A 57671-nucleotide genomic window follows, 5' to 3' on the forward strand; every position below is an offset into this window, starting at 1 on the left:
GGTGTCCCTTCCCAATTGATTGAATAATCTGGTTGACCGTTTCGCTGTTCATTGCACCATTAGTACCAAGGTTGAGAATTACGATCCGGTTAAGATGACCGTTAGCCTTAAGATCTTTGATCACTGCCGGCGCATCGCTTCCTTGCCGCCCCACTTTTGCTTCTACATAAGCGTGCGGCACCACCTGTTGGATACTATCCGAAGCATCCGCCATCACCGAATCACCAATCGCCGTGACTTTTAATTTTGAAGCGTGTTTTAGTTCTTTCTTAGAAAGTCCGTACTTTTTCTGTAACGACTTGCTATTCACGTCAATCTTCGGTGCTTTTCCTTCAGCAATCAGCTTATTACGGGCAGCTGTCGCATGCCGACTTTGTTTAATCCTAGTTTGTACCTGAGTAGTCTTTGGCGCCCGGTCCGGTGTCGTAAAACCAGCCACGGCAACAAAGAACACCAGTAGTGCAGGAATAATCGCTAACCATTGCTTCCATCCCCGCCGTTTGACATCAAACCAGTTAATAATGGTCAACGGCAGATCCCGCCATGAATAGTGTTTCAATGGCCGTTCAATAAAGCGGTATGACAATTCACTAATCACAACGATCAGTAATAATTCAATGACTGCGTTCATAATTGGGTGCGCTCCAATCTGTACTTTGGCTTCATAAAAGATCATCACTGGGTATTGGTAGACATAAATACCGTAGGAACGTTCACCGACCCATTTAAAAAATGGATTAGTTAACCACCGGTTCATATCTGCCCCGGGGTGAACAATCGTTGCCAATAGCAACATTCCAACAAAGCTATAGGCAAACATCGCACCATGGTAGGTTTGGGGAACCTGGCCATTTGAAATAAAGAAACTCAAAATGGTAAGTGCTAAAGTCACAATGCCGACCGTGTTTAACAGCCGCGTCGCACTTTTGTTTAACCGTTCATTTAATTGTTCCCGGGGCCAAATAAACGCTAGCCAGGAACCCAATAAAAGTGAAAACGCCCGAGTGTCGGTACCATAATAAACCCGGTTAATGTTTTGCGGACCAAATAATAATGCCATTTCGACGGCCGAAAGGATCGCTAACAATAATATTAACCACTTGACTACGCGCTTACTAAAAAACCGGAGGAGTAGTAATAAAATCAGCGGCCATAAAACATAAAACTGTGCTTCAACGCCCAAGGTCCACAGGTGAGTAAACGGTGATTCGCCACCAAAGCGGTCAAAATACGACTGACCATTAAAGATTTCCCACCAGTTGTATACCCACAATAAATTGGTAACAATGACGGCCTTAATATGGTGCAACTGCATGCGATCAAAGAGAGTGATGTAAGCAGTTGTAAAGACTAACATCGTCACTAAAATTGGGTAAAGTCGGCTAAACCGCCGTTGATAAAAGTGCACTAAATCAATGCCACCACGATCACTCTTTTTCAACAATTGGTTGGTAACAAAATACCCCGAGATTAGCAGAAATAGCGGAACCCCTAAAAAACCACCAACCATCATATTCGGTAGTAGGTGGTAAATAATGACTCCTAAAACGGCAATGGTCCGCATTCCATCAACACCGGTAACATATCCATGATGTCGGGACCGTAATTGGTCTTCCTCAAAAGCTGGGCGCATGAGCTTAACTCCTCCTCAATTCATTCGCTCAAATACTTTATTATTATAGTCATAAGACCCTGTCACGTACAGGCCATTTCATGATAAATGACGATTTTAATTGCGGATTTGTCTACAATCTGGTCTAAACCAATTCGATTAGAATCGCTGATTTCATCTTATGAATTAATTTTTAGCCAACATGATTTTCGGCCATAATCGCCGACACTAATTCATCCATCTCCGCATTGCGTTTCCATTCTTCCCAGTGGTCCATGGACTCATCCTGCATCTCATAATGTTCGTTAATAAACCGCTCGTACTTAATGACATTTTGCGAATGTGGAATGTTCAGTTTTAAAATCCGCACCTGTTTAATATAACCACGCTCTGCGGCTAACTCAGCCCGTCCATTATGGACCATGTTACCAATTTCAAAGTACTTCGTTCCATCATTACGGGTAATTTCTTCAATTAAGTCTAAAGTTCCTGGTTTCTCTGCCATTCTTACTCACCTCACCCATTCATAATAACAAAAAAATCACCGCCATGGGGACGGTGATTGGCATAAGAGAGAAAGAGAATTGATTAGAAGGTAATTATTAATACCTTATGGTTTTATAGTACCCCTCATTGTAAGCGCTGTTAACAATTAAAGCAAAAATAAACGACGATTTTCCAATCGCCGTTTATTAATAATATGATTATTGAACGGTAACGGACTTGGCAAGGTTCCGCGGCTTATCAACATCCAAGCCCTTCCCTAAACTAGTGTAATATGCCAACAGTTGCGCAGGAATGACGCTCAATAATGGTGTCAGCATTTCATCAACATCGGGAATCACGATCGTATCGTCTTCTTTAGCAAGGTGACGAGATACAATCGTCAGCGTGTTAGCACCACGCGCTTCTGTTTCCTCCAGGTTGCTGCGGGTTAATCCAGCAGTTCGCTCTTGGGTAACGAGTGCAATTACCGGAGTGCCCTTTTCAATTAAGGCAATTGTCCCGTGCTTTAATTCACCAGAGGCAAACCCTTCGGCTTGAACATAGGAAATTTCCTTCAGTTTTAATGCCGCTTCTAGAGAAACCGACCAGTCAATGCCACGACCAATGTAAAAAGCATTGCGTGGTTTGGACAGATAATGAGCCGCTAAAGATTCAAAGTCATCTTTACTATCAGTAATTGCTTGAATTCCATTAGCAACGCTACCCAATTGTTGTTTCAAAGCAAAGTCTTGGGCAGACTTGATGTGACGATATTCTCCAAGTGCCTTGGCGAGAATTGCTTCAACGGCAATTTGCGCGGTATAAGCCTTAGTGGAAGCCACCGCAATTTCTGGGCCGGCGTAAAGTAACAGTGTATAAGTAGCTTCCCGGGAAAGCGTTGATTTATCAACATTGGTAATCGTCAAGCTTGGCCACTGATGTTCATTAATGTGGACCAAAACTTCACGACTATCGGCGGTTTCACCACTTTGTGAAAGGAAGATAAAGAATGGTTTCTTGGACAATAATGGTTGTTCATATGCAAATTCAGATGAAATATGAACCGTGGTCGGGATCTTGGTCAAGCGTTCAAAAATCCGGGCGCCAACCAATCCCGCGTGATAACTTGTTCCCGCACCCACAATATAAATGTGGTCAGCATCGTTCAGATCCTTGAGCAAGTCTTCATCGAGTTTTGGTTGGTCACCTGTAAAGTATTCTTGAACTAATTTCCGCATGACAGCTGGTTGTTCATCAATTTCTTTGAGCATGTAGAAAGGATAAGCGCCCTTGTCAGCCGCAGTTGGGTCCATATCGACGGTAAAGGTCTCACGAGTTTTCTCATTCCCATCGAGGTCTTCAATCTTTACTGAATCAGGCTTCACAATTACCAATTCATGGTCATCAATTTCCATGAAAGTGTTCGTTTGTTTCAGCATCGAAGTGGCATCTGAACCAACCATGTTATAGCCGTCAGCCAGGCCAACCAGCAACGGACTCTTGTTTTTTGCAACAAAGAGCGTATCGGGTTGCTCGCGATCCATTAATACGAACGCGTATGAAGAATCTGGACTGATCAAGCGGATCGTCTTCAATAATGCTGACTTAGTGTCTAAACCATAGTCGGTCACAAATTTATCAACTAACTGAACCACGACTTCAGTGTCAGTTTGACTCTTGAAGGTCACATCCGCCAAGTAGTGTTCCCGCAGTTGTTGATGATTTTCAATCACTCCGTTGTGAACAAGGTAGAATCGCTTGTCCGTTGAATATTGAGGATGGGCATTCACTTCATTTGGTTCGCCATGGGTTGCCCAACGAGTATGACCGATCCCGGCAGTACCGTGAACGTCTGGAGTAATTGCTTCCTCTAAATTACTAATCCGACCAGGACGCTTAACTAAGTAGTCATGTCCTTGCTGATCGTTCACGTAAATTCCAGCAGAATCATAACCACGATATTCCAACCGCTTTAAACCATCGATTAAGATGGAAACACTTTGGTCACTCCCAGTAACACCAACAATTCCACACATAATTAAATTCCGTCCTTTAAATTAAATTTCCAAAAATTGGTATAGATAACTAATCGGTTTTTATCAATTTTGTATCGCTTAGACAATAACAATATAGTAAAGATATTCACAAAGAAAGTCAATAGATTTATCCAAAATTGGTCTACAATGTGCAACCGATTGCTCACCGCTTTTTCCAAAAACTTTTCCGTCCTCTGCGATGTCGCGAACCTGATAAAAGGGAGCGTGACAAGCGTGACAGAAGTCGTTTACGACTTCGTAGTCACGCCCCCGTCAACGCGTAGCTGTTCCCTTGCGGGAAAGCAACAATAGGCTCCAGCATTCGGTTTTACCGGATGTTGGAGCCCATTGTTGTACTGCGCTGTTCGTGTTACAGCTATCTTTCAGAGATTATGTCACAACCCCTAATTTTATTCAACTGCCAATTCTGCTTGCGCCACTTCTGCAATTTTCGTGACATAGTTATGAACCAATTCCTTGGTTGGCGCCTCAGCCATAATCCGCAGTAATGGTTCAGTCCCACTTGGCCGAACTAAGACGCGACCGTCACCATTCATTTCGTCTTCCACTTCCTTGATCACTGCTAGTAACTTTTCGTTTTTCATCGCAGCCTGCTTGTCAGCAACCTTAATATTAACTAATTCTTGTGGGTAAGTCGTCACATCTGCAGCTAGCTCGGCCAAACTCTTGCCAGTTGTTTTTATGACTTGTAATAACTGCAATGCCGTTAACATTCCATCACCAGTCGTGTTGTGGTCAAGGAAAATAATGTGGCCAGATTGTTCCCCACCAAGGTTATAGCCATTTTTCAGCATCTCTTCAACAACGTAGCGATCGCCGACCTTGGTCTTGACGCTCTTCATACCATGAGCTTCTAGTGCCTTGTACATCCCGAGATTGCTCATCACAGTAGTAACCACCGTATCCTTTTTCAAACGACCATTTTCATCCATATTTTTTCCACAAATATACATGATCTTATCACCATCAACGATGTTCCCTTCCGCATCAACGGCAATACACCGGTCACCATCACCATCAAAGGCGATCCCAAGGTCGGCCTGATTGTCAACGACCGCTTTCTGCAGTCCTTCAGGATGGGTGGAACCACAGTTCAGGTTGGTATTTAACCCATCCGGGTTGTCATTAATTGGAATAAAGTCAACTTCGACATCGGCAAATAAACTAGAAACGAAGTCACTGGTGGCCCCGTTAGCAGCATCAACAACGACTTTTAAACCAGCCAATTCGGTTGAAATTGTTTGTTCGAGGAATGAAGTATATTTAAGGGCCCCTTCTTTATAATCTTCCACCGTACCTAAGCCGTCATCAGATGGCCGTGGCAACGTATCTTCAGGAGCATCTAAAATTTGTTCAATTTCATATTCCAATTCATCAGATAATTTAAAACCATCGCCACCGAAATACTTAATCCCGTTGTACTGAATTGGGTTATGCGAAGCAGTGATCATCACTCCAGCATCAGCTTCTTGGGCCCGAACTAAGTAGGCAACCCCTGGCGTCGTCACAACACCTAACCGCAACACTTCAATCCCGACAGACAGCAATCCAGCAATCAGGGCATTTTCTAACATTTGTCCAGAGATTCGCGTGTCACGAGAAACCAAGACTTGGGGACGTTTCCGTTCGGAATGACGGGTTAAAACATAACCACCGGCACGCCCCACCCGAAATGCTAATTCAGGGCTGAGATCACGATTGGCAACTCCACGGACCCCGTCTGTTCCAAAATATTTTAACTTCATTATTTTTCACCTATCCTATCAATCTTAATCATTGCTACTGCTACTTGATTCAGTAGTTTGACTTGCACTAGTGGACCGCGCACTAGAACTCGAACTATCACTATTTTCCCCGGACGAACTACTGCTTGAAGATGAGACATCATTTCCATTTTGCTTGGTAACCGGTACTTCGACACTAATGGAACTTGGCATGACGACCACATTCACTGTCCGACCTTTCTTGTCAATTGCTTGCAACGTAATTTGCCGACTAAAGTTTGCTTTTGCATCCTTTGGCACGTCCACGTAAGCAATTACCTTGGCAACCTTCTTAACTTGGCTCCGTGCTCCAGAGATTTGCACGGTCTTCAATGCTGGCTTCGGTGTACCAACCTCGTATCCATCACTGACGGCCTTAGAATTCAATTTAACTTGAACTGGCGCCGTAATCGTGCTCCGTGGTTGGACGTTGACCTTAATCGTCTGTGGGGTGACTTTCGAACGTAATTCGGAATTCAAACCACTTACCTTCAAAGTCACGGTGTGATTTCCCGTCCCCAATTTAGTTAAATCAGCATACACCTTGAAGTTTTGGGTATTAGAAACCGTCGTCACCAACGCGGATGGCCCTGATACACGAACCTTCACGTATTGTGGATACCCAGTAACCACATACTTTTGTGAGTTCATTTTTAGGTCCAGTGGCATTCTAACGTTGACGGATTTATTCGACATTAGCGCGCTCCCACTATCTGAACCACGGGTAGTTTGACGGAGAAAGCCATTTTTATCGCTATTCACGTACATAAATAGAAAAACTGCTAACACAAGTGAGGCTAATCGCAAAAACCAAACGCTGCCAAAGAATGAACCTTTTTTACCGTTCACGATGCTTCCCCCCTTGCAGATGAATCTTCGTGAGTAAGTCACCAAATAGGCCCAGATCCTTGTGTTCATCTTTTTCCTTGTATAAATGAGCACGTAAGAATTTCAGATAGTCCTTTTGTGACATATTCCTCAACAGCTCGTTATCCTTGGTAATGGATACTTCACCAGTTTCTTCTGAGATGACAATCGTCAAGGCATCTGTGACTTCACTAATCCCAACCGCTGCTCGGTGACGAGTTCCTAATTCTTTTGGAATCAGTTTACTATCCGAAAGCGGCAAATAAGCTGCTGCGACCGCAATGCGGTTATTCTTAATGATCACTGCCCCATCATGAAGCGGTGTGTTGGGAATAAAGGTATTGATTAACAATGCACCGGTAATATCAGCATCAAGCGGAATCCCGGTTTCAATATATTCTTCCAGTCCCGTATCCATCTGAATACTAATCAAGGCCCCAATCCGTCGTTTCGACATGTATTGGATGGCTTGATCCAGCTGTTGGATCATTTCCTCTTCCTGCTCATTGGCAGTCCGGTTGCGCGCAAACAAGGTACCGCGACCAAGATGTTCCAACCCCCGCCGAATTTCCGGCTGAAAAATAACAACAATTGCGATTACACCCCAATTAATGACCTGGTCCATCAACCATGAAACCGTACTCAACCCGACGTACCAGCTCACCAACTTAATTAACAGAATCACTAAAATTCCCTTAAAAAGCTGAATGGCCCTGGTGCCCCGAATCAGCATAATTAGCTCATAGATTAAGAACCAGATCACCAGGATGTCAATCAAGTTAATCAAATTTCGCCACGTTAATAAAGTAGCGATTGTCTGCATTGATCCAAAACCTCCGATCCTAAACTACCGTTTAATTATATCATTTTCTTAAGGTCACGCAATTTAAAGGCCAAACGCTATCATTAAATTTTCAGTCCGGTATAATAGTTACTGTGAATTGAAAGGAGCGTGGTCGGTATCAACCATTTGACAATTTCATACCGCTGGCAAGTCCGGTGCTTTTTCTTGGCATGGATCATTTTTCTAAAAGTGGTAATGAAGAGCCCTTATGATTTCATGGCCTTGAATACCTTCTTAGGTTACATTCCGATCGAAATTAGTTTCCACCTACCTAAAATCGCCGACCGGCGTTCACTCCTCTTTTGGCTAGCCAGCTTGCTTTGGCTCTTATTCTATCCCAACGCTCCCTACGTTTTAACTGACCTCTTTCACCTGTCCTGGCTCCATCCCCATACCAATGTCAGTGGCATCCTGCGTTCCGCACCCTCAATGTGGTTAATCTTTGCCATCATGATTATTAGCGCCTTTTGCTGCGTCTTAATCGGCTCACTAGAGCTCTTGAATACGAGTAGCCTCATTGCTAAAGTGATCAGTCCCCGTCACCCCCAGTTGAGGTACCTTTTAATGGTGATTTTTACCTTTTGCTCGAGTATTGGGATCTACATTGGTCGCTTTCTGCGATTACATTCGATCTATATGTTAATCACCCCAAGTTGGTTTTGGCGACAAATTCTAAGCGCCATTTCATGGAATGCCTTTCTCTTTGTGATGATCATGACCGTTTTACAATTAATTATCTGTTGGTTCGTCCATTTGCTACTTGTCTTACGAAATTGAATTTAGACAAACTAAGGCCCTTACTCCGTTAACGACGGGGTAAGGGCCTTGATTTTACTTATCACGACCGATGATGCGGACTTCGGTTTCCAGTTCGACGCCAAACTTCTCTTTGACCACTTGTTGAACATGATGGATCACATTGAGATAATCGGTCGCCGTCCCATTGTTAATATTGACAATGAATCCAGCATGCTTTTTGGAGACTTGGGCACCACCTGAAGTATAACCTTGCAATCCAGCATCATGGATCAATTTGCCGGCAAAATATCCTTCGGGTCGCTTAAAGACGCTTCCACATGATGGTAAGTCTAATGGTTGTTTAGCAGCCCGGCGTGCATTTAAATCATCCATCTGGGCCTTGATAGTTTCATAATCGCCTGGTATCAAACCGAAGTCAGCTGACAACACGATCAGATTTTGGTCTTGAACAGCACTGTGCCGGTAACCAAAATCAAGCTCCTGGTTGTTCAGTTCAAAAATATTGCCATCCCGATCCATGACGGTTGCCTTAGAAATGACGTTTCTGGTTTCACCACCATATGCACCAGCGTTCATGAACACAGCACCACCGACACTTCCGGGAATTCCCGCTGCAAATTCGATCCCACTCAAGGAGTGATCACGGGCCACCTTCGTCACTTCGATGTAGGCAGCACCAGCATCTGCCGTCACAGTGGAATCACTAACAGAAATGTCCTTCATCGCTGTCAGGATTAATACCAATCCAGCGATGCCGCCATCCTTAACGATCAAATTACTGGCGTTACCAAGCACGGTAATCGGTAATTGCTGTTCCTTAGCATACGTTACTAACTGTTTCATCTCGTCAACATTCTTGGGAAATGCTAACCAGTCCGCCGGTCCCCCAGTATGGGTAAACGTGTACTGTGATAGTAAGGCATCTTTTTTGATGTTAATTTCAGGGAAAGTTGTTTGAATGTTTTCAGTCATGTTGATTAATCCTTTTTATATTGATATCTAATATTGTATCATTATAAAATGAGATTTAAACTACAGGAATTGAGTAACTGATCAGGAGACGATAATTTTGAACTTTATTGCAATGGATTTTGAAACTGCTAATTCCAAGCGTTTTAGCGCCTGTTCCTTATCGCTGGCGATTGTGCGCCAAAATAAAATTGTCGATGAATTCTATTCGTTAATTAATCCCCAAACCGATTTTAGCTGGCGCAACGTCCAAATCCACGGTATCCATGAAGCCGATGTTGCAAACGCCCCCACATTTCCTGAAGTCTGGAAACACATTGCGCAATTTTATACACCCGACAAGCTGGTCATTGCCCATAATGCCACCTTTGATAATAGTGTTTTAAAAAATACTCTTCAACATTATGGAATTGTGGCACCAGCCTACCAAACACTCGATACCCTGCGCACCAGTCAAAGGTTGTTCCCCCAATTACCTAACCACAAATTAGATACAGTTGCCGCCGCTTTGAATATCGACCTCCACCATCATCACAATGCCTTAGATGATGCGCAAGCGTGTGCTGATATTCTCATTAACCAGGCCGAAAGCTTTGGCCGTCAACAAATTGAACCATTCATTAAAATGTATGGCTAAATACAGCAACGGGGCTTGGAAATGACTTCCAAGCCCCGTTATGTGGTTATGAATCAGAACCACCGTATTCCATTAAGATTGCTGGGCGCTCCTGACCGTTCGCGTCTTGCTCTTTAGTTTGGTCAGTTTGGGTAAAAGCAAATTTTTCGTACAAATGAATCGCCCGCGGATTATCGGCAAAAACATCGAGCACTAAGTGTTCTAAAGTACTAAAGTTTTCATACCAATAAATTGCTTCATCGACCAGCAGCGAACCAATGCCCTGATTCCAAAACTGCTTTAAAACTGCAACCCCTAGTTCACCAGCATTAGCGGAGCCATTTAATTTAGTCACCGTCACAATGCCCACCGGTTGCTTGCCAAGCATGGCCAATAAAACGAAGCAATCACTCCGCTGGTCAATTTCAGCTAACGACATTTCCTCATCCGCAACCGACAAGGATGACAATTGTGGAATCATCACCACATTGGTTTCTTGATTAATTTGGCGGAGCAGATCAAGAACCGGACCGGCGTCCGTAATCGTGGCAACTTTTAAAGTAATTTCTTCGTCACTCATAGTTCTTCCACCAATTTGGTAAAGTGCTCACCTTGTGGATTCAGCGTTAAAATCCGTCGTTGATCCTCATCAGTGCGCTGGAAAGTAATTGATAAATATTCATCAGGTAGTTCATCTGCGGCAAACTGTGCCCACTCTACAACACTGACACCGTCACCGTCAAAATACTCATCAAGGCCCAAATCAGCGGCCCCACCGTTTTCTAAACGATAAGCGTCCATATGATAAAGCGGCAACCGGCCGTCCTGGTACTCCCGAATAATTGTAAAAGTGGGACTCTTAATCACTTCGCTAATACCGAGGCCCCTGGCAATTCCCTTGGTAAAAGTTGTTTTTCCAGCACCCAGGTCACCATTTAACACAATAACATCGCCAGGTTGCAAATTGGTCGCTAGGCGTTCGCCCAAAGCGATCGTTTCCTCACGACTGTTTAACGTTAACTGTTTCATCGTTATTCAACCCGTGCGGCCGTAATTAAGGCCACTTTGTAAATTTCATCTTCGTTCGTTCCACGGGACAAATCGGCGATTGGCGCATTCAGTCCTTGCAGAATTGGGCCGACGGCTTCAAAACCACCAAAGCGTTGGGCAATTTTGTAACCAATGTTTCCTGATTCCAAGCTTGGGAAGATAAAGACATTGGCATGTCCTGCCACCTCTGAGCCAAGAGCTTTTAATTTGCCAACTTCTGGAACCAGGGCCGCATCAAATTGTAATTCACCCTCAACTTTTAAGTCCGGGTGAGCGTCCTTAACAAGCTTCGTGGCGTCAGCCACCTTAGTTACTAACTCACTCTTCGCAGAACCCTTTGTTGAGAAACTCAGCATTGCAACTTTAGGGTCTAGGCCAAACACCTTCGCTGTTTCTGCGCTTTCTACCGCAATTTCTGCCATCGTCGGTGCATCAATTTCGATATTAATGGCACAGTCAGCAAAAACGTACCGTTGATCACCCTTTTGCATAATAAAGGCCCCACTAATCCGTTTGACACCTGGTTTAGTTTTAATGATTTGGAGCGCAGGCCGGACAGTATCCCCAGTTGGGTGGACCGCTCCAGAGACCATTCCATCAACTTTGCCCATGTAGACCAGCATGGTTGCAAAGTAACTGATGTCTTCGAGCATTTTGTCCACTTGTTCAGGCGTATTCTTACCCTTCCGCCGTTCCAAAAGTGCCGCGTGCATAGCAGTCTTGTCATAGGTTGCTGGGTCAATGATTTCAATTCCAGTTAAATCGAAGCCATTCTCCTGAGCAATTTGCTTTAATTGATCTGGATTTCCCAACAAAATTGGTTGGAGCACATCGTCATGTTTTAGACGAATAGCCGCGCCCATCACCCGCTTGTCTTCGCCTTCTGGAAAAACGATGGTCCGGTTTTGCCCCTTTAATTCAGTTGCCAGTTTTTCAAAAATATCCATTGGTAAAACTCCTTTCCAATCATTACTGTACATCAACATGCGCTGGTAGTTGCCAATCAATGGGTTGTTCCCCCATTGCCTTCAAAGCTTCATTAGTGCGGGAAAATGGCCGCGAACCAAAGAAACCACGGTTGGCAGATAGCGGACTGGGATGGGCTGATTCTAAAACAATATTAGTATCAGTGTTGATCAATGTCTTTTTGGCCTGTGCGGCCCGTCCCCACAAGATAAAGATGACAGGTTCGGGACGATCCGACAACGCTTTAATGGCCGCATCAGTCAAGCGTTCCCAACCATGACCACGGTGGGAAAAAGCCTGACCATCACGAACCGTCAACACTGAATTCAACAGCAGTACCCCTTGATCTGCCCATTTTTTGAGGTAACCATGTTGTACTGGTGGATAGCCCAGGTCATTTTGTAATTCCTTATAGATATTTTGCAGCGATGGCGGAATTCGTACACCCGGCAAAACCGAAAAGCTACAGCCATGAGCCTGGTGAGGCCCGTGATAGGGATCCTGCCCTAAAATGACCACTTTCACCTTACTAAAGGGCGTCCATTCAAACGCCTCGAAAATATGGTGCATTTCCGGATAAACCGTGTGGTGTTGATATTCATTAATTAAAAATTGCCGCAATTGCTGGTAGTAATCAGCTTCAAACTGTGGTTTTAAAACTGGCCACCAGTCATTATGAATTAATTGTTTCAATGCAATCCACCTCGACAATATTTTACCATAATCCCCCTGCAGACTTCGGGAAAACTGTTCAATTATCTTCACAACTGCTAAAATAGTAGTAAGAAAGTTAGGAAGAAAAGCGGTGAAACCATGCGAACTCTTTACCTCAAGAACCGGGCTAATGATCGTTCGGCCACCATCATTCATGATAATCTCCATGAAGCCCGTTACCTGCTGACCGGAAAATGGGGCCTGCGCCACGATGCCTTGTCCTTGTATACAATGCAGGGTGATTTATTAGCCGAGATCAAACAATTATCATTAGGGATGCTGCCCAAATTTGGTATTTACGTGAACCACCACCGAATCGCGACCATTTGCAAATCGCTCGGTTTCGTGCGGGAGTTCATTTATATTCGTGACCTTAACTGGGTAATTATGGGCAATGCTTTAAACAACCATTACCGAGTATTCCGCAATAATCACACCGTTTTTACCATGGAACCTGAAAAATCATCTGGTGGCCTCTATTGCCGCCTAACCATTAATCAGGAGTCAGACGAACCCGTGGCCATCCTAGTCGGCTGCGTCCTCAATCATTGGGCAGGAACCCGAGTTACCCGCCGGATGAAAAAGTTGTTACCCAACCGGCAATTCCGCCGTGGGGCAGTGCCCGAATTGGGCTGCTACAAAAAGTTAGATTAAAAAATCCTCCTGATCAAGTTGCATAGCAACAATGATCAGGAGGATTTCTATTTAGAATCACCTAAAACATTTTGGCAATGATTGGTAACAACCAGATCCAGAACAAGCATGAAACGGCAAACCCGATCGTAGAAATTGCAACAGAGCTAGCCCCTTCTTTAACGTAAATATTATAACGACTGGAAATAATAATTCCGGAAAATGCAGGCGGTAAACCAGTTGCCAAACAAAGCATTGAAATCTTCGTTGGATCAGAGCCCATGCCGATTAGGTATGATACCAATACGATAATCGCTGGCGTCAAGAATAACCGGAAGAAGGTGTTCCAAAGAGATTCTTTAGAAATTGAAAACTTAACTGTCGAGAGTGCTAATCCGGCTGCTAAAACGGCCACCCCAGAATTAGCCTTCGCAATCAAATCAAACGTTGGATCCCAAGAAGTTGGCACCTTGATCCCGATCAAAACTAGGATGATCGCTAACAGTGGAGCCGCGGCAACTGGTTGTTTAACAGCATTCAGGACGGCTGACCAGGTTGAATTGCTTTGCTTTTCCTGTTGATTATGGTAATCCACTTCAGCACGCACTAAATCAATTTCCCGATCAACACCCTTTTCACGAAGTGCCTTTGCTTCCGCGTCCGTAACTGGAACACCATCGGCCACAGTCACCATCTTAGTTTCAGGAGTTTTATTAGTCCCCTTTTGTGGAAGCTTAACCGTGACTTGTTGACCACCGTTGGTTGTCGCCACTTTTTTCCGATCATTGGCCTGCCCTTTGTTAATCAAAGACAGACCAATCGGAATCGTGACCGCATTCACGACAATGGAAACAATTCCAATTACCAAATTGGTGGTGACGTTATTGCCATAAATTGGATCCAACACGGCGAAGCCTAAGAAACCGATCGTTGGTGAACCAGCAATCAATGCACACACGGCTGCTTCTTGGGTGCTCCGGTGAAACATCACTTTATCCAGGACATAACTCAATAGAAAGAGTCCTGTGACTCCGACAACTGAAACTAACGTTAAACGAATATCCTTCGCAAACATTGCCCGCGATGCCTTCACAATGGAGACAAACAATGCCGCTGGTAAGGCAATATTCAAAACTAACTTGTTCATCCCTTGACGTTGATCATCATCGAAAAAGGTTAACTTACCGCAAATGTAACCTAAAATCATGATAATCAAAATTGGGATAATATCATTAACTAATATATCTACCATTTTTGACCACTTCCTTAAATCTGTGGTACTGATTATTCACCCTTGATAACTTTCCGCCGAGGATTTTGTGGCTTCTTCACTTTGGAAATCACGCCTTCGTCAGCCAAAGAACTAATTTGGTCATCATCGTAACCAAGGCTCTCCAAAATTTCTTTGTTGTTTTCACCTAAATCAGGGGCACGTTTATATTCCGGCTTGTAATTGGAAAGGGTAAATGGTAAACCAATGGTCTTGAACTTGCCCCGGTTACCACCTTGATCAATTGTAATGATCGTCCCGTCTTCATTCAGGTCAGGGTCATTTTCAATTTCATGCCAATCCAATACTGGACCAACTGGAATCCCAGCGGCACCCAGCGTCTTGGTTAATTCATACTTGTCATATTGCTTAGTGTATGATTCAAGCAATGGGTATAATTCTTCCTTGTGCAATTGACGGTGTTGCCAGTCAACAAACCGTGGATCGTCAATCCATTCAGGGTGGCCCATCGTGTTGGCGATTGCTGCCCAACTCTTGTTGCTATCCTGGATAACAATGTAAACATAGGCGTTCGGATCATTTTCCCAACCCTTTGCTTTATAGGTCCAACCAATTACTTGGCCACCTTCAGTGTTTTCGCCACGTGGAATGGCTTTGCCCCACTTGAAGTTTGGATAAACTGCGTAGTGAGGTAAGGCACCTAAGTTATCGAGCATGATTTGGTCACGAAGCTTAATCCGTGCTAAGTTCAAGACCGCGTTTTGCATTGACTGGTAAACAAAGGTACCTTCTCCAGTCCGTTCCCGTTGCATTAAAGCAGCTAAAATGCCGATCGTTAAGTGCATTCCTGAATTGGAATCACCTAAAGCAGCAGCTGATTGAGTTGGGACGTTATGTTCGCCCTCATTCCAACCAGTGGCAGAAGCAGCTCCACCGGCAGATTGCGCAACCGGTTCGTAGGCCTTGACATTTTCAAACCGTGAGCCAGCGTTAAAGCCCTTCAAAGAAGCCATGATCAAACGTGGATTAAGCTTATGAACGTCTTCCCAACCAAAGCCGGCCCGGTCCGCAGCACCTGGGCGAACGTTTTCGACAAAGACGTCAGCCTTCTTGAGTAAGTCATCCATGATTTTCTTTCCTTCAGGTGACTTAATGTCCAACGTCAAGGACTTCTTGTTGGCGTTTAATTGCAAGTAGTAAAGGCTCCATGAATCTTGAATGTCTAACAATTGGTTCCGGGTTGGGTCACCAGTGTTGGTCCGTTCAATTTTAATGACTTCGGCACCGAGCCAAGCCAACAATTGGGTACAAGATGGACCAGATTGCACTTGCGTCCAGTCAACAATTTTAATGCCCTTCAGTGGAGCATATTCACTATTTTCTGTTGTCATAAGAATGTTCCCTCCAATTCAGATTATTGTTTCAAGTTTAACTTTGGATTGAGGTTACCAATGTGTCCAGATTCCTTCCCCATTGAAGGATCGATTTGGACATTGATAATGTTTGGCCGACCAGATTCTACAGCCTTGGCAAAGGTGTCCTTCATTTCTTGATAGTTCTTAACGAAGTAACTATCACCTTGGAAAGCCTTGGAGATCAATTCATAATGGGCATTTGGATCCAGCTTGGTTGGACCAGGTTGGTTAGGAACTTCTGAATCAGTCCCGTTATAAATCCCACCATTGTTAACAATGACAACCGTAATTGGCAGGTTGTAACGGCAAATGGTTTCCATTTCCATTCCATCAAAACCAAAGGCACTGTCACCTTCGAGGGCAACAACCGACTTCCCAGTAGTAGCTGCTGTTGCAATGGCGTAACCAAGGCCGACTCCCATGACACCCCACGTACCAGTATCAATCCGGTGACGTGGCAGCTTCATATCAATCATGTTCCGACCAATGTCAAGGGTGTTAGCTCCTTCACTGACCAGGTAAGTATCAGGGTGTTGTAAGAAGTATTCCTTGATTGGTTCAATGGCACCGTAGTACCCAAACTTAGGGTTAGTTTCACCCTTAGCAATCCGTTGGGCAAACTTTTCGTCGTTTTCGGCAGTCTTAGCCGCAATTTGTTTCAACCAGTCAGCGTCAGTATGGTAACCAGCTGACTTCAGGGCTGGCACTAACTTGGTCAATGTTGATAACAGATCCCCTTGCAAAGGAGCGCTAATCTTTTGGTTGGAGTCAAATTCCGTTGCATCGATGTCTAATTGGACAAACTTGGCATCCGGGTTAAAGGTTGGTGCTGCCCCGTGTGACAACATCCAATTCAGTCGCGCCCCAATCAAGATCACGACGTCAGCATTCTTCAAAGAGAGTGAACGCGCAGCGGCAGCGGAGTGAGAATCTTCATCACTTACGACCCCTTTAGCCATGGACATTGGCAAAAATGGAATTTCCGTGCTGGAGACCAAATTTTGAACTAATTCTTCAGTGCGGGCATAGGCAGCACCCTTGCCTAAGATGATCAATGGCTTCTGAGCACCACTGATCACTTTCACTGCGCGATCAATCGCTTCATCGCTTGGGAATTGTTGTGGCGCAGGATCGATCACTGAGTAGATGCCGGTATCATCCTTGCTATCGAACGTCACAGTTTGACCAATCGCATCCGCAGGAAGGTCGAGATAAACACCACCAGGGCGGCCAGAAACAGCTGTCCGCACCGCACGAGCGACAGCTAAGCCCATATCTTCTGCCCGGTCAACCCGGTAAGCCTTTTTACAGAATGGCTTTGCAACGTTGTATTGATCAAGCCCTTCATAGTCACCCTGGTCAAGGTCAATAATGTGACGATCTGAGGACCCCGAAATCATAATCAATGGGAAGCAATTCTTCGTTGCTTGTGCCAATGCTGTCAAACCATTCAAAAATCCTGGCGCAGAAACGGTTAAGCCAACCCCTGGCTTTCCCGTCAAGTACCCAGTCGCTGCTGCTGCATTGACAGCAGAATCTTCACGACGGAAGCCATAATACTTCATCCCGCGCAATTCAGCTAACCGTGCGAAATCAGTCACCGGAATTCCGACAACACCATACATCTTATCAATGCCATTTTTTTGCAAAGCTGCGATTAACAAATCGGCGCCACTTTGTACAAATGAACCATCATCCATTCTAGATCTCCCTCCATCCATATAAAACAATTCACTTTCGATGCATCGAATAGTCATCCGTATATACACAACCAAGATACTGTCAAATCTATGACAAATCAACAAAAATGTTGAATTATTTTGGACACAAAAAGGCTTATATATCAACGGAGAATTCGTTAATATATAAGCCTTGAATGGAATTAATAATGTTTCATCACGCGTTCAATTTGCCGTTCTTGCTCGCGTTTCTTGATGTCATTTCGTTTATCATACTCATGTTTACCCTTGGCCAGGCCAAGCAAGACCTTGGCAAAGCCATGTTTAAGGTAAACCTTCAGTGGAATCAGGGTAACCCCCTTCACACTCATTTCCCCACGTAATTTTTTGAGTTCCTTTTTGTGAAGGAGTAGTTTCCGATTCCGCAATGGGTCATGATTGAAAATATTACCATTACTATATTCACTAATGTGAACGTTCATCAACCACAGTTCCCCATTGTGAAATTGGGCATACCCATCTTTCAAATTAATCCGGCGCGCCCGCACTGATTTAATTTCCGTTCCGGTCAAAACGATGCCTGCTTCGTAGGTTGCCATCACGGAATAATCGTGCCGCGCTTTTTTATTTTGTGCCACTACGTTATCGTTGGATAACGTGTGTCGTTTTTTGGCCATCTAATCACCTCGTTTACTATTAGTGACGCTTCCGATGTCCCCGTTGATCACCACCGTGACGCGTTTGGCCACGATTAATTTGGCGGTTGTTACGGTGGCCATTTTCCCGATTACCGTGATTTTCGTGACGATTGTGGCCGTGACTTCGACCATGACCACGATGATGATTACCATGCCGACCATGGTCGCGCCCCGTACGCAACTTCGTCACTGGAGCATCTTCAGGATTTACCAACTCAAAGTCTACTTCACGCTGGTCTTTATCAACCCTCAATAACTTCACTTTCACTGGCTGTCCGATCCGGAAAATGTGGTGGTTACTGCGCCCCACTAAGGCCATTTGTTTCTCAATGTATTCATAGTAGTCATCATTCATTGCACTAATGTGGATTAAGCCTTCCACGGTGTTCGGCAACTCAACGAAGAGGCCAAATTTCATCACGGAACTAACCACCGCTTCAAAGGTTTCCCCAACGTGATCTTCCATGTATTCGGCTTTTTTCATACTGTCAACGTCACGTTCGGTGTCAATTCCCCGTCGTTCGGTAACTGACGTATGTTCCGCAATTTCTGGTAAACGATCGCGGTATTTCGCCTTCGCTTCTTCCTTCGTTCCATGTTCACGATACCACTTAATCAAGCGGTGAACAGTTGTATCAGGATACCGCCGAATTGGTGAAGTAAAGTGCGTATAGTATTGGGCCCCTAAGCCAAAGTGACCGACTTCTTCATCAGAATACTTGGCTTGCTGCATGCTCCGTAACATCATGACCTGAACCATTTCCTCTTCGGGGGTCCCGGCCACTTGTTTCAACACCCGTTGAAGCATCATCGGTTTAACGTTATTGAGGTCCCCCTTCATATCAATACCAAGAACACTCAGGAAATCAGCGAAGTCCTTGATACGGTCACCATCTGGTTTTTCGTGAATCCGGTATAGGAATGGTACGTGCAGGTGGTCAAAATGTTCAGCGACCGTTTCGTTAGCAGCCAGCATAAAGGATTCAATCATCCGTTCTGATAAGCCCCGTTCACGAAGTTGAATATCGGTCGGGTGCCCAGTCTCATCAACAATGATTTTGGCCTCTGGTGCTTCAAAGTCAATGGCCCCACGACGATGCCGATGTTTCAGTAGGATCCGGTGCAGCTCAGCCATCGTTTCAAACATTGGGACCAATTCACGGTATTGGTCCTTCGTCTTTTGGTCGTCGGCTTCCAAAATCTTGTTCACGGCTTTGTAAGTCATCCGGGCGTGCGACTTAATCACACTAGGGAAAATATCGTGTTTTAAGATATTCCCCTGCTCGTCAATTTCCATTTCGCAAGACATGGCCAGCCGTTCCTCGTTCGGATTCAATGAGCAAATTCCGTTAGATAGCCGCCGCGGCAGCATTGGGATGACCCGGTCCGTCAAGTAAACTGAAGTGCCCCGCTTAAACGCTTCTTCATCCAATGGAGTCCCTGGTTGAACATAATGACTAACATCCGCAATGTGAACACCTAAGTGGTAATGGCCATTATCCATCTTCCAGGCAACAACGGCGTCATCCAAGTCCTTCGATTCAATACTATCGATGGTCACTAAAGGTTGCTTGGTTAAGTCCTTGCGCCCCTTCTTTTCTTCTGGCAGGACTTCTAACGGAATTTGATTTGCCTGGTCCATTGCTTCCTTAGGAAATTCGTGCGGAACGTCGTGGGCATAGACAACGGAGAGAATATCAACCCCGGGTTCGTTCTTGTCACCAACAACCTCCGTAACCGCCCCAGTCATCACTTCGGGAGCTTCATCACTTGGGTAGCTGGCAATCGTGGCCGTCACAATTTCACCATCTTGCGGGTGTAACCCTTGATCAGATACATAAAATTTGAGGTGACCGAGTTTCTTATCCTTTAAGATGATTTCACCAATGTAATTGCCCATGGTCAAGTTCTTAAATTCACCGACGACGTGGTCATAGTGATGATCAAGAATTTCTGCGACGGCCCCTTCTGGACCTTGATCTGAGCGGGGATCACCAGCCCGTAAAATTTTCACTTGGACTTCGTCACCAGAAAGTGCGTGTTTAGTATGATCTGGGTTTATATAGATATCCGGCATACTGTCATCATATGCGACAAACCCAAAGCCCTTACTATTACCATGAAAAATCCCAGTAATTAATTGTTGCTGTGGTACCAGCTTAAATTCGCCCCGGTCAGTAACCTCAACCTTTTTTTCACGTTCCAATTGCGCTAAGGCCTGAACAATTGGCGTAAAATCTTCGGCGGCGGTCATATCCAATTTCCGAGCGATTTTTTCAGCTGACAGACTAATCGTTGGATTGGCCTGTAAGTCTTCTAAAATTTTCGCCTTTAATTCTGTCATGATTTTCCTTTCTATCTCAGTAAAAAATTAAAATAAAAGGGCTGCGAAACAACCGTCGTCATTTCTCAGCCTCTCCTGTGTTTTTCTTTAATGTGCCGAAACGTAAACTAACGCTAATGCCAAGATAAAGAATAGCGCACCAACGATCGTGGTTACGATTTGCATTACTGCTTCAAAGCCACGTGCTTTTCGACGTGAAAATAGGTCGCCAGCGCCACCCGTTAAGGCTGACATGGCATCATTATCATTCTTGGCTGGCTGCATCATAACACATGCGATCAAAACGACGCAGTCAATTAAGAAGAGGGTCATTAACATGTTTTGCAAGGTTCTTCCTCCTAATTTCCCACTATATAACTATTTAATGATAACATACTTTAATGTTCTTGACTAGGGCGAGCATGGTGGGCCGCCTGATTAATTAAATGCTGGTTTTCTAAATGATGATGACCAGTTAATTGAATCACTAAGGTATCACCAACCTGCAATTTGGTTTGCCCGCGGGGGACTAATTCTTCCTCACCCCGATAAATTGCCAGCACCAAACTCCCTTTTGGCCATACAAAGTCTTTAATCAGTTTTCCATCTAAAGTTGCCCCGGCAAAAATGGAGACCGTCATCTGGGTCATTCCACTGAGTTCTTTCCGTGGACGGCGGTGAATAAAGTTGTTGAACATGGCCATGTACACCGGCAAACCACCAAGGACATCGTTGACGACGTATGCTGCAACTGCCACCACCGCTAATGGCATTAAATGGGTCATTGAGCCCACCATTTCGGTGATCAGCAAAATCGCCGTAAATGGTGCCTTAGAAATGCAGGCAAAGTAACCAGCCATTGCATAAATGATGTAATTGCCTAAATAAGCTTTCGACACCAGCCCAAGTGAAATTAAAGTTGCACAGTAGCAAGCACCAATCACTGCTCCTAACGTCAAAATTGGTAAAAAGATCCCCCCGGGAATTTCTGAACCATAGCTAATCATGGAGAAGACAAACCGGAGTAATAAAATCCCAAATAAGAACGGAATGGACAGGGACAAATGTGGTAAAGAAACAATTAAATTATTGCCCCCACCTAACGTTACCGGCCAATACCACGCAATTGGGATAACTAACAAAAACGGGACCACTGGATACCAAGCCGGTTTTAACCAAGTCACTTTCCGGCTCCACGTCCCCAACCGTAAAATCGTGTATTGGTAAACCCGCCCCAAAATACCGAGGATTATTCCCAAAATGAGCAGGTGGATATACTGGTTAGCAGGAAACAACACTTGGTGCGGAAGGTCTAAGTCAGGACGTAACCCGAAAAACGTCATTGAAACCCCATTCGCACAAACTGCGCTAATAAAGACCGACAACCAGACTAGCGGTGAAAAGTTATGGTAAACCTCTTCTAAAATAAACATTGAACTCGCAATCGGTGCGTTAAATGCTGCTGATAGACCCGCAGCAGCTCCCGATGCAATTCCGACCCGGCGCTCAATCTTCGTCACGTGATTATGCTCTGCTAAGCCTTGGCCAATGGTGGCACCGAGTTGAATGGAAGGCCCTTCCCGGCCTAAAAAGAGTCCTGAACCAATGCCAAAGATCCCACCAACAAATTTACGCCACAGGACCGGCCACCATTGTTCATCGAATTGACCAGTCAACTGGCCCTCAACCTGGGGAATCCCAGAACCTTTGATGTTCGGGTTCTTTTGTGACATTCGCCCCAACAAAAGAGCAATCACTACCGAGCCAACTGCCCAGGGAACTAACCACCATGGATGATGATGAAAGTATTGAAAACAGGCAATCACGCCGGATAATGCTGACTGGATCAATAAGCGAAAGACACTTACTAATAATCCGGTCACAATCCCGATCACGATTGCCCGTCCAATTTGTCGAATATTACTAAAATTTAATTTTCCAAAATGTAATCTAGTCACAATCGCCACTCCAAAATATCAGTTATTTTAGAGTTTACCACAATTAACCTTGACTTGCCTGTTGCTCATTCCGGTGACGGAAAATGTAGACCAGCGTGGCAATGATCAAAACAGCTGCTCCCACGATCACCGAAACTCTGGTATCGGGGTTGATAAACATAAAAATGACGATGATGATTAACATCAAAAATGCGAAGTAATTAGAGAGTGGATACAACGGTAAAGTAAATGGGTGGTCCTTCATCAAGTCAGGATTGTTGTGCCGGAACTTTAATTCCGCCAACAGAATCACAAACCACGGCACCATTCCTGGTAAGACGGAAGAACTGAAGACGACCACAAAGAGATCAGACGTCGACTTACTGTAGACAGAGGCAATCATGTCAATAATGAACCCAATTAAGATCCCACCGGAAATTCCCAGAATAGCGGCATCCGGAACAATCCGCTTGGAAAGTCGACCGAAGATTTTTGGTGCGTCCCCTTCGTGAGACAACTTAAAAAGCATCCGACTGGAGCTGTAAATCCCGGAGTTGGCCCCTGATAAAGCCGCCGTCAACACAACAAAGTTGATAATGGAAGCCGCAGCCGTAATACCAACCTTCGCAAAGGTAGAAACAAATGGTGAGCCCACCGCACTTAGTTTATTCCATGGATAAATCGTCACAATCACAAAGATCGCGCCAACATAGAAAATCAAGATCCGAAGTAAAACCGATTTGACGGACTTAATGATTGCTTGTTGCGGGTTGGCCACTTCCCCTGCTGAAATTCCTAAGAGTTCGATTCCTTCGTAAGAACCAACGATAATGGACATGGAAAAGAAGAAGCCTTTGACACCACCGGTAAAGAAGCCACCGTGCGCCCATAAATTTGACAGACCGGTTGGGTGGCCACCATTACCGAAGCCAAAGAAAATCACCATGAAGCCCAAAATGATCATTAAGATGATCGTGATCACCTTGATCATGGCAAACCAGAATTCTAGAGAACCATAGGCCTTCGCACTCGCCAGGTTGGCTAATACCAAGAAAATAATAATTACGATCCCGGCGATCCAGGTATGCATATGCGGCCACCAATACTGCAGATATTCAGTAGCCGCAACCACTTCAGACATTCCTACCACGATATATTCAAAAACATTCGCCCACTTGGCTAAATAACCAGCCAATGGGTGAACATATTCCGTGGCATAATCCGCAAAGGATCCCGTCCCCGGATTGATATAAATCATTTCTCCCAAGGCCCGCATCACAATATATAAGATCACCCCAACAAAGGCGTACGCGAGTAATACGGATGGCCCCGTCCATTTAATGGTGGAAGTTGATCCCATGAAGAGCCCAACCCCAATCGCGCCACCAAGGGAGATCATTTCCATTTGTCCGGCCGTCATCGTCCGTGACAATTCTGGAGCATCATTCTTTGCCATTACCCCAATCACTCCTTTAAACAATTTCTGGAGCTATTATAAAGAAGCCTAAATAAAAAATCAATGAGAAAATCTTAGATATTTTTCATAAAAAAAGACCCGACCGAAGTCGAGTCTTTTTAAAGCGAATCGTTAGACATTAACGGTTTTCAATGTCTAACTTAGCTTGTTCACTTAAGTTGTAGAATGAACGAATTCCCTTGTATTGAGCAACGTCACCAAGGTTATCTTCAATCCGCATTAATTGGTTGTACTTAGCAAGACGGTCAGTCCGGCTCATCGAACCAGTCTTGATTTGTCCAGCATTCGTAGCAACAACTAAGTCAGCAATGGTCGTGTCTTCAGTTTCACCAGAACGATGGGAAACGATGGCAGTGTAACCAGCTTCCTTAGCCATTTCGATCGCTTCAACAGTTTCAGTCAAAGTACCGATTTGGTTCAACTTGATCAGGATGGAGTTAGCTGCGCCCATCTTGATCCCCTTAGCAAGGTAGTCAGTGTTAGTAACAAAGAAATCGTCACCAACTAATTGAACCTTCTTACCAAGCTTCTTGGTAATGGTTACCCAGTCATCCCAGTTGTTTTCATCAATTGGGTCTTCAACAGATACAACTGGGTACTTAGCGATGATCCCAGAAAGGTAATCAATCCATTCTTCAGTGGTGTATTCTTCACCAGTGGACCAACGAAGCTTGTACTTCTTGTCGTCATCATTCCATAATTCTGAAGCAGCAACGTCAAAGGCAATCGCTACATCCTTACCTGGCTTGTAACCAGCATCCTTGATCGCCTTGATCAAAAATTCAAATGGTTCTTCGTTGTTTGCAAAGTCAGGAGCAAATCCACCTTCGTCACCAACGGAGGTAACCTTACCAGCATCTTCCAAAGCCTTCTTCAAAGCGTGGAAAGTTTCGGAACCCATCCGGATTGCTTCACGAACAGTTGGTGCACCAACTGGCATGATCATGAATTCTTGGAAGTCAACCTTGTTATCAGAGTGGGCCCCACCGTTGATAACGTTCATCATTGGTGTTGGCATCACGTGGGCATTGAAACCACCAAGGTAGTTGTAAAGAGGTACTTGTAATTCATCAGCAGCAGCCCGAGCAGCAGCTAATGAAACGGCTAAGATAGCGTTAGCACCTAACTTACCCTTGTTAGGAGTACCATCTAACTTGATCATTGCCTTATCAATCGCAATTTGATCAGTAACTTCCATCCCAACGATTTCCTTAGCGATGACGTTGTTAACATTAGCAACGGCCTTTAAAACGCCCTTGCCACCGAAACGGTTCTTGTCGCCATCACGAAGTTCAACGGCTTCGTGTTCACCAGTAGAAGCTCCTGATGGAACGATTCCACGGCCAACACCACCGGCTTCAGTATAAACTTCGGCTTCAACAGTTGGATTACCACGTGAGTCAAGGACTTCACGAGCATAAATATCTGTAATAAGTGACATATTGATTCTCTCCTCCAGAATAAATTGGAAAGCTTTATGCTTACGCTCTCCATTGTATTATTTTGCACATCTTAAAACAAGTAAAAATCCTAGTGGTTAACTAAATTTAAGAAGGTATCGGGATCTAAACTAGCCCCACCAGCTAAAACACCGTCAATGTCTTCACTCGCCATTAACCGGTTAATGTTACTAGTGTTGACACTACCTCCATAAAGGATCCGCACGTTGTCAGCAATCTCATCACCATACATATCCGCAATCGTCTGCCTGATCAGGTAACAACCTTCTTCAGCTTGTGCTGGATCCATGCTTTCGCCAGTTCCAATCGCCCAACTTGGTTCATAGGCAATCGTAACTTTTTCAACGTCTGCCGCTTTCAAGTCATGTAAATCCGCCAGGATCCGGCTGACGACCCAGTGAACCTTCTTACCGGCAACCCGTCGCCCCATGGTGTCGTCACAACATACAATTGGGCACAGGCCCGCTGCTAAGGCCGCATGAACCTTCAAATTGATCATCTGGTCATTTTCATTAAACAAGCGCCGTCGTTCGGAATGGCCTAAAATGACGTGATGAATATTTGCGCTATAGAGGGTGGTTGGGCTGGTTTCACCAGTATACGCCCCAGCATCTTTATAATAACAATTTTCCGCAGCAATTTTTAATGGAGAACCTTGTGCTGCTTTGACCATTGGTACTAAGGCAATGGTGGGCGCTGCCAAGACCGTTTCTTGAACACTGGGGTCCGGCAGATGATCCTTAATTTGGTTGACAAAATCAACCGCTTCCTCCACCGTCTTATTCATTTTCCAGTTTCCAGCAACAATTGGTGACCTCATGAACTAAATCCTCCTTATTAATTAAACACAAAAGGAGGCAAAAGTAACAAAATGGCTACTCCTACCTCCCGATCAATCTTACTTATCTGAAATTGCGTCAATTCCAGGAAGAACTTTACCTTCAAGGTAAGTCAATGATGCCCCACCACCAGTAGAAATGTGGCTTAATTGATCAGCAATTCCTAATTGCTTTGCAGCAGCGGTCGAATCACCACCACCAACGATCGTCGTCGCATCATCTAAGCCGGCTAAGAACTTACCAATGGCCAAGGTTCCCTTAGCAAAGTTTGGCATTTCAAAGACACCCATTGGGCCGTTCCAAACCACCGTCTTAGCGTCCTTCAAGACATTTTCAAATTCTTCAATTGACTTTGGACCGATGTCTAAGCCCATCCAGCCATCAGGAATGTCACCTTCGACAACCTTAGTATTAGCGTCATTCTTGAATGCATCAGCAATGACACTGTCAACAGGCAAGACTAACTTGTCCCCAGCCTTTTCCATAATGTCCTTGGCAACGTCAATCTTGTCCTTTTCAACAAGGGAGTTACCAATCTTAATGCCCTTAGCGGCAAAGAAGGTGTAGGCCATCCCACCACCAATGATGATCTTGTCAGCCTTGTCTAACAAGTGGTCAATCACACCGATCTTGTCAGAGACCTTGGCACCACCAAGGATAGCAACGAATGGACGAACTGGGTTATCAACAGCATTCCCCAAGAACTTGATTTCCTTTTCCATTAAGAAACCAACACCAGACTTACCGTCACCAATGTTTTGGGCAATGCCGACGTTGGAAGCGTGTTTCCGGTGAGCGGTCCCAAAGGCATCGTTGATGTAAACATCACCTAATGAAGCCCAGTACTTGCCCAATTCAGGATCATTGCCAGATTCACGTTTAACGTATTCGCCGTCCTTAACGTCTTCGTAACGGGTGTTTTGAACCATCAAAACATCACCATCTTGCATCTTGTCAATTGCATCTTCGAGTTGTTGACCTTCAGTAACGGGTACGAAGGTGACTGGCTTGTTCAATAAGTTGGAAAGCCGTTCAGCAACTGGGCGCATGGAGAGACCTGGCTTGTCTTCTTCCTTCTTGATCCGGCCAAGGTGTGAGAACAAAATCGCCTTCCCGTTGTGGTCAATAACGTACTTGATCGTTGGTAATGCAGCCACGATCCGGTTGTCATCACCAACTACGCCATCTTTAATTGGCACGTTAAAGTCAACACGCATTAAAACTTTTTTGCCTTCTAAAGGAAGGTCTTCAACAGTCATTTTTGCCATCATTAATTCCCCTTTTCTGTCAAAAAGGTGGGCGGAGTTTCCTCCTCCCACCTTCATTTAGTACGTTAGTTTTGCTTACAGAGTAGCAAAGTGAAGCAAAGTACGGATCATGTTGGAAGTGAAACCGTATTCGTTGTCGTACCAAGCAACAGTCTTAACTAATTGTGAACCATCGTCACCTTCCATAATTTCAGTTTGGGAAGGATCAAATACGGAACCGTAAGTTGAACCGATGATATCAGTTGAAACAATTTCGTCTTCAGTGTAACCAAAGGCATCGTTACCTTCAGTAGCCTTCTTCATAGCGGCGTTAACTTCGTCAACGGTAACCTTCTTGTCCAAGATGGAAACAAGTTCAGTTAATGAACCGTCAACAACACCAACACGTTGTGCGTGACCAGAAAGCTTACCGTTCAATTCTGGGATAACTAAACCGATGGCCTTAGCAGCACCACTTGAGTGAGGAATGGTGTTCGTGCTTGCAGTACGGTTGTTACGCATCTTCTTACCACGTGGGCCATCAAGGATAGCTTGAGTAGAAGTGAAGGCGTGGATAGTAGTCATAGTACCAACTTTGATACCGAAGTTCTTGTTAAGGAAGTAAGCCATTGGTGCAAGACATGAAGTAGTACATGAACCTGCAGAAACGATCTTGTCGTCCTTCTTTAAAGTATCAAGGTTAACACCAGGAACAACTGTTGGGATGTTACCAGCAGGGGCAGAAATCAGAACCCGCTTAGCACCAGCGTCCAAGTGAGCTTGTGACTTTTCAGCTGAAGTGTAGAAGCCAGTACATTCAAGTACAAAGTCAACACCATCATTCTTAACCCAAGGAATGTTCCGTGCGTCACGTTCAGCGTAAACTGGGTATTCCTTACCATCAACAACGATACCAGTGTCGGTAGCAGAAACTTCACCAGGGAACTTACCATGAGTAGAGTCGTACTTCAAAAGGTAAGCTAACATTGCAGGAGTAGTCAAATCGTTGATGGCTACAACTTCAATATCCTTAGCACCTAATTCGTGAATACGACGGAATGCTAAACGACCGATACGGCCAAAACCATTAATACCAATCTTTACAGTCATACTGCAAATTCCTCCTTTAGGAAAACATATAATTAAATGTACGTTTATTATTTTAACACTGAAAATCAGAATGTACAGATGAAAAATTTACATACATTTACTGTAACAGCAATCTTTACCGATAATTAGCACTTTGTCCATTAAACTGCTATTTGCGAAAGTATTTTCAAAAAGGTATTGCAATTTTAATTTTAATTCGATAAAATACTATTTGTTGTTAAGCGCCCTTAGTGTAATGGATCGCACGTGAGATTCCGGTTCTCGAGATCAGGGTTCGACTCCCTGGGGGCGCATTACATGCCCAAGTGGCGGAATTGGCAGACGCGCAACGTTCAGGTCGTTGTATGGTTTTCCATGTACAGGTTCGAATCCTGCCTTGGGCATAAAATCAGCTCGGTAAGCATTGCTTTACCGAGCTTTTTATTTTGCTTTCCCACAACTAAAAAAGCGCTACAGGAAAATCCTGTAACGCTCTCCGTATAGACGATTACTTTTCGTCAGCTGGCTTTTCCTTAGCCCACTTACGAATTTCTTCAATCTTCTTTTCCTTGAGTGCCCGCTTGTACTTAGGAGCAACTGGACGACGGCCTTGTACGCCATGTGGATGTGCTTTACGCATGTCAATATGCCTCCTTTATATCTATCGTTAATAATCAACATTCCGATTATAACTAAATGTGAGGCAAATCGCAACCTTTCCAAACCACTGGACACTGAAATTATCGGTTTTTTCGATTAGACCAGTCTTGGAAAACGTTTGTCAAAACTGTAATGATAAAGTTATTGATACCTATACCAATTTAGGATATGATGTACACTGTTAAATGATATAGGTATTTAAAAAGATTAACCAATTAAAACACTCAATAATTAATGGAGGATTATGATGTCCAAACAAGAATTACAATTCAAATTATTTGAAGTTAAACCGGATCAAGACCGGAATCAATTAGACGCTGAATGCGCAGATCTTGAACTCGATCTGATTGCTGAAAGCTTAGATTAAAGTATTATAACGAAGAAATCAAAAAACTTGGTTTCTTCGTTATTTTTTTGTAATATCATTTGACCTTTCTTGACCTATAGAGTAAAATACAAGCATGCATTAGCAATTAAAGCTAATAAGTGCTAAAAGGAGGCCACAATTTATGAATTTAGTTCCTACCGTCATTGAGCAGTCATCCCGTGGTGAACGTGCTTATGACATTTACTCACGGCTTCTTAAGGACCGGATTATTATGCTTTCTGGTCCGATTGAAGACGACATGGCTAACTCAATCGTTGCGCAATTACTATTCTTAGACGCGCAAGACTCAACGAAAGATATTTACCTTTACATTAATTCTCCTGGTGGTGTGGTTACCTCTGGGATGGCAATCTACGATACAATGAACTTTATCAAGGCTGATGTGCAAACCATCGTCATTGGAATGGCCGCATCCATGGCCAGCGTTCTAGTATCATCAGGTGCCAAGGGTAAGCGATTTGGCTTACCTCACTCACAAGTCTTGATTCACCAACCTTCTGGTGGTGCACAAGGCCAACAAACTGAAATCGAAATTGCTGCTACTGAAATTTTGAAGACGCGGAAGATGATCAACGAAATTTTAGCTGACAATTCCGGTCAACCAATTGAAAAGATTAATCAGGACACCGAACGGGACCACTACCTGACTGCTCAAGAAGCGGTTGATTATGGTCTGCTTGATGGCATCATGGAAAACAAGCCTAAAGCTGATTAATCATTAATATTAAAAAGCGTTGCTAGTGGAAAAATTCCACTAGCAACGCTTTTTTATGCGCCCGTCCGGATTTTTTCAGCATACGCGTTTAATTTCCGGAGTCGATGATTAACTCCAGATTTCGAAATCGGTCCGCCAGGTACTAAGGTGCCCAATTCCTTTAAACTCACTTCGGGGTGCGATAACCTCGTCAAAGCGATTTCGCGTAATTTATCTGGCAGGTTATTTAAACCAACATGCCGATCGATAAATTGAATATTTTCAACTTGTTTATTGGCGGCATTCGCCACCTTATCCATATTGGCATTTTCACAATTAACTAACCGGTTCACCGAATTACGCATATCCCGCACAATTCGAATATTTTCAAATTCGAGCATGCTATTAGTAGCGCCAATTAATTGCAGAAAATCCGCAATTTTTTCGGCTTCTTTTAAGTAGACGATAAAGCCACTACGTCTGGCCGTCGTTCGCGCATTTAAATGAAAATGATTAATCATTTCCGCCACCATTTCATTGTGCTCTTCATAGAGAGAATAAATTTCTAAATGGTAACGCGACGTTTCCGGATTATTAACCGAGCCGCCCGCAAGAAAAGCTCCCCGTAAGTATGATTGGACCATCAGGTCATTTTTCAAGAGTTCCATTGGCACCCGCTCTTTAATGTGAAAGCCATCTAGAATCCCAAGTTCACTTAGCAGTTCTTTAACATGGTATTGCAAACGTACGACGTAGGTATTATTCTTTTTTAACTTCATTTTCCGTCGGACAACAATATCGGCTTCAACATCAAAGAATTCTTTCAGTAACGAGTAAATCCGTCGTGCAATTGCCGGGCTTTCCGTTTGGACACTCAGCACCATCTGTTGATTAGCAATGCCGAGCGCGCCGTTCATCCGGATCAACGCCATTAATTCCGCCTTGGCATTGTCTTTATGAACCTGGAGCCCGGTCAGTTCTTTTTTAACTTGACTGGCATAGGACATCCAATCACCCTTTCTTATTCATTATGTACGTCATGAAGACGATTAATTAGCTCGCTCACCACTTTATCACGATCGTGAAACGCCCCATTATCTCGTAAACGCAGGAAATTTGCGGAAATCACCCGACAGCCTTGATCACGTAATGCCGCAAAATCATGGACAACTGGCTGAGAAATCTCATTCCATTCCTGAAAATTAATGTAATCAGCCGGCACCGGTTGAATATTTACTAACACTGTGTCGATAAACTGCGCCCCTAAGTGTTGATTTAACACTTTAACGTGATCAGCGTCACTAAAGTTATCCGTCTCCCCTTTTTGGGTCATGATATTACAGATATAAACCACTTCCGCAGCGGTTTTCTTCACAGCCTCACCAACATTCTTAATCATCAAGTTCGGCAAAATACTCGTAAACAGGCTTCCGGGCCCCAGCACGATTTGATCCGCGTCCAGAATGGCATCCACGACCTGTTTCATTGCGGCCGGTTCATGGTCACCATCCGCAGTCGTGACCCACACCCGTTTGATTTGGCGGTGTGCGGCCGTGATTTCTGATTCACCGGCCAGCTGCGAACCATCCTTGAATTCAGCGTTCAGCGTCAGCGGTTCATTAGCTACGGGGAAAATGTGCCCCCTAATTTTCATTAAATCAGAAAGTTCTTGCACCGCATCAAAAATGTTGCCCTTCATTTCCGCCAATGCAGAAATTATCAAATTGCCAATGGCGTGGCCAGCGAAGAAATTATCCTTACTTTGGAACCGGTACTGAAATAATTCTTTTTCAATATTTGGTAATTCCGAAAGGGCCACCAACGCATTCCGAATATCACCAGGTGGGACCACGTTAATATAATTGCGTAAGATTCCAGAAGAACCACCATCATCTGCGACCGTCACGATCGCTGTCACATCAACGTTCTGGTCCCGGAGCCCACGAAGGATTACTGGAAGCCCCGTCCCACCGCCAATAATGACAATTTTCGGTTTGTTAATCATTCGCTACCTCCTTACTGAGCCTTTTCAACATCCCGATGATGTGAATTAACTGCATAGCCCCGTTTTTTTAAGTCTGCTGCCAATTTATTCGCAATCGTTACCGAACGATGTTGACCACCGGTACAGCCAATTGCAATCGTTAAACTCGTTTTGCCTTCTTTAATGTAGCCAGGCAAGGCCGTTAAAATCAAAGAATAGAGGTGTTGATAAAAGTTTTGCGCCTCTGGACTCTGCATGACGTAGTCTTGAACCGCCTGGTCGTTGCCAGTCAGGTGCTTTAATTCTGGAATGTAGAATGGATTGGGTAAGAAACGGACGTCCATTACAATGTCGGCATCCAATGGCAGGCCATACTTAAACCCAAATGACATCACATCCACGTAAAAATCAGTCCCCTCGCCGTGGTTAAAGACTTCGGTCAACCGTGTCCGTAAACTCCGCGGTGTTAGATTAGTTGTATCAATTTTCACGTCCGCTTGCGAAGCTAATTCACCTAATAGTTTCCGTTCACGTTGAATGCCAGCTAGAACCCCATCTTGTTGAGCAAGTGGGTGGGCCCGACGCGTCTCTTTATACCTGGCCACCAATTCGGTATTCCCGGCGTCAAGGAAGAGCACCTTCACATTAATATCCTGCCGCTTCCGGAGCTGTTGAATGACGGGTAATACCTGGTCGTAAAAGCCCTTGGCTCGGGTGTCCATCACCATCGCCATTTTTGAAAATTCTGCAGACTGTTTAATCACGTCCACAAATTTCTCCGCTAACGTCGGCAACATGTTATCAATCACAAAGTAGCGTAAGTCTTCAAAGAGTTGCACAGCAACCGTCTTTCCAGCACCACTCATCCCTGTAATGATGACGACTTCTAATTTTTGGGACATTCAAATGCCTCCCTTAATAAAATCACTGTTCCATTGTAACATACCGGGCGTGTCATAACATCCCTAAGCACAACTAAAAAGGTAGAAAACGCTAATTATCACGTTTTCTACCATTAATTATTTTTTCTTTGCTACGCGTGCTGCCGCCCACTGGCGGTCCCGCTCCAACATTGGTTTTAAGTATTGTCCAGTGTAGCTTTCTTTTACTTCAGCCACTTCTTCGGGAGTCCCGGTTGCGACCACGTAACCACCGGCTTCGCCGCCTTCTGGTCCGAGGTCAATCAACCAGTCCGCTGATTTGACCACATCTAGATCGTGTTCAATTACTAAAACGGTATTGCCCGCGTCCACCAAGCGTTGAAGGACCCCTAACAACCGTTTGATATCGTCCATGTGTAAACCAGTCGTTGGTTCATCAAGAATGTAAAAGCTCTTCCCGTTCGATTGACGATGTAGTTCACTGGCCAGCTTCATCCGTTGGGCTTCACCACCGGACAAGGTCGTTGCTGGTTGGCCCAAGTGGACATAACCAAGCCCCACGTCCTGAATCGTTTGTAACTTCCGACGAATCTTTGGAATGGCACTAAAGAAGTCAAGTGCTTCAGTTACCGTCATATTTAATACTTGAGCGATATTCTTACCCTTATACTCAACTTCCAACGTTTCTGAATTATACCGGGTTCCATGACAAACTTCACATGGGACGTACACATCCGGCAGAAAGTTCATTTCAATTTTCAGGATTCCGTCACCATGACAGGCTTCACAACGGCCCCCTTTGACGTTAAATGAAAACCGGCCCTTCGTGTACCCCCGCATCTTGGCCTCATTTGTTTGAGCAAAAAGGGCCCGGATATCATCAAAAACACCAGTATAGGTAGCTGGATTACTCCGTGGTGTCCGACCAATTGGTGATTGATCAATATCGATGACCTTGTCAATATTTTTAATCCCCGCGATTGATTTGTAACGCCCTGGCTTAGCCGAACTATGGTTGAGCTTTTGTGACAGAATCCGTTTTAAAATCTGGTTAACGAGCGTCGACTTTCCAGAACCAGAAACCCCCGTCACGCAGATAAACTTACCCAATGGGAAGCGAACATCAATGTCTTTTAAGTTATTCTCGGCAGCTCCCTTCAGAGTAATGGCCTTGCCATTGCCTTGACGACGCTCATCAGGCACCGGAATAAACTTTTTACCAGACAGGTATTGTCCAGTCAACGACTTCCGACTCCGCATAATTTGCTTCGGGGTCCCAGCAGCCATCACTTGGCCACCATTTTCCCCGGCTCCTGGGCCAATATCAACGATATAGTCGGCCGCCCGCATCGTATCTTCATCGTGTTCAACAACGATCAACGTGTTCCCTAGGTCACGCATCTTTTTCAAGGAATTGATCAGGCGGTCATTGTCCCGCTGGTGCAAACCAATTGAGGGTTCATCCAGCACATACATGACGCCTGAAAGGTTGGAACCAATCTGGGTTGCCAAACGAATCCGCTGAGCTTCCCCACCAGAAAGGGTTCGTGCTGAACGACTAAGTGTTAAATATTCCACCCCCACATTTTGCATAAAGGTGAGCCGGTCCACGATTTCCTTCAAGATTGGTTTAGCAATCGTCATCTTCTGTTCGTCCAATTGAAGATCCTTAAAGAACGGTAGGGATTTGCTAATTGGCAACTCCGAGACTTCACCAATGTTTTGGTGATCAATTTTGACGGCTAAAGCCCGTTCGTTTAACCGGTAGCCGTGACAAGCCGGACATGGTAATTCGGCCATGTACTTCCGCATTTGTTCACGAGTAAAATCAGAATTCGTTTCCCGATAACGGCGGTCAACGTTATTCATGACCCCTTCAAACGGGACGTCAACATCCCGCACGCCTCCAAAATCATTTTCATAGTGAAAGTGAAAGGGCTTCTCCCCATTACCGTAGAGAATCTTCTTTTGTTGGGCTTTGGTTAGCTTGTTGAATGGAGTATCCATATCAATATTTTCGGAAGCACAAAATTGTTCCAACATTGATGGATAATACTGTGAAGAAATCGGGTTCCAAGGTACCAATGCTCCTTCACGGAGGGTCTTGGTCCGGTCCGGAATTACCAAGTCAATGTCGACTTCTAACTTAGAACCGAGTCCTTCACAAACCGGACAGGCCCCAAGTGGGGCGTTAAATGAAAATAATCGTGGTTCTAGCTCCCCAACCGTAAAACCACAGATCGGGCAGGCATACTGTTCGGAAAATGGAATCTGTTCGCCACCAATGACATCCGCAATGGCATAACCATCGCTCAAACGCAATGCCGATTCGAACGAATCAAACAACCGGGACCGCACCCCATCTTTGACAATGATCCGGTCCACCACCACGTTGACGGTGTGCTTTTTATTTTTGTCTAATTCCGGGACTTCCTCAATATCGTAGGTCTCACCATCGACTTGCACCCGGACAAAGCCGTCACGTTTAATCTTGTCTAAAACCCTTTTTTGCGTCCCCTTCTTTTCCCGGACAACCGGTGACAGGATTTGTAATTTGGTGCGCTCAGGCAACTCTAATACCCGGTCAACCATTTGTTCAGGTGACTGACTGGTAATTGGAATATGGTCATTCGGACAAATTGGGGTCCCTACCCGTGCCCACAGCAAGCGGAGAAAATCATTAATTTCAGTAACGGTCCCCACCGTCGACCGCGGGTTATGTGAGGTCGTCTTCTGGTCAATCGAAATGGCTGGTGATAAACCATCAATGGAATCAACGTCCGGTTTATCCATTTGACCCAAAAATTGGCGCGCGTAGGCCGACAGGCTCTCAACATACCGCCGTTGTCCTTCGGCATATAACGTATCAAAGGCCAACGAACTCTTTCCAGACCCGGACAATCCCGTAATCACGACTAATTTATTTTTGGGAATTTGGACATCCACATTTTTCAGATTATGAGCCCGTGCCCCATGGATGACAATTTTATCATTTGCCAAACTTACTTACCCCCTTGTTTTGCTTTCTTTTTGCCTTTCATCGTCGCGGATAGTTCCATGACTGTATCACGTAAGGTTGCCGCTTGTTCAAAGTCTAAGCGCTTGGCGGCAGAGCGCATTTGTTCTGTTAATTCATCAATCATTTGTTGTTGTTCGTCTGCCGATAACTGAGCAAAATCACGATCCGTAAATTCGGCACTTTGTTGATCCTGGTCATCTTCTTCGGCAGGTTTAACCGCAGAAATGGCATCCTGGATGGGCTTAATAATGGTCTTCGGCGTAATATGGTGTTCTTGATTGTACTTTTCTTGAATCGTCCGCCGCCGCTTGGTTTCATCGATAGCCGCCTTCATTGAATCGGTAATCGTGTCAGCGTACATAATGACCGCCCCATGTTCATTCCGGGCCGCCCGTCCAATGGTTTGGATCAATGACCGTTCGTTACGCAAAAAGCCTTCCTTGTCAGCATCCAAAATCGCTACTAGTGAAACTTCGGGAATATCAAGTCCTTCCCGCAAGAGGTTAATGCCGACCAAGACGTCGAATTTACCTAACCGTAAATCACGAATAATCTGCGTCCGCTCCAAGGTTTTGATGTCACTATGCAAGTACTTAACCTTGAGCCCCAGGTCCTTCAGGTAGTCACTCAAATCCTCTGACATTTTCTTTGTCAAAGTGGTAATCAGGACCCGCTCATGATTTTCAATCCGTTTGTTAATTTCACCTACTAAATCATCAATCTGGCCCATGACTGGCCGCACTTCAATAGTTGGGTCTAATAGCCCAGTTGGTCGAATGATCTGTTGAACAACGTGGTCAGTCTGCGCCTCTTCATACGGTCCTGGGGTCGCCGACATGTAGATCACCTGGTTGACGTGTTTTTCAAATTCAGCCAATTTCAGTGGTCGGTTATCTAACGCGCTCGGTAACCGGAAACCATAATCAATCAACTGCTTTTTCCGGGCCCGGTCACCATTGTACATCCCGCGTACTTGCGGCATGGTTTGGTGTGACTCATCCACCACTAGCAGGAAATCCTTGGGGAAGAAGTCCAGGAGCGTAAACGGGGGCTCGCCAGGTTTCCGGCGATCCATATAGCGCGAGTAATTTTCAATCCCGTTGGTATAACCCATCTCCCGCATCATTTCAATATCGTAGGTGGTCCGCTGTTGAATACGTTCGGCCTCCAACAGTTTGCCCTCCTTCGTGAACTTTTCCACCTGCTTTTTCATATCAGCTTCAATTTCCGGCAGTGCCACCTTCATGGTTTCTTCAGTAGTCAAAAAGTGAGTAGCCGGGAAAATAGATACGTGGTCACGATCGCCCAATACCTCACCGGTCAAGGCATCAACTTCACGAATCCGGTCAATTTCATCACCAAAGAATTCGATCCGGAGCGCTTTTTCCTCACGAGATGCTGGGAAAATTTCGACAACATCCCCGCGAACCCGAAACCGGCCCCGCTGAAAATCAATGTCGTTCCGGTCAAATTGAATATTGACCAAGTCACGCAACAACCGATCCCGCGAAATTTCTTGGCCAACCCGCAATGAAATCACGTGGTTTTGGTATTCGGCTGGCGAACCTAACCCAAAGATGCTGGATACTGACGCCACTACGATGACATCATTACGTTCCAGCAGTGAACTCGTGGCTGAGTGCCGAAGTTGGTCAATTTCGTCATTAATTGAAGCGTCCTTTTCAATGTAGGTATCACTTGAGGGCACGTAGGCTTCCGGTTGATAGTAATCATAGTAGGAAACAAAGTATTCGACCGCGTTATTGGGGAAGAATTTTTTCATTTCACCGTAAAGTTGCCCAGCCAACGTTTTGTTATGCGACAAAATGAGCGTTGGCTTGTTGACATTGGCAATCACGTTAGAAATTGTAAAGGTTTTACCCGTCCCAGTCGCTCCTAACAGGATTTGAGCTTTATCACCATTCTCGATTCCCTTCGTTAACTGGTCAATTGCTTCCGGCTGGTCACCAGTGGGTTTGTAGTCTGAAACTAGGTCAAACATTTTATCCGCTTGACGATAAATCATGGTCGATCCTCCTCATTTTCCGTAAGTAACTTTCTTAATTTTAACACGAACATCCATTCGCTGGAAGGCTTCGCGCAGACAAAAAATCAGTGGCAACAAGACATCACCACTGGTTAAAATCTGTTATCGCTGAACTATTGTTGGATAATTTGGGTCGTTGCAATTGCCAACTGATTTTTGGCATTGGCATCCGCATTATCCTTTAATAATTCAGGTAAAATTTTCTTCAAGAAATACTGCACACTGGCCATTTCCCGAAACTTCATAATCGCTTTGAGACTCGATTTATAAATATCCATGTAGACGGGTTCAGGATTGCCCTTCTGAATCTCACCAAACGATTCGTACATCAAATCGATTTTATCAGCGACCGACAAAATTTGCCCTTCGATGGTGTCATCCTTCCCTTCGGAAAAGCGTCGTTCATAAGCTTCTTGAAATTCTTGGGGAATTTCTTTTTTGATAAAGTTTTCCGTTAATGAAGTATCGACCCGGGCCAACATCTGGCGTAGCTCGTGGGTAGCATATTTGACAGGGGTTTTAATATCACCAATAAACCGTTCCGTATAATCGTGGTTCAACGCCTTCTCATAGAGTGACCGCCAATCAATCTCGTTGCCCGCTTGCTCTTCGATATCACCCAGCATTTGGGCGGCCTGCGTAACCTTGAAAGAGTGTGCTGCTACGTTGTGTTCTTCAAATTTAAAATAGCCTGGGGCCCGGTTAATCATCTCCAAATCACTTAAACTCTTTAAGTATTCATGCATTCCCATGTGATCAACTCCTTCATTTTTAGTAAAAAGGACTGCCACCAAGCGGTGTCAATCCTTAATTTTATTTATTCAGCAAAGTCTTGGAGTGCCTTTTCAAATTCGGCCATCTTTTGATCGGCAGCGTCTTCAGTGTCGGCACTAGTCCCAATGTAGAACTTCAGCTTTGGTTCCGTCCCAGAAGGCCGGATGGCAATCCAAGTATCGTCATCAAGAACGTAGCGCAAGACATTGGATTCAGGAATACCTAATTCGCTAACTTGGCCATCAGCGGTCTTCTTCGTGTTGTTGGAGAAGTCCTCAGTCAAAACTACTTGGTGACCAGCGAAGTGTGTTGGGGCTTCCTCACGGAACTTCTTCATCAAGCCTTGAATTTTTGCCGGACCATCCACTCCAGCGTAAGTGTTAGAGATCGTCTTTTCCTTAAAGTAACCATACTTCTTAAATAATTCTTGAACCCCATCGTACATGGTCATGTCACGACTCTTGTAGTAAGCTGCAATTTCAGCAAGCAGCGTCAATGATTGGATCGCATCCTTATCACGGACGAATGGCTTTACCAGATAACCGTAGCTTTCTTCAAAACCAAACATGAAGGTATGGTCCGCCTGTCCAGTTTCATATTGGTGAATTTGGTCGGCAATCCACTTAAAACCAGTGAGGACGTTAATCATTTCGACACCATAATCGGCAGCAATCTTAGCCGCAAAATTGGTCGAAACGATGGACTTCACAGCGGCCGCATTCCTTGGCAGGGTGCCAGCTTGCTTGTGGGCTTCCAAAATGTAGTGGAGCATGACGGAAGCAATTTGGTTCCCGGTTAATAATTGGTAATCACCGTTTGGTTGACGAACGGCACAACCTAGCCGATCCGCATCAGGGTCGGTCGCAATTAACACGTCAGCGTCAATTTCTTTTCCCAGTTTAATGGACCGGACAAATGCTTCTGGAAATTCTGGATTAGGATGTTCCAAACCAGGGAAGTCCCCGTTTGGTTGGGCTTCCGTTGGTTCAATCGTGAAGTTAGTAAAGCCTGCCTGGCGAAGTGCCCGTTCACCGAGCATCCGCCCAGTTCCGCAAAGTGGAGAGAAAACAAACTTCATATCTTTACCGTACTTTTGGGCTAAATCACGGTTAATCGTCACTTCTTTGGCGTGCTCTAGGTAAGCATGGTCAACGTCTTCACCCATGATGACTTCTAGGCCATCGTTCAACATGGTTTGCTCGTCAGCTAATTGGATATCAAAAATGTCCTTAATCTTGCGAATGTAGCCGGTAATCATATCTGATTCCTTCGGTGGCATTTGACCACCGTCTTCACCATAGATCTTATAACCGTTATATTCCTTCGGGTTATGACTGGCGGTAATCATAATCCCGGCATATGAATTGTTGTAACGAACGGCAAATGACAATTCTGGGGTTGGCCGCACGTTATCATAAATGTAGGTTTGAATCCCATGAGCGCCTAACACGCGCGCACAATCATGAGCAAATTCCCGAGAATGGTGCCGTGAGTCATAGCTAATCGAAACCCCACGTTTTTTGACATCATCACCCAGTGAATCCATCAAGACCGCTAAACCTTCTGTGGCTTGGCGAACTGTGTAAACGTTCATCCGGTTGATCCCAGGGCCCATTAATCCCCGCATCCCTGCGGTTCCAAATGACATTGGTGCATAGAATGCATCTTCAATTTCTTTGTCATCCTTCATTGATTTCAATTCAGCCTTTAACGTTGGGTCTAAATTAGGTTGTTGTAACCAATCTTCGTAGGTTTCTTTCCAACTCACTACCGAGCATCTCCCATCTCATATTTTTATCATGTTCTATTCTACCAATACTCGCGGTTAATATCACTAATTTAATTCGTTTTCCTGTTTAATTCTGCCAAAAAATTGGCAATTCCATCAGCAGAATTACTCCCGATTACTTGGTCCACCATTGCCTTAATATTCGGTGCCGCATTCGCCACGGCCAGTGAATAACCAACCTTCATTAATAATGGTAGATCGTTTTGGTCGTCGCCCACCCCAGCAATTTGCGCCAATGGAACGCCGTTGGTCACCAAATATTCGACTAAGGTGCCTTTATTAGCTCCCGGGGCATTAATCGTCAAATACCCATCGCCGGAATTATGAATTGAGAGGGTCGGAAAAACTGCCTTCAAATCAGTCTGCACTTCGCGAAAGCGTTGTGGATTCTTGATAATCAAAACGATTTGGTAGGGTAAGTCTTGCGGATTTAATTGCCCACCAATCACTGGTTGAACACTTGAATAATTCATTTCAACGCGCATTTCAGTAGTCAGCTTGGGAATGTACCAATGCTTGGCCGTGATCCAGGTAAAATCAATTTCCGGAAACTTTTCATGCAAGTGACGTTGAACTTTAACGGCAACGTCATATTGAATTACCCGCGATTGCACCACCTGGACTTGACCATGGCGAACTTTAAATAGCAACGCTCCGTTCATTGCTAACTGCAGACCAGTTAACCCAAGTTGCTGAACAAATTTGACCATTGATAGTGGATTGCGAGCAGAAGCCAAACTAAGGTGAACTGGCGACTGCCGGACGACATCAATCGTGAACTGATCTAATTGACCATGTTCCTGTAAGAGTGTATGGTCCATATCACTAATTAAATAGTTAATCATTTTTCCATCCTGAAAAAAGGTAGCCCACCCGGACTACCTCCACTTTACTTTAAATTATCAACATACTTAAAGACTTCTTGGCCCGCCAAGGCACCGTCACCAACGGCGGTCGCAATTTGACGCAGTGGCGTTTCACGAACGTCCCCAACGGCGAAGACCCCTGGAATCTTCGTCGCCAGCTTATCATCCGTAATGACCCAGCCTTGATCATCCAAAATGTTCAAATCAGTATATGGCTTCGTCATTGGATCGTTACCAACGTAGATGAAAATACCATCGGCTTGCATTTCACCATCTTCACCAGTTTCATTATTGTGGGTTTTAACAGCGACCACCTTTTGATCATCACCCTCAATGGCGGTTACACTAGTGTTGTAGATGAATTCCATCTTGTTATTTTGTTTTGCTTTGTCCTGGGTTACCGCAACGGCACGCAAGTGATCCTTGCGAACCAATACAGTCACCTTATCAGCAAATTGGGTGAGGTACATGCCTTCTTCAACGGCAGAATCACCACCACCAACAACAATTAAATGCTTGTTTTTAAAGAACGCCCCATCACAGACGGCACAATAGGAAACCCCTTTCCCACCATATTCAGCTTCACCAGGGACGCCCAGTTTCCGTTGTTCAGAACCACTGGCGATCACCAATGCTTTAGCAGTGAAGGTGTCCCCCATATCGGTCGTCACCTTTTTAAGGTCACCATCGAGTTCGACCTTTTCAACTGTCCCGTAAGCATATTCAGCACCAAACTTCGTTGCCCCTTCGTACATTTGCTTGGCTAAGTCCGGCCCCTCGACCGATGGAAAACCAGTATAATTTTCAATCGTCGCGGTGTTATTTAAATTTCCGCCATAAATTCCACGGTCCAACATTAAAACGGATAGGTTGGCCCGTGATGCATACAGGGCTGTCGTCATTCCGGCAGGACCAGCACCAACGATAATGACATCATAATTCAACTTCTTTTCTTCTGTCATTTTTTCACCCCTCTGAATTCTTTTCCACCATTTTACTTGATTTCAATTTTGGTGTCTAGCATTTTCCTTACTTTTTGTAAGCGTGAATTCAAAAAATAAAGGAAGAATGTTTCCTCCCTTATTGATATTGATTTACTTTTTTGACTTCTTTTGGTCTTCTGCGGTCAACTTGGCACCAAGTTCCTTGATGTAAGTCCGTAATTCATCCTTCGTTTGTGGGTGTTGCAGACCATATTCGATGTTCGTTTGAATCCAGCCAAACTTGTTACCAACGTCATAACGATCACCGGTATATTCGTGGGCAAAGACGCGTTGGGTCTTGTTTAAGGTGTTAATGGCGTCCGTCAGTTGGATTTCGCCGCCCTTACCAGGCTTCGTTTTGGCCAAAACATCGAAGATTTCAGGTGTAAAGACGTACCGACCAATGATTGCTAAATCACTTGGGGCATCCTTTGGATCCGGCTTTTCAACAAAGCTCGTCACGTTGTATAAGCCCTTTTCAACTTCTGCACTTGGGTTAATTACCCCGTACTTTGCGGTATCTTCGTGAGGCACCCGCATTACTGCGAGGGTTGAAGCACCGGTTTGGTGGTAACTATCGATCAATTCTTGCGTCAAAGCGTTGCCATTGTTGTTGATGTTGTTGAGGTCATCACCGAGCATTACAACAAATGGTTCATCACCGATAAAGTCACGGGCGGTGAGTACAGCATCCCCTAAACCACGGGGGTGTGATTGACGAATGAAGTAAATATTGATGTCCGTGGTTTCTTCAACCAACTTCAACATTTCGTCCTTGTGCTTAGCCCGGAGGTTATCTTCCAATTCTGGGTTAGAGTCAAAGTGGTCCTCAATTGAGCGCTTGTTCTTGCCATCAACGACGACAATATCTTCGATTCCAGATTTGCGTGCTTCCTCAACGATGAATTGAATCGTTGGCTTATCAACGATTGGCAACATTTCCTTCGCCAGTGCTTTGGTAGCCGGTAAGAACCGGGTCCCCAGCCCCGCAGCTGGAATGATTGCTTTACGTACTTGTTTCATATTTATAAATCCTTCCCATTAGTAAAATGTAGACGTTATCATTTTACCACATTATTAATAGTTACTCTAATTCTGAGGTCACTTCACGATCCATCAGGTTAGTAATCGCCGTTTCGATGTTTTGGCCTTCGTACAACACATGGTATAGGGCTTCGGTAATCGGCATTTTGACCTGGCGCTTTTGAGCCAATTCATAAGCTGCCTTGGTGGTGTAAACCCCTTCAATGACCATGCCCATGTGACTAATCACATCTTCTAATTTACGGCCTTGGCCCAATTGATAACCAGCCCGCCAGTTCCGTGAATTTTTACTCGTGGCCGTTACGACCAAGTCACCAACCCCCGAAAGGCCGATGAAAGTAAATGGGTTCGCACCAAAGGCTACCCCGAGACGTCGGATTTCAGCAAGCCCTCGGGTAATTAATGCCGCCCGGGCATTGTCCTTATAGCCGAGTCCTTGCAGTGCACCAGCACCAATGGCAATGATATTTTTCAAAGCGGCACCAAATTCAGCCCCGATCACATCATCATTGGTATAGACCCGGAAAAAGTTATTACTAAATAACTTTTGCACTTGTTCAGCACTACTCATGTTGGCACAAGCGGCCGTCACAGCGGTCATATCTTGAATGGCCACATCTTCAGCATGGCTTGGTCCTGACAGTACGACAATATCTTGGCGATGTTCTGGAGCAATTTCTTCTTCTAACATTTGTGAAGGCCGTTTATACGTTTCTTGCTCCAATCCCTTGGTAGCATGGATAATCAGTGGCGTACTATCCTGTTTTTCCAGGACGCGGTTTAACTTGCCAGCTACTTCACGTAACCCCTTTGTTGGAATGACCACCAAGACATACTTAGCACCTGCCACGGCTTCTTCCATGTCAGTCGTGGCAATCAGTTTTTTATTATATTTAAAGTCCTGCATGTACTGCGGATTGATATGCCATTCATTTAAAGCTTCCACCTGTTCAGGATCTCGTGACCATAATTTAACATCATGACCATTTTCCACAAGTAAGTTGGCCAGGACACTTCCCCATGATCCAGCACCTAACACTGCAATTTTTTCAACCATACTATTTACGACTCCTTTTACTTTTCATACCAAGGCAACCGTGCTCCAAAATGATGACGGCGCCATAACAATCCACTGATTGCTCCAACAAACAAAATTAACGATAAGAGTTGTGACACCCGAATGGGGCCCAACATTAAACTATCCGTTCGCATTCCTTCAATAAAGAACCGTCCCAGCGAATACCAGATCAAATAGGATAAAAAGACTTCTCCTCGTTTAAAGAAATGGGACCGGTGACGGAGCAGGAGCAAGATGACAAAACCAGCCAGGTCCCAAACTGATTCATAGAGGAAGGTTGGCACCCGGTAGCTGCCCGCAATCTTCATTTGATTAATAATCCAGTTTGGCAAATGCTGGGCCAGCAATGCTGCTCGCGTAGTTATTTTACCAAAGGCTTCCTGATTCATAAAGTTACCCCACCGGCCAATGCCTTGGGCCATAATGACTGCTGGCGACACCACGTCCAGCATCGTCCAGATGGTCAATTGGTGGTACCGGCAAAAGAAATACATGACGATAAAGCCACCAATGATGGCACCATAAATGGCAATTCCGCCATCCCAAATCGCGATGATTTCATCAGGATGTACGCGGTAATAGGACCATTGAAAAACCACATAATAGATTCGCGCACAGATGATTGCGATCGGCAAGGCCCAAAGCAAGTAATCATAAAAATCATCTTCAGGAATGCCCTGACGCCGACCTTCACGAACCGAGAGGATTAACGCTAAAATTACTCCCGTTGCGATAATGACCCCATACCAATGCACCTGAATGGGGCCCAAATGAAACGCAATTGGGTTGAGTGCGAGAGTCTTACTTACCATCATGCTTCGTCCCTTGCTGATCATCAACCGAGTTTTGTTGAATTAGTTTATTCAAGTTTTCATCAAAGGTCTTCGTGGCATCGTAGCCCATCGTATTAGCACGGAAGTTCATCGCCGCCGATTCAATGATAATGGCTAAATTCCGTCCGGTTTTAACAGGAACAGAAACCTTTGGCACGGAAATATCTTGGATAATTTGGCGGTCGCCCCGGTCGCCCAACCGGTCAAATTGACTGTCGGGGGTCCAGGTTTCCAAGTGGACAATAAAATTAATCGTATCTTCCGGCATGACCGCTCCAGTTCCGTACAGGGTCATGACATCAATAATCCCGATCCCCCGAATTTCCATGAGGTGCTGCAAAATGGCTGGTGCAGATCCCACCAGGGTTTGTTCATCACGAGCATAAACTTCGACCCGATCATCCGCGACTAACCGGTGGCCACGACGGACGAGTTCCAGTGCCGTTTCACTCTTTCCAACCCCGGAATCACCAGTAATCAAAACGCCAACCCCACTAATATCAACTAAGACTCCGTGAATAGATTGCCGTTTTGCTAAACGACTAACGAGGTAGGCGGTCATATTTCCTAAAACCCGGGAAGAGGTTAAATGAGTTCCTAAAATTGGAATATGGGCATTAGCGGCCGCCGTTTTCAATTCCGACATTACCGGTAGGTCAGTTGAAATGACAAAGCACGGCGTTTGTGGCTGACACATCCGTTCGAGATAGTTTTTCCTTTTTTCATGCGTCAATTCTTGAGCAAAGGAAGTTTCGGTAATCCCCAATAACTGAATCCGCATCGCTGGATAGTGAGTAAAATAACCAGCAAATTCCAAAGCGGGCCGACAGATATCACTCGTCACAATTGGCCGATCAAGGTAGTCCTCCCCCTGGAGAACTTTCAACCGGGCATTTTCAACCAATTCTTTTACTGTAACAGTCTGGGCTTGTTCCATTTTCTACTCCCCTTCATTGAACGTTTCAAAGTGTCGTGAAATCACCACGTTGCAAATCGACATCACGATGGCGACGAACATTGCCATCCCAAATGATGAAAAATTAAAGACATCCGCACCAACCACGTATGACGTTAGTTGCAGCATTAAGCCATTAATGACGATGCTAAACAATCCTAACGTCAAGATATTAATCGGTAATGATAATAGCATCAACACTGGTTTAATCAAGGTATTAAGAATCCCCAAGACCAAACTAGCCACAATTGCAACACCAACGCTCGCCACGTAAAAGGCGCCTGAATTTCTCAACAATCCGGCTAACGCAATAAACAGAATGGTGTTAATAATGACTCCTTTAATAAATCCCTTCACTACATTCACCTCTAGAGATCTTTTTCTTCGACATCGTGCAATTCTTTGCGATCTGCACGCGGCGTTTGGTGATCACTAGACCCAAACATCTTCAACAAATCACGTAAAGTGGTTGGTTGATTCGGATCAGCTGGGATTAGCACCGCCATCATTAAATAGATGATAATTCCAGGGACAAAGGAAGTCAGAACCGTCAGAATCAAATAAACAATTCGTAGTGGGTTCGGATTAATGTTCCAGTAAGCTCCGAAACCACCAAAAACGCCTGCAATCACCCGATTGCTGGCCGATCGCGTTAAATGTTTCCGTAATTGTTTTCTTTGGCGCATCTTACCACCTCTTCGTTTAACATTATCTCATGTTTCAACTCATTTATTCCGGATTTTTTTGACTTAATTGCCATTGCAAATAGGCATTGATAAATGGGTCAAGGTCGCCATCCATCACTGCTTGACCGTCATGGGTTTCATAACCGGTCCGGTTATCTTTTACCAACGTGTATGGGTGGAACACGTACGAACGAATTTGCGATCCCCAACCAATGTCCAGCTGTTCGCCTTCTAATTCAGCCCGGTGCTTAGCTTGCTTTTCTTGTTCCAATTCATACAACTTTGATTTTAACATATTCATCGCCGTTACCCGGTTTTGCAATTGAGAACGTTCCGCCTGTGAAGACGTCACAATTCCGGTTGGCAAGTGAGTAATCCGGACCGCCGATTCCGTTTTATTAATATGTTGTCCCCCAGCACCACTCGAACGAAAGGTATCAATCCGTAGGTCTGAAGGATCAATATCAATTTCGACACTATCATCCAGTTCTGGCATCACATCGACGGAAGCAAACGAGGTGTGGCGACGACCAGCCGCATCGAACGGCGAAATCCGCACTAGGCGATGCACCCCTTTTTCGGGATGAAGGTAACCAAAGGCATTATGACCCTTGATTAACAGGGTCACACTTTTGATTCCTGCTTCTTCACCGGCTTCGTAATTAGCAGTTTCGACTTCAAAATCGTGCTGGTCCGCCCACCGGAGGTACATCCGCAGTAGCATTGTGCCCCAGTCTTGGGCTTCCGTGCCCCCTGCCCCGGGGTGAATTTCGAGGATGGCATTGTTGGCGTCATACTCACCACTGAGTAATTGACTCAGCCGATATTGCTCTAGTTGCTTTTCAACAATTGGAAGCTGCTGGTCAAGTTCCTTTTGCAAATCCTCATCCGGCATTTCCTTCAACAGTTCGACACCGGTGGCTAACTCATCTAATTGATCACGCAAATTAGTAAAGGTATCCCGCCGGTCTTTTAATTGATTATTATCATTAATTATTTTTTGGGCCTTTTGACTGTCATTCCAAAAATCAGGTGCCGTCATTTCATGCTCATTTTCGGCAATTTGTTCATTCAGCGCATCTAAGTCAAAGAGACCTCCCGAAGTGCGCAACTTCTGTTTGCATTTGATCTATTTTTTTACTAACGTCGGTTAATTCCAAAATTGACCCTCCTTAATCAAAAAGCAGCAGACCGGAACGGTACTGCTGCTATTTTGTGACAACCTTACCTAATTACCGGGTAACGTTTTGCCGAATTTCCGACTTCATGAAGAGCCGGGTAGTTTCATACTCGATATCGGCAATCATTTGTTCAAACATGTGGTAGCCGGCAGTCTGGTATTCCACTAATGGGTTCAATTGTCCGTATCCCCGTAAACCAACTGACTGACGGAATTGATCCATCACGTCAATGTGGTCTGTCCAGTGAGAATCCACAACCCGTAGAATAACCACTTTCTCAAACTCTAACATTTGATCGGCATCATAAAGTTGCCGTTGTTTGTCCTTGTAAACTCCCTGGGCTAAACTCATCAGGTAATCAATAATTTCCTTTTGGCTTTTCCCTTTCAAATCGTCGACGCTAATGCTGTCTGGGTTAACCAAGACTTCACCAGCAAAGTCAACGATTTCCTGAAGCTTCCAGTCCTTTTTATCCCCTAAAGTATGTTGGTCAACTTCACGTTGAATTGTCCGTTCCACCATTGGAATCAGGACCCACTTCAGCGATTTTTGTTCAGTAATGACTTGTTGACGTTCTTTATAGATGATTTCACGTTGTTCACGCATCACGTCGTCATATTGCAAAACGTTCTTCCGGGAATCATAGTTATTCCCTTCAACCCGCTTTTGGGCAGATTCCACTTGGCGAGTTAAGAACCGACTCTTGATCACCGCATCGTCGCCTTCAACCTTCATCCGGTCCAAGAAGGCTTTAATCCGGTCACCACCAAACCGCCGCATCAAATCATCTTCCAGCGACAGGTAGAATTGTGACAATCCAGGGTCACCTTGCCGTCCAGAACGCCCCCGTAGCTGGTTATCAATCCGCCGTGATTCGTGCCGTTCGGTCCCGATCACTGCTAAACCACCAAGTTCCTTGACTCCAGGGCCTAATTTAATATCAGTTCCCCGTCCGGCCATGTTCGTCGCAATCGTCACGGCACCAACCTGACCGGCATTTTTAATAATGTCGGCTTCTTTTTTGTGGTTTTTGGCGTTCAAAACAACGTGCGGAATCTTTGCCTGGTCTAACAAGTGTGACAAGTGTTCAGAGGTTTCCACGGCCACAGTCCCAACCAAGACCGGTTGGCCCTTTTCGTGGAGCTGCTTAATCCGGTCAACGACCGCCGCAAACTTACTATCCAAAGTTGGGTATAGCAAATCGGGTTCATCTTTCCGCGCCACAGGACGGTTCGTTGGGATCGTGATAACTTCCATGTTGTAAATTTCACGGAATTCTTCCATTTCGGTCCGGGCAGTCCCGGTCATCCCAGAAAGTTTGTTGTACATCCGGAAGAGGTTTTGGTAAGTGATGTTGGCCATCGTCTTATTTTCTTCCTGAATTTCTACGCCTTCCTTAGCTTCGATAGCTTGGTGGAGACCATCGGAGAACCGCCGGCCCTTCATTACCCGTCCGGTGAAGGAATCAACGATCAGTACTTCACCGTCGGAAACAACGTAGTCCTTATCTAACAACATAATGTAGTTGGCACGCAGGGCTTGATCCAAGTGGTGGGTCAAGGCTGTATTTTCTGGATTATAAAGGTTATCGAGATTAAAGTACTTTTCAGCCTTCTTGATCCCCTGGTCGGTTAAGGAAACGGTCTTCGATTCTAGGTCGATCTTGTAATCTTCATCTTTTTTCAGCTTTTTAACAAAGCGGTCAGTTTGCTTGTAAAGCTTCGAAGTTCCCGTCCCCGGACCAGAAATAATCAGTGGAGTCCGCGCTTCATCGATCAAAATGGAGTCCACTTCATCGACGATACAATAGTTTAAGCCCCGTTGAACTTGGTCTTCTTTGTAAACCGCCATGTTGTCACGAAGGTAATCGAAACCAATTTCACTGTTGGTCGAATACATGATGTCACATTGGTAAGCGGCCCGTTTCTCATCCGGACTCTTTTCAGAACCATTAACACCAACGGAACAACCAAGCCACTTATAAAGCTTCCCCATTTCTTCGGCGTCCCGTTGTGAAAGGTATTCGTTAACGGTAATGACGTGCACCCCTTTACCCCCCAGGGCGTTCAGGTAAACTGGCATGGTGGCCGTTAAGGTCTTCCCTTCACCAGTCTTCATTTCAGCAATATTACCTTCATGGAGAACAATTCCACCCATAATTTGAACGTGGAATGGGTAAAGGCCTAAGACCCGCTTAGCACCTTCCCGCGCGACGGCAAATGCTTCCGGAAGCAAATCATCCAAAGATTCACCATTTTGAACTCGTTGCTTGAATTCTGGTGTCTTGGCCTGAAGTTCTTCATCGGTCATTTTGCTCATTTGGTCGGCATATTTTTCAACTTTATTTGCTAATCTATTAATTCGTCGTAATTCACGACGATCACTTTCAATCCACTTTCTAAGTATATTTGCCATAAAAGTGTCCTTTCTTTCATGTTTAATTTGATGGTGTTCACTCTTCATGAAAGTTCTAGATCAATTTTAGGCAAGGAACACCAACTTAATAATATATACAATCCATTCTACCATGAATAAGAGCTGATTAAAACTCCTCCTAAGGACAAAGTAAAAAGGAGATGGATTGCTCCAGCCCCTTTCAAATATCAACCACCTGATTGATGTTAGTTTACTTCAATTAAACCATAACGACCATCGTTCCGACGGTAAACGACACTCGTGCCATCCGTGTCCGCATCTTTGAAGACAAAGAAGTCATGGCCAAGCATGTCCATTTGGAGGACCGCTTCTTCGGAGTCCATCGGTTTCAAGGAAATTTCCTTGGTCCGAACGATCTTCAATGAATCGTCATCTTCAGCGTCGTCACCAGCAACAAATTCCATGCTCTTCAGCCCCTTTTCACGGGACTTCCGGTTGACCTTGGTCTTGTACTTCCGAATTTGACGTTCCAACTTGTCGGTAACTAAGTCGATGCTTGCGTACATATCATTGGAAGTTTCTTCTGCTCGCAAAGTTAAGTATGGAAGAGGGATTGTAACTTCAACTTTAAAGGTCTTGTCCTTGTAAACCTTTAAATTAACGTGAGCAGTCGCATCAACATCATCTTCAAGGAACTTGTTGATCTTGCTAATCCGCTTTTCAACATAGTCACGAATTGCGTCAGTGAGGTCAACATTTTCTCCACGAATACTAAATTTTAACATTGTACTTTACTCCTTTCAGTACAAGCGATTGGGCTTGTTCTGAATATCAGAAGGACCACTCTTCTCATATCCTTAGCTCTATTATAAAGTGGTTTCGCCCATTTAACAATTTTTTATTGAACAGATTTAATTTTTCTTTAACTAGCTAAGGCAACGCTTGAAACGCTTTCACATCCCGCCTGTCGACATAACGTTGCTGCGTGATAAATCGTGCGCCCCGTAGTGTAAACATCATCAACCAAGAGCACTTTTTTACCCTTAATTTTAGTTGCTTGCTGGAGCATAAATGGCTGGGGTGCTAATAGTCGTTCGGTCCGCTTTTTGTGCGATTGTGGCACAAGTTTATGTTGCTGACTAGTTAATAAAACATCCGTCACTAGTCGACAATCTTCAAGCAACCCAGTCACCTGGTTAAAGCCACGAGTCAGCCTTGTGTGTTGGGTCACGGGAATTGGGATGACAACATCAGCAGAAATTGATTTAACCAGTGCTGTAAACTGGCGTTGAAAAACCTGGCGTAACCGGTAATCTCCCATAAATTTGTAAGAATGCATATATTCTTTCATGGCGTCGTTGTATGAATACAAACTCCGGTTATGAATCACGAAGCCCAGTTGTTCTTGCCAAGTTTGACAATCTGGACACAGTGATTCACGCTGCCGGCCACAGCCGCGACATAAGTCATGATCAGTAATCAATGCAAATTGCTGCTGACATTGCTGGCAGATGACCGGCGGGGTCAGTGGGCGCCAACTAATTAGTTCGTGAAATGACGGTTGCCAGTTAATGCTCCCGGAACAAATCAAGCATTGCTTCATTGGATCCTCCTCCCCAGTCGGTTGAGATACTTAATTTGCTGGTAGGCCGCTTTAACATTTCGAGCATTTTCCTTAACAAAGAATGTAACATTGCCATCTGGGCACTGACTAGACCGGCCCACCCGACCAGCAATTTGCACCAGGGCTGAGCTAGAAAAAATTTTTTCATCAGCGCCCAACACGCACACGTCGATTCCCGGAAAGGTTACTCCCCGTTCTAAGATGGTCGTCGTCACCAAAAAATCATACTGGTGGTCACGCATCCGTTGCACCTTCGCCAACCGTTGTTCATCATTCGCGTACACCGTCGTAAATGAGCATTGAGGTAATTCACGCTGGAGGCACTGACGCAGGTCGGCCAGATTTTCAATATGGGGAACGAACAAGAGAAAACGTTTTTGCGCCCGCAAATGCTGTCGGATCCACACACCAACCTGACGAGGGCTGTGCCCCTGTTTTAATTTCTCCTGCCAGCGATAGTCAATTTGCACGCACCGAATTTTCGGTAATAAATGGCCATGGTAACGCAGAGGTAAATAACTCACTGCGAGTCGGTGAGCTTTGATCTGGCGTTGCAGGACTTCCCCCGGCGTCGCCGTCATCATCAACAACCCACCCGTTGTTTTTTTTGCTTGTGTAGTTGCGTAAAGCAATTGTTCATTTGCAGCGTACGGAAACGAGTCCACTTCGTCCACAATTAAGAGGTCAAAGGCATGGTAAAAACGCAGTAACTGGTGGGTCGTGCAGATTGTTAACTGGCAATATTTGTATGGTTCCTCCTGCCTTCCATGGAGCAACACCATCGGCACTGACTGAAAAGCAGCCCGTAAGCGTGGAAAAAGTTCGAGGCAAACATCCACCCGTGGCGAAGCAATGCAGACCCGTTCACCACGTCGGATCGCCTGTTCAATCGTTGGAAAAATCATTTCCGTTTTCCCCGCTCCAGTTACCGCCCACAATAACCGCTGCTCGTGGCTGAGCATTGAGTCCTTCACTTCAGCCGCTACCCGGACTTGCAATGGAGATAAAGTCCCAGACCAAGTTAACGGCTCGGCAATTGGTGCAAACTGATTGGGCTCTGCAACATGGTAAAATTGATCGAGCGTTGAAACCCGCCCAAGGTTTAAACATTGGGGACAATAAGATTGGCCACGTGGTAACCGGGCTTCTTTCAGTGGAGTAGTCGCATTGCAACGAAGACAGCGAATTCTAGTTGTCCCCACTTCAATCGTAGGTAGCAACTGAACCGCTGCTGGTATTTTTTCAGGAAGATCAGCCTTTGCAACTAACTCGCGCCGTCCGTATAATAAACTCAAATCCATCATCATTGCCCCCTATTATTTAAAGACGGCAAAACGACATGTTTATTCGAAGGAAAGCAAAAATGACTGAAAAAATTTATTTAACCATTCAAGAAAATACTGAATTTGAAATTGTAATCAAAAAATCACGTTTTATCTGCTCATTAGCGCGCATCAACAATGAAGAAGAGGCCCAACAATTTATTAAACAAGTCAGTACCGCTAACCGGAAGGCCACCCACAATTGCTTTGCTTATATGGTCGGTGACGATGACCATATCCAGCGGGAAAGCGATAATGGTGAACCGAGCGGTACTGCTGGTGTCCCAATTTTAGAAGCTTTGCAACTAATGCACGTCCACAACGTGTGTGCTGTCGTGACCAGGTACTTTGGTGGCATTAAATTAGGGGCCGGTGGTCTAATTCGCGCTTACAGCAACGCCACTTCCGAAGCCTTGCATAAGGCTGGATTAGTTCAACGCGTCACCCAAGCCTTACTCAAAATCGATGTTCCCTACAATCTCCACGACCAGTTAATTTACTGGATCAACGAACGTCAACTTCAGATTGATCATGAGGACTACGGGGTCCAGGTCACGACGACTATCTTCGTTGATCAAGCTCAAGTTGAGGAGGTCACTAACGAATTGACAAACCGCTTTAATGACCAGCTGACCATTACCAAGGCTGGTAAACGGTTCAATGAAATTCCTTACGAGGTTAAATAACAAGAATCCCCTAGAAGCAAACGTTTCTAGGGGATTCTCATTTCTTATGATAATAATTTAGCAATAATATTCAGAATAATCAGGACCACGCATAACACGATTAGTAAGCGGACAATCCGTTTAAAATGGGGGTCACCGCTTTGCAACTTTGACCAGTGAAGGCCGATAAAGCCGCCGACGATTCCAATACAGCCCAACACACCACAAATTCCTGAATAAAAGCGGTTATGCTGAATGGAAAACGATGCAATCAGGACAATCCCAATCGCAAAAGCTAACCCACTGAGAAAAGTTCTTTTATCCACATTTCCTCCAAAATTCACTTATTCATGCAGGTGGTAACTGTATGTAGCGACCACGATGTTTTGCCGTGAATTCAATACCGTCCGCAATCTTAAACTAGTTTGGTTATGCAAAGCTAGTTGCCATGGTCGTTTGGGAACGAATTGCGGCACTAAGACAGTGGTCGAGTAATTCCGTGCTTCCGCCCGTTTAGCAATGACGTCCACAAACCGTAACGTCGGTGTTGCGATCGAACGGTATGACGAGTGAATGTCAACGAAACGGACATCTGGATATTCAGCCTTAAATTCATTGGCGGTTTTGTGTTCTTTTCCTGGATTTTCATCAAAGGACACGTGCATGGCAATGACGTAATCACCGATGGACCGGGCGTAATTAATTGCCCCCCGGGTCACCCGTGTGACGTTCCCGACCAAAACAATCACGGTCGAGCCGTCGTAATCATGCAATTGCACAGCGGTCTTTTCAGCAACCCGTAATTGCTTACCAACCTTAATGTAGTGGCTATGGATCTTATAGAACATCCATAAGAGGACTGGCATGATGATCAGGTATGGCCAGACATTTTCGAAGTGTTGCCAGAACAAGGCTAAGACCAGGCTCAGTGAAATCAAAGCCCCAACACAGTTGATGAATGATTTGCCGAGCCAGATTCCTTGACGTTCACGGAACCAGTGAATAATCATCGCTGATTGTGACAAGGTAAACGGTACGAAAACACCAACTGCGTACAGTGGAATTAACATACTGGTTTGACCATGGAAAATGAGGATCAGGACAATGGCCCCCACCGCTAAGGAGATAATTCCATTAGAGTAGCCTAGCCGGTCCCCACGGTCCATGAAGGCATGGGGTAAAAACTTATCCTTGGCCATGTTGTAGGCCAAAATTGGAAAGGCCGAAAAACCAGTGTTGGCAGCCACCGCCAGAATCATGGCAGTGGATAATTGCAAGAGGTAAAAGCCAAGCCCATGGCCACCAAAAATCTTGGTCCCAATTTGAGAAAGCACCGTCACTTTCGCGTTTGGCACAATTCCCAGGTAGAAGCCAAAGAAGATAATGGCAATAAAGAAGAAGGCCAAAATGGCACTCATAATCGCCAAAGTCGTCGAAGCATTCTTTTCCTTTGGTTCATTAAAGTTTGGCACGGCATTACTTACCGCTTCAACCCCCGTTAGGGATGAAGAACCAGCTGAGAAGGCCCGAACAAACAGCACAAAGGTCATGCCAGCAACCGGGGTCCCATAATCAGCGGGTGCTTGGTAACTAATGTGACCAGTCGCAATGTTGACTGCGCCGACAATAACCATAATAAAGATCATGATGACGAAGAAGTACACCGGGACGGTCAAAAAGTTTGCGCTTTCGCTCATCCCCCGCAGGTTCATAAACATAATCATTAGTACCAAGAAAATGGAAATTGGCACGGAGAACTTATAGAGTGCTGGGATCGCAGACGTAATCGCTTCAGTCCCTGACGTGACAGAAACGGCAACGGTCAACATGTAGTCAACTAATAGCGAACCACCAGCAATCAAACCTCCCGTCTTCCCCCAGTTTCTGGTAGCAACCACGTACGCACCACCACCACTCGGGTAGGCATGGATAATCTGTTGGTAAGAGAGCGTAATTGCCAGCAACAGAACCAGCACGATTGCCGCAATTGGAATGGAATACCAAATTGCCATCGCTGATAAAGTCACCAAAACCGTTACGATTTGTTCAGGACCATAAGCCACTGACGAAATTGCGTCTGATGAAAGCATTGCAAGTGCTTTAAATTTGGTTAAATGGGTTTTCCCTTCATCGAGTGTTTTCAAAGGTTTCCCAATTAAAACACGTTTTAAATAACGCCACATAGTTACTCTCCTCAAAAGTAATAAGTCACAGGCTATTCTACTCCACCCGCTCTTAAAATATCTACCATTTTCATAAAATATTTTCTGCTAATGATCCGGATAAGATACAAAAAAGTCGATGACAGCTAGCCATCGACTCTTGAGTTAAATTGTCTAATTTTACATCATGCCGCCCATGCCAGCACCTGGTTGTGGAGCAGCAGGAGCTGGATTATCCTTGGCAGGTTGATCAGCAACAACGGCTTCCGTCGTTAACAAGAGGGCAGAAACAGATGAAGCGTTTTGTAATGCGGAACGGGTAACCTTAGTTGGGTCCACAATTCCGGCATCAATCATGTCTTCAAACTTGCCGTCAGCAGCGTTAAAACCAATGCCTGGCTTTTCGTTCTTCAATTGGTTAACAATGACAGAACCTTCTAAGCCGGCGTTTTCAGCGATTTGCCGAACTGGAGCTTCCAATGCGTTCTTAACGATCTTCACACCAGTAGCTTCGTCACCAGAAACGTCCTTCTCAATGGCTTCAATGTCAGGGATGACATTAACTAATGCCGTTCCACCGCCAGGAACAAAGCCTTCTTGAACAGCGGCCCGGGTAGCGTTCAAAGCATCTTCGATCCGGTACTTCCGTTCCTTCAATTCAGTTTCAGTAGCGGCACCAACCTTAACAACGGCAACACCACCAGAAAGCTTTGCCAAACGTTCTTGGAGTTTTTCCTTGTCAAAGTCTGAAGTTGACTTTTCGATCGCTTGCTTGATTTGTTCAACCCGTTCAGCAATGGCAGCCTTGTCACCACCACCATCAACAATGGTCGTGGTGTCCTTAGTGACCGTAACCTTGTTAGCTTGACCTAATTGGGCAATGGTAACGTCCTTTAATTGCATACCAAGGTCGTCAGAAATAACGGTCC

52 protein-coding genes and 2 tRNA genes (2 of these 54 cut by a window edge) are annotated in these 57671 nt (G+C 44.9%); 7 read left to right on the forward strand and 47 right to left on the reverse strand.

What is annotated here, in order from left to right; all coding sequences use genetic code 11:
* The 6 genes from NFR43_RS05770 to cdaA all read right to left on the reverse strand — a co-directional run.
* A protein-coding gene (locus tag NFR43_RS05770) for an acyltransferase family protein (RefSeq protein ID WP_251547350.1) crosses the window boundary here: on the reverse strand, positions 1-1633 show its 5' portion. The gene continues 221 nt to the left of window position 1, outside the view; 1633 of the gene's 1854 nt are visible here — the first part of the coding sequence; the start codon lies at positions 1631-1633; the stop codon falls past the left edge of the window.
* 172 nt (positions 1634-1805) lie between these two features.
* Positions 1806-2117, reverse strand: coding sequence for a hypothetical protein (locus NFR43_RS05775; RefSeq protein WP_251547352.1), 312 nt, complete (start codon positions 2115-2117; stop codon positions 1806-1808).
* 199 nt (positions 2118-2316) lie between these two features.
* On the reverse strand, positions 2317-4134 hold the full coding sequence (gene glmS, locus NFR43_RS05780) for a glutamine--fructose-6-phosphate transaminase (isomerizing) (protein WP_251547354.1): 1818 nt from the start codon (positions 4132-4134) through the stop codon (positions 2317-2319).
* A 410-nt stretch (positions 4135-4544) separates the two neighbouring features.
* Complete coding sequence (glmM, locus tag NFR43_RS05785) at positions 4545-5900, reverse strand: phosphoglucosamine mutase (protein ID WP_251547356.1); 1356 nt, start codon at positions 5898-5900, stop codon at positions 4545-4547.
* 24 nt (positions 5901-5924) lie between these two features.
* The gene (locus NFR43_RS05790) at positions 5925-6767 is read right to left on the reverse strand and encodes a CdaR family protein (protein WP_251547358.1); all 843 of its coding nucleotides are present in this window, start codon (positions 6765-6767) and stop codon (positions 5925-5927) included.
* Complete coding sequence (gene cdaA, locus NFR43_RS05795; RefSeq protein ID WP_251547360.1) at positions 6757-7608, reverse strand: diadenylate cyclase CdaA; 852 nt, start codon at positions 7606-7608, stop codon at positions 6757-6759. Before cdaA ends, NFR43_RS05790 begins: the two co-directional genes overlap by 11 nt.
* Before the next feature lie 186 nt (positions 7609-7794).
* On the opposite strand from cdaA, the gene NFR43_RS05800 reads away from it, so the two are divergent.
* Positions 7795-8406: a DUF1361 domain-containing protein gene (locus NFR43_RS05800; protein WP_251547362.1), complete on the forward strand. Its 612-nt coding sequence runs from the start codon at positions 7795-7797 to the stop codon at positions 8404-8406.
* A gap of 54 nt (positions 8407-8460) precedes the next feature.
* Here NFR43_RS05800 and murB read toward each other — a convergent pair whose 3' ends face one another.
* A complete protein-coding gene (gene murB / locus NFR43_RS05805; RefSeq protein ID WP_251547364.1) occupies positions 8461-9360 on the reverse strand; it encodes a UDP-N-acetylmuramate dehydrogenase in 900 nt (299 codons plus the stop codon).
* Positions 9361-9457: 97 nt separating this feature from the next.
* On the opposite strand from murB, the gene NFR43_RS05810 reads away from it, so the two are divergent.
* Positions 9458-9994 (forward strand): 3'-5' exonuclease, encoded by a 537-nt coding sequence (locus NFR43_RS05810; RefSeq protein WP_251547366.1) that lies wholly within the window; start codon positions 9458-9460, stop codon positions 9992-9994.
* Between the two features lie 46 nt (positions 9995-10040).
* Here the strand turns inward: NFR43_RS05810 and NFR43_RS05815 are convergent, their stop codons facing one another.
* From NFR43_RS05815 to NFR43_RS05830, 4 genes are read right to left on the reverse strand one after another with little or no spacing between them, the layout of a single operon-like run.
* Positions 10041-10553 (reverse strand): GNAT family N-acetyltransferase, encoded by a 513-nt coding sequence (locus NFR43_RS05815; protein ID WP_251547368.1) that lies wholly within the window; start codon positions 10551-10553, stop codon positions 10041-10043.
* Positions 10550-11002 (reverse strand): tRNA (adenosine(37)-N6)-threonylcarbamoyltransferase complex ATPase subunit type 1 TsaE, encoded by a 453-nt coding sequence (gene tsaE, locus NFR43_RS05820; protein WP_251547377.1) that lies wholly within the window; start codon positions 11000-11002, stop codon positions 10550-10552. The genes NFR43_RS05815 and tsaE overlap by 4 nt, the downstream gene beginning before the upstream one ends.
* A 2-nt stretch (positions 11003-11004) precedes the next feature.
* The gene (gene pta / locus NFR43_RS05825) at positions 11005-11970 is read right to left on the reverse strand and encodes a phosphate acetyltransferase (RefSeq protein WP_251547379.1); all 966 of its coding nucleotides are present in this window, start codon (positions 11968-11970) and stop codon (positions 11005-11007) included.
* 22 nt (positions 11971-11992) lie between these two features.
* Complete coding sequence (locus tag NFR43_RS05830) at positions 11993-12682, reverse strand: uracil-DNA glycosylase (RefSeq protein WP_251547381.1); 690 nt, start codon at positions 12680-12682, stop codon at positions 11993-11995.
* 120 nt (positions 12683-12802) lie between these two features.
* On the opposite strand from NFR43_RS05830, the gene NFR43_RS05835 reads away from it, so the two are divergent.
* Positions 12803-13357, forward strand: a complete 555-nt coding sequence (locus tag NFR43_RS05835) for an LURP-one-related/scramblase family protein (RefSeq protein WP_251547383.1) — start codon at positions 12803-12805, stop codon at positions 13355-13357.
* Positions 13358-13418: 61 nt separating this feature from the next.
* Here the strand turns inward: NFR43_RS05835 and NFR43_RS05840 are convergent, their stop codons facing one another.
* The 12 genes from NFR43_RS05840 to gap all read right to left on the reverse strand — a co-directional run bounded on the left by NFR43_RS05840 (position 13419) and on the right by gap (position 28752).
* Positions 13419-14588, reverse strand: coding sequence for an AEC family transporter (locus tag NFR43_RS05840; protein WP_251547385.1), 1170 nt, complete (start codon positions 14586-14588; stop codon positions 13419-13421).
* Between the two features lie 32 nt (positions 14589-14620).
* Positions 14621-15958, reverse strand: coding sequence for a formyl-CoA transferase (gene frc / locus NFR43_RS05845; protein WP_251547387.1), 1338 nt, complete (start codon positions 15956-15958; stop codon positions 14621-14623).
* A gap of 23 nt (positions 15959-15981) precedes the next feature.
* Positions 15982-17682: an oxalyl-CoA decarboxylase gene (oxc, locus tag NFR43_RS05850; RefSeq protein WP_251547389.1), complete on the reverse strand. Its 1701-nt coding sequence runs from the start codon at positions 17680-17682 to the stop codon at positions 15982-15984.
* Between the two features lie 182 nt (positions 17683-17864).
* Positions 17865-18338, reverse strand: a complete 474-nt coding sequence (gene smpB, locus NFR43_RS05855; protein ID WP_251547391.1) for an SsrA-binding protein SmpB — start codon at positions 18336-18338, stop codon at positions 17865-17867.
* A gap of 19 nt (positions 18339-18357) precedes the next feature.
* A complete protein-coding gene (gene rnr / locus NFR43_RS05860; protein WP_251547393.1) occupies positions 18358-20703 on the reverse strand; it encodes a ribonuclease R in 2346 nt (781 codons plus the stop codon).
* A gap of 87 nt (positions 20704-20790) precedes the next feature.
* Entirely contained in the window at positions 20791-21030 is a 240-nt protein-coding gene (gene secG, locus NFR43_RS05865) for a preprotein translocase subunit SecG (RefSeq protein ID WP_251547395.1), read from the reverse strand.
* Between the two features lie 50 nt (positions 21031-21080).
* Entirely contained in the window at positions 21081-22640 is a 1560-nt protein-coding gene (locus NFR43_RS05870) for a ClC family H(+)/Cl(-) exchange transporter (protein WP_251547398.1), read from the reverse strand.
* 43 nt (positions 22641-22683) lie between these two features.
* A complete protein-coding gene (locus NFR43_RS05875; RefSeq protein ID WP_251547400.1) occupies positions 22684-24075 on the reverse strand; it encodes an amino acid permease in 1392 nt (463 codons plus the stop codon).
* 139 nt (positions 24076-24214) lie between these two features.
* On the reverse strand, positions 24215-25537 hold the full coding sequence (eno, locus tag NFR43_RS05880; RefSeq protein ID WP_251547402.1) for a phosphopyruvate hydratase: 1323 nt from the start codon (positions 25535-25537) through the stop codon (positions 24215-24217).
* A gap of 89 nt (positions 25538-25626) precedes the next feature.
* Positions 25627-26376 carry a triose-phosphate isomerase gene (tpiA, locus tag NFR43_RS05885; RefSeq protein ID WP_251547404.1) on the reverse strand — a complete coding sequence of 250 codons (750 nt, stop codon included), beginning with the start codon at positions 26374-26376 and terminating at the stop codon, positions 25627-25629.
* Between the two features lie 78 nt (positions 26377-26454).
* Positions 26455-27663 (reverse strand): phosphoglycerate kinase, encoded by a 1209-nt coding sequence (locus tag NFR43_RS05890; RefSeq protein WP_251547406.1) that lies wholly within the window; start codon positions 27661-27663, stop codon positions 26455-26457.
* 75 nt (positions 27664-27738) lie between these two features.
* On the reverse strand, positions 27739-28752 hold the full coding sequence (gap, locus tag NFR43_RS05895) for a type I glyceraldehyde-3-phosphate dehydrogenase (RefSeq protein ID WP_251547408.1): 1014 nt from the start codon (positions 28750-28752) through the stop codon (positions 27739-27741).
* A gap of 221 nt (positions 28753-28973) precedes the next feature.
* On the opposite strand from gap, the gene NFR43_RS05900 reads away from it, so the two are divergent.
* A tRNA-Arg gene (locus tag NFR43_RS05900) sits at positions 28974-29045 on the forward strand.
* A gap of 6 nt (positions 29046-29051) precedes the next feature.
* Positions 29052-29135: transfer RNA gene (locus NFR43_RS05905), tRNA-Leu, on the forward strand.
* Positions 29136-29239: 104 nt separating this feature from the next.
* Here the strand turns inward: NFR43_RS05905 and NFR43_RS08515 are convergent.
* Entirely contained in the window at positions 29240-29371 is a 132-nt protein-coding gene (locus tag NFR43_RS08515) for a hypothetical protein (RefSeq protein WP_006916985.1), read from the reverse strand.
* 502 nt (positions 29372-29873) lie between these two features.
* Here NFR43_RS08515 and clpP point away from each other — a divergent pair.
* A complete protein-coding gene (clpP, locus tag NFR43_RS05910; protein WP_275087105.1) occupies positions 29874-30494 on the forward strand; it encodes an ATP-dependent Clp endopeptidase proteolytic subunit ClpP in 621 nt (206 codons plus the stop codon).
* Positions 30495-30547: 53 nt separating this feature from the next.
* Here the strand turns inward: clpP and whiA are convergent, their stop codons facing one another.
* From whiA to NFR43_RS06010, 20 genes are all read right to left on the reverse strand, one after another.
* Positions 30548-31480 carry a DNA-binding protein WhiA gene (gene whiA / locus NFR43_RS05915; RefSeq protein ID WP_251547412.1) on the reverse strand — a complete coding sequence of 311 codons (933 nt, stop codon included), beginning with the start codon at positions 31478-31480 and terminating at the stop codon, positions 30548-30550.
* A gap of 14 nt (positions 31481-31494) precedes the next feature.
* Positions 31495-32478, reverse strand: coding sequence for a gluconeogenesis factor YvcK family protein (locus NFR43_RS05920; RefSeq protein ID WP_251547413.1), 984 nt, complete (start codon positions 32476-32478; stop codon positions 31495-31497).
* An 11-nt stretch (positions 32479-32489) separates the two neighbouring features.
* Positions 32490-33359: an RNase adapter RapZ gene (gene rapZ / locus NFR43_RS05925; protein WP_251547414.1), complete on the reverse strand. Its 870-nt coding sequence runs from the start codon at positions 33357-33359 to the stop codon at positions 32490-32492.
* Between the two features lie 117 nt (positions 33360-33476).
* Entirely contained in the window at positions 33477-36338 is a 2862-nt protein-coding gene (uvrA, locus tag NFR43_RS05930; protein WP_251547416.1) for an excinuclease ABC subunit UvrA, read from the reverse strand.
* A gap of 2 nt (positions 36339-36340) precedes the next feature.
* A complete protein-coding gene (gene uvrB, locus NFR43_RS05935; RefSeq protein WP_251547417.1) occupies positions 36341-38383 on the reverse strand; it encodes an excinuclease ABC subunit UvrB in 2043 nt (680 codons plus the stop codon).
* Positions 38384-38517: 134 nt separating this feature from the next.
* Entirely contained in the window at positions 38518-39156 is a 639-nt protein-coding gene (locus tag NFR43_RS05940) for a YfbR-like 5'-deoxynucleotidase (protein WP_251547419.1), read from the reverse strand.
* Positions 39157-39221: 65 nt separating this feature from the next.
* Positions 39222-40946, reverse strand: a complete 1725-nt coding sequence (locus NFR43_RS05945) for a phospho-sugar mutase (protein ID WP_251547421.1) — start codon at positions 40944-40946, stop codon at positions 39222-39224.
* Between the two features lie 71 nt (positions 40947-41017).
* Positions 41018-41812, reverse strand: coding sequence for an HAD-IIB family hydrolase (locus NFR43_RS05950; protein ID WP_251547423.1), 795 nt, complete (start codon positions 41810-41812; stop codon positions 41018-41020).
* Positions 41813-41856: 44 nt separating this feature from the next.
* Complete coding sequence (gene trxB / locus NFR43_RS05955) at positions 41857-42795, reverse strand: thioredoxin-disulfide reductase (protein ID WP_251547425.1); 939 nt, start codon at positions 42793-42795, stop codon at positions 41857-41859.
* 132 nt (positions 42796-42927) lie between these two features.
* Positions 42928-43839 (reverse strand): UTP--glucose-1-phosphate uridylyltransferase GalU, encoded by a 912-nt coding sequence (galU, locus tag NFR43_RS05960; protein WP_251547427.1) that lies wholly within the window; start codon positions 43837-43839, stop codon positions 42928-42930.
* Positions 43840-43900: 61 nt separating this feature from the next.
* Positions 43901-44917, reverse strand: coding sequence for an NAD(P)H-dependent glycerol-3-phosphate dehydrogenase (locus NFR43_RS05965; RefSeq protein WP_251547429.1), 1017 nt, complete (start codon positions 44915-44917; stop codon positions 43901-43903).
* Between the two features lie 17 nt (positions 44918-44934).
* The gene (lgt, locus tag NFR43_RS05970; RefSeq protein WP_251547431.1) at positions 44935-45750 is read right to left on the reverse strand and encodes a prolipoprotein diacylglyceryl transferase; all 816 of its coding nucleotides are present in this window, start codon (positions 45748-45750) and stop codon (positions 44935-44937) included.
* Positions 45740-46708 carry an HPr(Ser) kinase/phosphatase gene (gene hprK, locus NFR43_RS05975; RefSeq protein WP_251547433.1) on the reverse strand — a complete coding sequence of 323 codons (969 nt, stop codon included), beginning with the start codon at positions 46706-46708 and terminating at the stop codon, positions 45740-45742. The genes lgt and hprK overlap by 11 nt, the downstream gene beginning before the upstream one ends.
* A gap of 3 nt (positions 46709-46711) precedes the next feature.
* Positions 46712-47083: a phage holin family protein gene (locus NFR43_RS05980; protein WP_251547435.1), complete on the reverse strand. Its 372-nt coding sequence runs from the start codon at positions 47081-47083 to the stop codon at positions 46712-46714.
* 11 nt (positions 47084-47094) lie between these two features.
* Positions 47095-47412 (reverse strand): PspC domain-containing protein, encoded by a 318-nt coding sequence (locus NFR43_RS05985; protein WP_251547437.1) that lies wholly within the window; start codon positions 47410-47412, stop codon positions 47095-47097.
* A gap of 43 nt (positions 47413-47455) precedes the next feature.
* Positions 47456-48572, reverse strand: a protein-coding gene (prfB, locus tag NFR43_RS05990; RefSeq protein ID WP_407658142.1) for a peptide chain release factor 2 whose coding sequence is annotated in 2 segments (ribosomal slippage) — positions 47456-48511 and positions 48513-48572 — 1116 coding nt in all. Because the reading frame shifts where the segments join, the coding sequence is not laid out codon by codon here.
* 72 nt (positions 48573-48644) lie between these two features.
* Complete coding sequence (gene secA / locus NFR43_RS05995) at positions 48645-51008, reverse strand: preprotein translocase subunit SecA (RefSeq protein ID WP_251547441.1); 2364 nt, start codon at positions 51006-51008, stop codon at positions 48645-48647.
* 206 nt (positions 51009-51214) lie between these two features.
* Entirely contained in the window at positions 51215-51754 is a 540-nt protein-coding gene (gene hpf / locus NFR43_RS06000; protein WP_251547443.1) for a ribosome hibernation-promoting factor, HPF/YfiA family, read from the reverse strand.
* Positions 51755-51891: 137 nt separating this feature from the next.
* Positions 51892-52572 (reverse strand): ComF family protein, encoded by a 681-nt coding sequence (locus tag NFR43_RS06005; protein WP_251547445.1) that lies wholly within the window; start codon positions 52570-52572, stop codon positions 51892-51894.
* Positions 52569-53894 carry a DEAD/DEAH box helicase gene (locus NFR43_RS06010; RefSeq protein WP_251547447.1) on the reverse strand — a complete coding sequence of 442 codons (1326 nt, stop codon included), beginning with the start codon at positions 53892-53894 and terminating at the stop codon, positions 52569-52571. Before NFR43_RS06010 ends, NFR43_RS06005 begins: the two co-directional genes overlap by 4 nt.
* Positions 53895-53956: 62 nt before the next feature.
* Between NFR43_RS06010 and NFR43_RS06015 the strand changes: the two genes are divergently transcribed.
* Positions 53957-54601, forward strand: a complete 645-nt coding sequence (locus tag NFR43_RS06015; protein ID WP_251547449.1) for a YigZ family protein — start codon at positions 53957-53959, stop codon at positions 54599-54601.
* A gap of 44 nt (positions 54602-54645) precedes the next feature.
* Here NFR43_RS06015 and NFR43_RS06020 read toward each other — a convergent pair whose 3' ends face one another.
* The 3 genes from NFR43_RS06020 to groL all read right to left on the reverse strand — a co-directional run.
* Positions 54646-54906, reverse strand: coding sequence for a hypothetical protein (locus NFR43_RS06020; protein ID WP_251547451.1), 261 nt, complete (start codon positions 54904-54906; stop codon positions 54646-54648).
* Between the two features lie 18 nt (positions 54907-54924).
* Positions 54925-56763 carry an APC family permease gene (locus NFR43_RS06025; RefSeq protein WP_251547453.1) on the reverse strand — a complete coding sequence of 613 codons (1839 nt, stop codon included), beginning with the start codon at positions 56761-56763 and terminating at the stop codon, positions 54925-54927.
* Between the two features lie 159 nt (positions 56764-56922).
* Positions 56923-57671, reverse strand: the final stretch of a protein-coding gene (gene groL / locus NFR43_RS06030; protein ID WP_251547455.1) for a chaperonin GroEL. It continues 886 nt past the right edge of the window; 749 of the gene's 1635 nt are visible here — the last part of the coding sequence; its start codon lies beyond the right edge, outside the window — the gene reads right to left on this strand; its stop codon occupies positions 56923-56925.

This window comes from Limosilactobacillus caecicola (genome assembly GCF_943192935.1).
GTDB lineage: Bacteria > Bacillota > Bacilli > Lactobacillales > Lactobacillaceae > Limosilactobacillus > Limosilactobacillus caecicola.

What these genes read in the sequence shown, in the direction of transcription:
- NFR43_RS05775 (WP_251547352.1), bottom strand. Translation starts at nt 2,117, where the DNA reads ATGGCAGAGAAACCAGGAACTTTAGACTTAATTGAAGAAATTACCCGT.
- glmS (WP_251547354.1), bottom strand. Translation starts at nt 4,134, where the DNA reads ATGTGTGGAATTGTTGGTGTTACTGGGAGTGACCAAAGTGTTTCCATC.
- glmM (WP_251547356.1), bottom strand. Translation starts at nt 5,900, where the DNA reads ATGAAGTTAAAATATTTTGGAACAGACGGGGTCCGTGGAGTTGCCAAT.
- cdaA (WP_251547360.1), bottom strand. Translation starts at nt 7,608, where the DNA reads ATGCAGACAATCGCTACTTTATTAACGTGGCGAAATTTGATTAACTTG.
- murB (WP_251547364.1), bottom strand. Translation starts at nt 9,360, where the DNA reads ATGACTGAAAACATTCAAACAACTTTCCCTGAAATTAACATCAAAAAA.
- NFR43_RS05815 (WP_251547368.1), bottom strand. Translation starts at nt 10,553, where the DNA reads ATGAGTGACGAAGAAATTACTTTAAAAGTTGCCACGATTACGGACGCC.
- tsaE (WP_251547377.1), bottom strand. Translation starts at nt 11,002, where the DNA reads ATGAAACAGTTAACGTTAAACAGTCGTGAGGAAACGATCGCTTTGGGC.
- pta (WP_251547379.1), bottom strand. Translation starts at nt 11,970, where the DNA reads ATGGATATTTTTGAAAAACTGGCAACTGAATTAAAGGGGCAAAACCGG.
- NFR43_RS05835 (WP_251547383.1), top strand. Translation starts at nt 12,803, where the DNA reads ATGCGAACTCTTTACCTCAAGAACCGGGCTAATGATCGTTCGGCCACC.
- NFR43_RS05840 (WP_251547385.1), bottom strand. Translation starts at nt 14,588, where the DNA reads ATGGTAGATATATTAGTTAATGATATTATCCCAATTTTGATTATCATG.
- frc (WP_251547387.1), bottom strand. Translation starts at nt 15,958, where the DNA reads ATGACAACAGAAAATAGTGAATATGCTCCACTGAAGGGCATTAAAATT.
- oxc (WP_251547389.1), bottom strand. Translation starts at nt 17,682, where the DNA reads ATGGATGATGGTTCATTTGTACAAAGTGGCGCCGATTTGTTAATCGCA.
- smpB (WP_251547391.1), bottom strand. Translation starts at nt 18,338, where the DNA reads ATGGCCAAAAAACGACACACGTTATCCAACGATAACGTAGTGGCACAA.
- rnr (WP_251547393.1), bottom strand. Translation starts at nt 20,703, where the DNA reads ATGACAGAATTAAAGGCGAAAATTTTAGAAGACTTACAGGCCAATCCA.
- NFR43_RS05875 (WP_251547400.1), bottom strand. Translation starts at nt 24,075, where the DNA reads ATGGCAAAGAATGATGCTCCAGAATTGTCACGGACGATGACGGCCGGA.
- eno (WP_251547402.1), bottom strand. Translation starts at nt 25,537, where the DNA reads ATGTCACTTATTACAGATATTTATGCTCGTGAAGTCCTTGACTCACGT.
- tpiA (WP_251547404.1), bottom strand. Translation starts at nt 26,376, where the DNA reads ATGAGGTCACCAATTGTTGCTGGAAACTGGAAAATGAATAAGACGGTG.
- NFR43_RS05890 (WP_251547406.1), bottom strand. Translation starts at nt 27,663, where the DNA reads ATGGCAAAAATGACTGTTGAAGACCTTCCTTTAGAAGGCAAAAAAGTT.
- gap (WP_251547408.1), bottom strand. Translation starts at nt 28,752, where the DNA reads ATGACTGTAAAGATTGGTATTAATGGTTTTGGCCGTATCGGTCGTTTA.
- NFR43_RS08515 (WP_006916985.1), bottom strand. Translation starts at nt 29,371, where the DNA reads ATGCGTAAAGCACATCCACATGGCGTACAAGGCCGTCGTCCAGTTGCT.
- whiA (WP_251547412.1), bottom strand. Translation starts at nt 31,480, where the DNA reads ATGTCCTATGCCAGTCAAGTTAAAAAAGAACTGACCGGGCTCCAGGTT.
- NFR43_RS05920 (WP_251547413.1), bottom strand. Translation starts at nt 32,478, where the DNA reads ATGATTAACAAACCGAAAATTGTCATTATTGGCGGTGGGACGGGGCTT.
- rapZ (WP_251547414.1), bottom strand. Translation starts at nt 33,359, where the DNA reads ATGTCCCAAAAATTAGAAGTCGTCATCATTACAGGGATGAGTGGTGCT.
- uvrB (WP_251547417.1), bottom strand. Translation starts at nt 38,383, where the DNA reads ATGATTTATCGTCAAGCGGATAAAATGTTTGACCTAGTTTCAGACTAC.
- NFR43_RS05940 (WP_251547419.1), bottom strand. Translation starts at nt 39,156, where the DNA reads ATGGGAATGCATGAATACTTAAAGAGTTTAAGTGATTTGGAGATGATT.
- NFR43_RS05950 (WP_251547423.1), bottom strand. Translation starts at nt 41,812, where the DNA reads ATGATTAACTATTTAATTAGTGATATGGACCATACACTCTTACAGGAA.
- trxB (WP_251547425.1), bottom strand. Translation starts at nt 42,795, where the DNA reads ATGACAGAAGAAAAGAAGTTGAATTATGATGTCATTATCGTTGGTGCT.
- galU (WP_251547427.1), bottom strand. Translation starts at nt 43,839, where the DNA reads ATGAAACAAGTACGTAAAGCAATCATTCCAGCTGCGGGGCTGGGGACC.
- NFR43_RS05965 (WP_251547429.1), bottom strand. Translation starts at nt 44,917, where the DNA reads ATGGTTGAAAAAATTGCAGTGTTAGGTGCTGGATCATGGGGAAGTGTC.
- lgt (WP_251547431.1), bottom strand. Translation starts at nt 45,750, where the DNA reads ATGGTAAGTAAGACTCTCGCACTCAACCCAATTGCGTTTCATTTGGGC.
- hprK (WP_251547433.1), bottom strand. Translation starts at nt 46,708, where the DNA reads ATGGAACAAGCCCAGACTGTTACAGTAAAAGAATTGGTTGAAAATGCC.
- NFR43_RS05985 (WP_251547437.1), bottom strand. Translation starts at nt 47,412, where the DNA reads ATGCGCCAAAGAAAACAATTACGGAAACATTTAACGCGATCGGCCAGC.
- secA (WP_251547441.1), bottom strand. Translation starts at nt 51,008, where the DNA reads ATGGCAAATATACTTAGAAAGTGGATTGAAAGTGATCGTCGTGAATTA.
- hpf (WP_251547443.1), bottom strand. Translation starts at nt 51,754, where the DNA reads ATGTTAAAATTTAGTATTCGTGGAGAAAATGTTGACCTCACTGACGCA.
- NFR43_RS06005 (WP_251547445.1), bottom strand. Translation starts at nt 52,572, where the DNA reads ATGAAGCAATGCTTGATTTGTTCCGGGAGCATTAACTGGCAACCGTCA.
- NFR43_RS06010 (WP_251547447.1), bottom strand. Translation starts at nt 53,894, where the DNA reads ATGGATTTGAGTTTATTATACGGACGGCGCGAGTTAGTTGCAAAGGCT.
- NFR43_RS06015 (WP_251547449.1), top strand. Translation starts at nt 53,957, where the DNA reads ATGACTGAAAAAATTTATTTAACCATTCAAGAAAATACTGAATTTGAA.
- NFR43_RS06025 (WP_251547453.1), bottom strand. Translation starts at nt 56,763, where the DNA reads ATGTGGCGTTATTTAAAACGTGTTTTAATTGGGAAACCTTTGAAAACA.